Origin of the sequence: Aciditerrimonas ferrireducens, from assembly GCF_023130475.1 — a bacterium.
Taxonomy (GTDB): Bacteria; Actinomycetota; Acidimicrobiia; order Acidimicrobiales; family UBA8190; genus Aciditerrimonas; species Aciditerrimonas ferrireducens.
In genome coordinates this window covers 1-44,931 of the sequence record NZ_JAKHEX010000019.1, presented here as the reverse complement: position 1 = coordinate 44,931, position 44,931 = coordinate 1, and the positions used below count along the sequence as shown (strand labels likewise).

The 44,931-nt window shown below is 75.0% G+C and carries 42 protein-coding genes and 2 pseudogenes; 14 read left to right on the top strand and 30 right to left on the bottom strand.

What is annotated here, in order from left to right:
• On the bottom strand, positions 1-499 hold a 499-nt coding region (locus Acit_RS10310; protein ID WP_248108775.1), incomplete at its 3' end, for a hypothetical protein.
• 113 nt (positions 500-612) lie between these two features.
• On the opposite strand from Acit_RS10310, the gene Acit_RS10305 reads away from it, so the two are divergent.
• From Acit_RS10305 to Acit_RS10290, 4 genes are read left to right on the top strand one after another with little or no spacing between them, the layout of a single operon-like run.
• Entirely contained in the window at positions 613-1,479 is an 867-nt protein-coding gene (locus Acit_RS10305) for an alpha/beta fold hydrolase (protein ID WP_248108773.1), read from the top strand.
• A 39-nt stretch (positions 1,480-1,518) separates the two neighbouring features.
• Positions 1,519-3,801 (top strand): xanthine dehydrogenase family protein molybdopterin-binding subunit, encoded by a 2,283-nt coding sequence (locus Acit_RS10300; RefSeq protein ID WP_248108771.1) that lies wholly within the window; start codon positions 1,519-1,521, stop codon positions 3,799-3,801.
• Between the two features lie 27 nt (positions 3,802-3,828).
• Complete coding sequence (locus Acit_RS10295) at positions 3,829-4,569, top strand: dienelactone hydrolase family protein (RefSeq protein ID WP_248108769.1); 741 nt, start codon at positions 3,829-3,831, stop codon at positions 4,567-4,569.
• Position 4,570: 1 nt separating this feature from the next.
• On the top strand, positions 4,571-5,278 hold the full coding sequence (locus Acit_RS10290; RefSeq protein ID WP_248108767.1) for a DUF1614 domain-containing protein: 708 nt from the start codon (positions 4,571-4,573) through the stop codon (positions 5,276-5,278).
• Between the two features lie 5 nt (positions 5,279-5,283).
• On the opposite strand, the gene Acit_RS10285 is transcribed toward Acit_RS10290, so the two are convergent.
• The 4 genes from Acit_RS10285 to Acit_RS10270 are packed head-to-tail and all read right to left on the bottom strand — an operon-like array spanning position 5,284 to position 9,170.
• Complete coding sequence (locus Acit_RS10285; RefSeq protein WP_248108765.1) at positions 5,284-6,507, bottom strand: acyl-CoA dehydrogenase family protein; 1,224 nt, start codon at positions 6,505-6,507, stop codon at positions 5,284-5,286.
• Between the two features lie 14 nt (positions 6,508-6,521).
• Complete coding sequence (locus tag Acit_RS10280) at positions 6,522-7,385, bottom strand: MaoC/PaaZ C-terminal domain-containing protein (protein WP_248108763.1); 864 nt, start codon at positions 7,383-7,385, stop codon at positions 6,522-6,524.
• A gap of 4 nt (positions 7,386-7,389) precedes the next feature.
• Positions 7,390-8,346, bottom strand: coding sequence for an SDR family NAD(P)-dependent oxidoreductase (locus Acit_RS10275; RefSeq protein WP_248108761.1), 957 nt, complete (start codon positions 8,344-8,346; stop codon positions 7,390-7,392).
• Positions 8,346-9,170, bottom strand: coding sequence for an SDR family NAD(P)-dependent oxidoreductase (locus Acit_RS10270; protein ID WP_248108758.1), 825 nt, complete (start codon positions 9,168-9,170; stop codon positions 8,346-8,348). The genes Acit_RS10275 and Acit_RS10270 overlap by 1 nt, the downstream gene beginning before the upstream one ends.
• 235 nt (positions 9,171-9,405) lie before the next feature.
• Here Acit_RS10270 and Acit_RS10265 point away from each other — a divergent pair, with 235 nt between their 5' ends.
• Positions 9,406-11,613: an acetate--CoA ligase family protein gene (locus Acit_RS10265; protein WP_248108756.1), complete on the top strand. Its 2,208-nt coding sequence runs from the start codon at positions 9,406-9,408 to the stop codon at positions 11,611-11,613.
• Between the two features lie 55 nt (positions 11,614-11,668).
• Here Acit_RS10265 and Acit_RS10260 read toward each other — a convergent pair whose 3' ends face one another.
• Positions 11,669-13,027, bottom strand: a complete 1,359-nt coding sequence (locus Acit_RS10260) for a M20/M25/M40 family metallo-hydrolase (protein WP_248108754.1) — start codon at positions 13,025-13,027, stop codon at positions 11,669-11,671.
• A gap of 51 nt (positions 13,028-13,078) precedes the next feature.
• Between Acit_RS10260 and Acit_RS10255 the strand changes: the two genes are divergently transcribed.
• Positions 13,079-14,227: a hypothetical protein gene (locus Acit_RS10255; protein WP_248108752.1), complete on the top strand. Its 1,149-nt coding sequence runs from the start codon at positions 13,079-13,081 to the stop codon at positions 14,225-14,227.
• 63 nt (positions 14,228-14,290) lie between these two features.
• Here the strand turns inward: Acit_RS10255 and Acit_RS10250 are convergent, their stop codons facing one another.
• From Acit_RS10250 to Acit_RS13990, 6 genes and pseudogenes are all read right to left on the bottom strand, one after another.
• The gene (locus Acit_RS10250) at positions 14,291-14,716 is read right to left on the bottom strand and encodes a type II toxin-antitoxin system VapC family toxin (protein WP_248108750.1); all 426 of its coding nucleotides are present in this window, start codon (positions 14,714-14,716) and stop codon (positions 14,291-14,293) included.
• A complete protein-coding gene (locus Acit_RS10245; RefSeq protein WP_248108748.1) occupies positions 14,713-14,970 on the bottom strand; it encodes a type II toxin-antitoxin system Phd/YefM family antitoxin in 258 nt (85 codons plus the stop codon). Before Acit_RS10245 ends, Acit_RS10250 begins: the two co-directional genes overlap by 4 nt.
• 66 nt (positions 14,971-15,036) lie before the next feature.
• Entirely contained in the window at positions 15,037-15,324 is a 288-nt protein-coding gene (locus tag Acit_RS10240) for a hypothetical protein (protein ID WP_248108746.1), read from the bottom strand.
• Between the two features lie 111 nt (positions 15,325-15,435).
• Positions 15,436-16,635: a DNA recombination protein RmuC gene (locus tag Acit_RS10235; protein ID WP_312710484.1), complete on the bottom strand. Its 1,200-nt coding sequence runs from the start codon at positions 16,633-16,635 to the stop codon at positions 15,436-15,438.
• A 52-nt stretch (positions 16,636-16,687) separates the two neighbouring features.
• Positions 16,688-17,413: a hypothetical protein gene (locus Acit_RS10225; RefSeq protein ID WP_248108744.1), complete on the bottom strand. Its 726-nt coding sequence runs from the start codon at positions 17,411-17,413 to the stop codon at positions 16,688-16,690.
• Positions 17,414-17,507: 94 nt separating this feature from the next.
• Positions 17,508-18,557, bottom strand: a pseudogene (locus tag Acit_RS13990) (APC family permease); the annotation flags it as partial.
• Between Acit_RS13990 and Acit_RS10215 the strand changes: the two are divergent.
• Positions 18,445-18,699 (top strand): hypothetical protein, encoded by a 255-nt coding sequence (locus Acit_RS10215; protein ID WP_248108740.1) that lies wholly within the window; start codon positions 18,445-18,447, stop codon positions 18,697-18,699. The pseudogene Acit_RS13990 and the gene Acit_RS10215 overlap by 113 nt on opposite strands.
• 135 nt (positions 18,700-18,834) lie before the next feature.
• Here Acit_RS10215 and Acit_RS10210 read toward each other — a convergent pair whose 3' ends face one another.
• Positions 18,835-19,635: a thioesterase family protein gene (locus Acit_RS10210; protein WP_248108737.1), complete on the bottom strand. Its 801-nt coding sequence runs from the start codon at positions 19,633-19,635 to the stop codon at positions 18,835-18,837.
• Between the two features lie 201 nt (positions 19,636-19,836).
• Here Acit_RS10210 and Acit_RS10205 point away from each other — a divergent pair, with 201 nt between their 5' ends.
• Positions 19,837-20,382 (top strand): PadR family transcriptional regulator, encoded by a 546-nt coding sequence (locus tag Acit_RS10205; protein ID WP_248108735.1) that lies wholly within the window; start codon positions 19,837-19,839, stop codon positions 20,380-20,382.
• Here Acit_RS10205 and Acit_RS10200 read toward each other — a convergent pair.
• The gene (locus tag Acit_RS10200; protein WP_248108733.1) at positions 20,340-21,050 is read right to left on the bottom strand and encodes a TetR/AcrR family transcriptional regulator; all 711 of its coding nucleotides are present in this window, start codon (positions 21,048-21,050) and stop codon (positions 20,340-20,342) included. The genes Acit_RS10205 and Acit_RS10200 overlap by 43 nt on opposite strands.
• A gap of 90 nt (positions 21,051-21,140) precedes the next feature.
• Between Acit_RS10200 and Acit_RS10195 the strand changes: the two genes are divergently transcribed.
• A complete protein-coding gene (locus Acit_RS10195) occupies positions 21,141-23,180 on the top strand; it encodes an MMPL family transporter (RefSeq protein WP_248108731.1) in 2,040 nt (679 codons plus the stop codon).
• A gap of 89 nt (positions 23,181-23,269) precedes the next feature.
• Here the strand turns inward: Acit_RS10195 and Acit_RS13185 are convergent.
• The 6 genes and pseudogenes from Acit_RS13185 to Acit_RS10165 form a co-directional block, all read right to left on the bottom strand.
• Positions 23,270-23,653, bottom strand: a pseudogene (locus Acit_RS13185) (zinc-binding dehydrogenase); the annotation flags it as partial.
• Positions 23,654-23,881: 228 nt separating this feature from the next.
• Entirely contained in the window at positions 23,882-24,250 is a 369-nt protein-coding gene (locus tag Acit_RS10185; protein ID WP_248108729.1) for a hypothetical protein, read from the bottom strand.
• A complete protein-coding gene (locus Acit_RS10180; RefSeq protein WP_248108727.1) occupies positions 24,247-25,107 on the bottom strand; it encodes a DODA-type extradiol aromatic ring-opening family dioxygenase in 861 nt (286 codons plus the stop codon). The genes Acit_RS10185 and Acit_RS10180 overlap by 4 nt, the downstream gene beginning before the upstream one ends.
• Before the next feature lie 25 nt (positions 25,108-25,132).
• Positions 25,133-25,966, bottom strand: a complete 834-nt coding sequence (locus Acit_RS10175; RefSeq protein ID WP_248108725.1) for a citryl-CoA lyase — start codon at positions 25,964-25,966, stop codon at positions 25,133-25,135.
• A complete protein-coding gene (locus tag Acit_RS10170) occupies positions 25,963-27,207 on the bottom strand; it encodes a CaiB/BaiF CoA transferase family protein (RefSeq protein ID WP_282436763.1) in 1,245 nt (414 codons plus the stop codon). The genes Acit_RS10175 and Acit_RS10170 overlap by 4 nt, the downstream gene beginning before the upstream one ends.
• Positions 27,208-27,302: 95 nt before the next feature.
• Positions 27,303-28,175, bottom strand: a complete 873-nt coding sequence (locus Acit_RS10165; protein WP_248108721.1) for an IclR family transcriptional regulator domain-containing protein — start codon at positions 28,173-28,175, stop codon at positions 27,303-27,305.
• A gap of 319 nt (positions 28,176-28,494) precedes the next feature.
• Here Acit_RS10165 and Acit_RS10160 point away from each other — a divergent pair, with 319 nt between their 5' ends.
• A complete protein-coding gene (locus Acit_RS10160) occupies positions 28,495-29,880 on the top strand; it encodes an amidohydrolase family protein (RefSeq protein ID WP_282436756.1) in 1,386 nt (461 codons plus the stop codon).
• A 20-nt stretch (positions 29,881-29,900) separates the two neighbouring features.
• Here Acit_RS10160 and Acit_RS10155 read toward each other — a convergent pair whose 3' ends face one another.
• Both Acit_RS10155 and Acit_RS10150 read right to left on the bottom strand, forming a co-directional pair.
• Complete coding sequence (locus Acit_RS10155; RefSeq protein WP_248108720.1) at positions 29,901-30,302, bottom strand: DUF488 domain-containing protein; 402 nt, start codon at positions 30,300-30,302, stop codon at positions 29,901-29,903.
• Between the two features lie 4 nt (positions 30,303-30,306).
• Positions 30,307-31,440, bottom strand: a complete 1,134-nt coding sequence (locus tag Acit_RS10150; protein ID WP_248108718.1) for a DUF3048 domain-containing protein — start codon at positions 31,438-31,440, stop codon at positions 30,307-30,309.
• A 46-nt stretch (positions 31,441-31,486) separates the two neighbouring features.
• Here Acit_RS10150 and Acit_RS10145 point away from each other — a divergent pair, with 46 nt between their 5' ends.
• On the top strand, positions 31,487-32,329 hold the full coding sequence (locus Acit_RS10145) for an ERCC4 domain-containing protein (RefSeq protein WP_248108716.1): 843 nt from the start codon (positions 31,487-31,489) through the stop codon (positions 32,327-32,329).
• Between the two features lie 22 nt (positions 32,330-32,351).
• Here Acit_RS10145 and Acit_RS10140 read toward each other — a convergent pair whose 3' ends face one another.
• The 5 genes from Acit_RS10140 to Acit_RS10120 all read right to left on the bottom strand — a co-directional run bounded on the left by Acit_RS10140 (position 32,352) and on the right by Acit_RS10120 (position 37,848).
• Entirely contained in the window at positions 32,352-32,918 is a 567-nt protein-coding gene (locus tag Acit_RS10140) for a hypothetical protein (protein ID WP_376746047.1), read from the bottom strand.
• A 94-nt stretch (positions 32,919-33,012) separates the two neighbouring features.
• Complete coding sequence (locus tag Acit_RS10135) at positions 33,013-34,428, bottom strand: MFS transporter (RefSeq protein ID WP_248108712.1); 1,416 nt, start codon at positions 34,426-34,428, stop codon at positions 33,013-33,015.
• Positions 34,429-34,474: 46 nt separating this feature from the next.
• Complete coding sequence (locus Acit_RS10130; protein WP_248108710.1) at positions 34,475-35,293, bottom strand: tyrosine-protein phosphatase; 819 nt, start codon at positions 35,291-35,293, stop codon at positions 34,475-34,477.
• Positions 35,294-35,373: 80 nt separating this feature from the next.
• Positions 35,374-36,228: a hypothetical protein gene (locus Acit_RS10125; protein WP_248108708.1), complete on the bottom strand. Its 855-nt coding sequence runs from the start codon at positions 36,226-36,228 to the stop codon at positions 35,374-35,376.
• Positions 36,229-36,372: 144 nt separating this feature from the next.
• Positions 36,373-37,848 carry an APC family permease gene (locus tag Acit_RS10120; RefSeq protein WP_248108706.1) on the bottom strand — a complete coding sequence of 492 codons (1,476 nt, stop codon included), beginning with the start codon at positions 37,846-37,848 and terminating at the stop codon, positions 36,373-36,375.
• A gap of 155 nt (positions 37,849-38,003) precedes the next feature.
• Here Acit_RS10120 and Acit_RS10115 point away from each other — a divergent pair, with 155 nt between their 5' ends.
• Positions 38,004-38,423: a Fur family transcriptional regulator gene (locus tag Acit_RS10115; RefSeq protein WP_248108704.1), complete on the top strand. Its 420-nt coding sequence runs from the start codon at positions 38,004-38,006 to the stop codon at positions 38,421-38,423.
• A 12-nt stretch (positions 38,424-38,435) separates the two neighbouring features.
• On the opposite strand, the gene Acit_RS10110 is transcribed toward Acit_RS10115, so the two are convergent.
• Complete coding sequence (locus Acit_RS10110; protein ID WP_248108702.1) at positions 38,436-39,332, bottom strand: alpha/beta fold hydrolase; 897 nt, start codon at positions 39,330-39,332, stop codon at positions 38,436-38,438.
• A 126-nt stretch (positions 39,333-39,458) separates the two neighbouring features.
• Between Acit_RS10110 and glpK the strand changes: the two genes are divergently transcribed.
• On the top strand, positions 39,459-40,997 hold the full coding sequence (gene glpK / locus Acit_RS10105) for a glycerol kinase GlpK (protein WP_248108700.1): 1,539 nt from the start codon (positions 39,459-39,461) through the stop codon (positions 40,995-40,997).
• A gap of 44 nt (positions 40,998-41,041) precedes the next feature.
• Entirely contained in the window at positions 41,042-41,899 is an 858-nt protein-coding gene (locus Acit_RS10100; protein WP_248108698.1) for an alpha/beta fold hydrolase, read from the top strand.
• A gap of 54 nt (positions 41,900-41,953) precedes the next feature.
• Here the strand turns inward: Acit_RS10100 and Acit_RS10095 are convergent, their stop codons facing one another.
• Together Acit_RS10095 and Acit_RS10090 are read right to left on the bottom strand one after the other, a co-directional pair.
• A complete protein-coding gene (locus Acit_RS10095; RefSeq protein ID WP_248108696.1) occupies positions 41,954-43,657 on the bottom strand; it encodes a metallophosphoesterase family protein in 1,704 nt (567 codons plus the stop codon).
• Positions 43,654-44,832 carry an ABC transporter ATP-binding protein gene (locus tag Acit_RS10090; RefSeq protein ID WP_248108694.1) on the bottom strand — a complete coding sequence of 393 codons (1,179 nt, stop codon included), beginning with the start codon at positions 44,830-44,832 and terminating at the stop codon, positions 43,654-43,656. Before Acit_RS10090 ends, Acit_RS10095 begins: the two co-directional genes overlap by 4 nt.
• Positions 44,833-44,931: the final 99 nt, after the last annotated feature.

The window sequence follows — 44,931 nt, the reverse complement described above, 5'->3', positions numbered from 1 at the left end:
CCGAGAAGGCGGCGAGGGTGGTGGTGGCGGTGCCCGCGGGTTCCGGCGTGGTGGCGGCCTGCTGGACCCCGACGCCGACCCCGGCGGACCCGGGGATGGGGGCGGCGTCGACCGTCTGGCTCTGGGGCTGGTCGATGGACTCGGCGGTGGCCGGCTTCGGCAGCTGGCTCGGCTGGACGAGCGGCGGGGACCCGTTGCACTGGTCGCTGGTCAGGCTGAGGCCGATCGACCCGAAGTTCACCGCCTGGGCCTGGGCCTGGGCCTCCCCGGGCAGGTAGGCGGCCAGGGACTGGCCGAAGGTGAGCTCCTCGGAGAGCCCCCCGGTGGCCGGGCCGACGGTGAGGGCCGTGGCCAGGGCCTGGGCGGTGCCGGGCACCACGGCTGCCTCAGCCGACCGGGCCGGGCCGGCCAGGGCGACGCCGAGGACCGCTCCGCCGAGCAGCACGGCTGCCACCCCGGTGCGCCCGAACGCTCGCCAGCTCCCCCTCCGGACCCCCACCCGGCGCCCCCAGTGCTGTCAGGACCGGTGTCGCCGGCCCCGCCCCTCCCCTCTCACCCCTGGCAACGGCCGAGGGGACCCGGACTTGCGCGCCCTGGGCTTCGGCGTGGAGCGTGAGGACCGAGGAGGCCGAACCCCGGGAGGTGGGCATGGAGGAGTTCCGGCACGACCAGCTGGTCTTCCCGGTGACCGACACCGGCCCGGCGAGCGGCCGGGTGGTGGTGGCCCTGCACGGGTTCCCCGAGGACCGGCACTGCTGGGCGCCGCTGGCGGCCAGCCTGGCCACCGAGGGGTACCGGGTGGTGGCCTTCGACCAGCGGGGCTACGCGCCGGGCGCCCGGCCCCGTCCCCGCCTGGCCTACCGCATGGGGGCCCTGGTGGGCGACGTCCTGGCCCTCGTGGACGCCCTGGGGGTCGAGCGAGTCGACGTGCTCGGGCACGACTGGGGCGCGGCGGTCGCCTGGGCCCTCGCCGCCCTGCACCCCGAGCGGGTCCGGAGCCTCCAGGCCCTCTCGGTGCCCCACCCGGCGGCCTTCGCCAAGGCCCTGCGGGCCGGGCGCCAGGCCCTGCACTCCTGGTACATGGGGTTCTTCCAGCTGCCCTGGCTGCCCGAGACGGTCCTCGGGGTGGCCGGCGGGGCGGGGTTCGCCGCCTTCTTGCGCCGCTCGGGCCTCGACGAGCCCACCGCCCGACGCTACGCCGCCCGGGCCGCCGACAAGCGGGCCATCGCCGGGGGCCTCGCCTGGTACCGGGCGGCCCCCACTGCCCTGCGCCGGCCCCTGCCACCGGTGGAGCGGCCGACCTGCTTCGTCTGGGGGGACCGGGACTGGTTCGTGACCGCCGAGGCGGCGGAGCGCTGCGCCGCCCACGTCCGGGGCCCCTACCGCTTCCATCGCCTGGCCGGGGCGTCGCACTGGCTGCCGACGACGGCCGCCGACCAGGTGGCCCCCCTGCTCCTCGAGCACCTGGCCGCCACCTGAGCAGGCCGGTCCGGGCCCTCGGCCCGCTAGCGTCGGCCCGTGATCGGCTACCCCGTCCAGCGGCTCGAGGACGAGCCGCTCCTGCGAGGCCAAGCCCGCTACGTCGCCGACCTGGCAGTGCCCGGCACCGTCCACGCCGTCTTCGTCCGCTCCCCCCTGGCCCACGCCCGGGTGCGGGGCATCGGGGTCGACGAGGCGGCAAAGGCCCCGGGGGTGCTGGGGGTGTTCGGCGCGGAGGACCTGGGCCTCGGCGGCCTCGACGAGTGGCCGCCCCCGCCGGGGGGCCCTCGGGCGGCCCTGCGCCGCCCCTGCCTGGCTCGGGACCGGGTCCGGTTCGTCGGCGAGGCCCTGGCGGTGGTGGTGGCCGAGACCGAGGCCCAGGCGGTGGACGCCGCCGAGCTGGTCGAGGTCGACCTGGAGGAGCTGCCGGCCGCCGTCGACCCGGTGGCGGCGGCCGCCGAGGACGCGCCGGTGCTCTTCGAGGAGCTCGGCAGCAACGTGGCCCGCCGGGAGGTGGTCTCGACCGGCGGGGACCCCCTCGAGGGCGCCGAGGTGGTGGTCTCGGCCCGCCTCGTCGACCAGCGGGTGGCGGCGGTGCCCCTGGAGCCGAACGGGACCCTCGCGGTCCCCGAGGACGACGGCGGCCTGACCCTCTGGGTGTCGGCCCAGGCCCCCTTCCAGGTCCGGGCGGCGGTGGCCGGCCTCCTGGGCCTCGCCCCCGAGGCGGTCCGGGTGCGGGTCCCGGCCGTCGGTGGGGGGTTCGGGGCGAAGGGCGGGGCCTACCCGGAGCAGGTGGTGGTCGCCGCCCTGGCCCGGCGCCTTCGCCGGCCGGTGCGGCACGTCGAGACCCGCTCGGAGAACCTCGTGGCCATGAGCCAGGGCCGGGGCCAGGTCCAGGAGGTGACCCTCGGCGCCACCCGGGACGGCCGGCTGGTGGGCCTGCGGGCCCGGACCCTGACCGACATGGGGGCCTACCCCTGGCGGGGCGGGATCCCGTTCCGCACCGCCCTGCTCATGGCCGCCGGCCCCTACCGGGTGCCGAACCTCACGGTCGAGGCCCTCGGGGTCCTGACCCCGACCACGCCCATCGGCCCCTACCGGGGCGCGGGGCGTCCCGAGGCGGCCCTCATGTGGGAGCGGGCCATGGACCTCCTGGCCCTCGAGCTCGGCCTGGACCCCGCCGAGCTGCGGCGCCGGAACCTGCTCCGGCCCGACGAGCTGCCCCGGCAGACCCCGAGCGGCGCGGCCTACGACAGCGGCGACTACCCCGGGGCTCTCGAGGCGGTCCTGGCCCTGGCCGACTACGAGGGCCTCCGGGAGGAGCAGGCCCGCCGGCGCCGGGAGCGGGCCCGCTGGCAGCTGGGGATCGGCCTGGCCTGCTTCGTGGAGGTCAGCGGGACCGGCGAGGAGTACGGGGCGCTGCGGGTCACCCCGACGGGCACGGTGGAGCTGGTGACCGGCTCCTCCCCCCACGGCCAGGGGCACGCCACCACCTTCGCCCAGGTGGTGGCCGCCACCTTGGGGGTGCCCCTCGAGCAGGTCCGGCTGGTCGCCTCGGACACCGGCCTGGTGCCCCGGGGGACCGGCACCTTCGGTTCCCGCTCTGGCCAGCTCGGCGGTGGCGCCGCCAAGCTCGCCGCCGACGAGGTGCTGGCGAAGGCGAAAGCCCTCGCCGCCGCCCACCTGGAAGCCGCGGTGGAGGACATCGAGGTGGCCGAGGGGCGCCTCCAGGTGGCCGGAGTGCCGGCCCGCTCCCTCGACTGGGCCGAGCTGGCCGCCCTGGCCGAGGCGCCCGAGGGCCGGGCCCTGCTCGGCCCCGAGGGGCTCTTCGCCGAGGCCGATGCGGCCCAGCCCGAGGGCACCTACCCGAACGGCGCCCACCTGGCGGTCTGCGAGGTGGACCTCGAGACCGGCCTGGCCAGGGTGACCCGGGTGGTGGCGGTCGACGACTGCGGCACGGTCATCAACCCCCGGGTCGTGGCCGGCCAGGTGCACGGCGGTCTGGCCCAGGGGATCGCCCAGGCCCTCTACGAGGAGGTCCGGTTCGACGAGTCCGGCCAGCCCCTGGGCACCACCCTGGCCGAGTACCGGGTGCCCTCGGCGGCCGAGCTGCCGAGCTTCGAGACCGCCGAACACCCCGTGCCCACCCCCCGGAACCCCCTGGGCGCCAAAGGGGTCGGGGAGTCGGGCACCGTCGGGGCCACCCCGGCGGTGGTGAACGCCGTGCTCGACGCCCTGGCCCCCTACGGGGTCCGGCACCTCGACCCGCCCCTTTCCCCCGAGCGGATCTGGCAGGCCCTGCGGGCCGCGGCGCGCCCCTGAGGCCCCCCGGGCCGTAGCATCGCCGCCGTGCCCCAGGTCCAGGTCCCCTTCGCCGGCGGGCAGATCCCGGTCCACCTCGTCGGCCCCCCCACCGACCGGCCCGTGCCGGGGGTGGTGGTGGTCCACGACGTCTTCGGCATGACCGCCGACCTGCGCCGCCAGGCCGCCTGGCTGGCCGGCCAGGGGTACCTGGCCGCCGCCCCCGACCTCTTCGCCGAGGGCCGGGCCCGCTGCGTGCTGGCCGCCTTCTCGGCCCTCCGGGCCCGGCGGGGCCGGATCTTCGAGCAGCTCGACGCGGTGCGCAGCTGGCTGGCCGCCCAGCCGACCTGCACCGGGCGGGTGGGGGTCATCGGGTTCTGCCTGGGCGGCGGCTTCGCCCTCCTCCTGGCCGGCCAGGGCGGCTACGCCGCCTCCTCGGTGAACTACGGGGAGGTGCCCGAGGACGCCGAGGCGCTCCTGCGGGGCGCCTGCCCGGTGATCGGCAGCTTCGGGGGCCGGGACCGGACCCTGAAGGGCGCGGCCGCTCGCCTTCAGGCCGCGCTGGCGGCCAACGGGGTGCCCCACGACGTCCGGGAGTACCCGGGGGCGGGCCACGGCTTCATGAACCTGCACCGGGGCCCCCTGGGCCTCGGCGAGACGTTCCTGGCCCTCGCTGGGATCCGCTTCGACCCGGAAGCCGACGAGGACGCTCGCCGGCGCATCGCGGCGTTCTTCGCCACCCACCTGCAAGGGCCCGGGACGCCGGCGCCGGGCGAGCCGGGCGCCTGAGGTGGGACCGGGCCCCGGGGGCCGGGGCGGGCCGCACTACTGGCCGCTCGGCCCCCTGCTCCTTCTCCTGCTGGCCCTGCCGGCCCTGGCCGTCGTCGCGCTCTTGGCCCTCGGGGCCCTGGCCGCCACCTTCGCCAGCCTGGGCCTCACCCCGCTGCAGGCCCTGGCCACCGTGGTGGTCTGCTTCCTCGGCGCCGGGGTGAACCTGCCGGTGGCCCGGCTGCGGGGCGGGGAGCGCACCGAGCTGGCGGTGGTCCAGGCCTGGGGGGTCCGGTGGCTGGTGCCCCGGCGGGTCCAGGACCACACGGTCCTGGCGGTGAACGTCGGCGGTGCCCTGGTCCCCACGGCCCTCTCGGGCTACGTCTGGTGGCGGACCGGGGTCGGGGCGAGCCCGCTCGTGCCCCTCGCCGCGGTGTTCCTCGCGGCCCTGGCCCTGGCCCGACCGGTGCCGGGCCTGGGCATCGCCCTGCCGGGGCTCGTGCCGCCGATCGTGGCTGCCCTGGTGGCCCTCGGGGTCTCGACGCACCACGCCGGGGCCCTGGCCTACATCGGGGGGACCCTCGGCACCCTGCTCGGCGCCGACCTGGCCCACCTGCGGAGCATCGCCCGCCTCGGCGCCCCGGTGGTCTCCATCGGCGGGGCCGGCACCTTCGACGGGGTCTTCCTGAGCGGCCTCCTGGCCGTCCTCCTCGCCGCCCTGGTCCGCTGAGGGCGCTAGGCGACTGGCGGGTCCTTGGGCAGGCCGAGGGCCCGCTCGGCCACGATGTTGCGCTGGATCTCGCTGGTCCCCGAGTAGATGGTGCCGGCCCGGGAGAGGAGGAACACCTCCTGCCAGCGCCCGAGGCGCCCACCGGGGTCCTCGGGCTCCCCGGCGAGGGTGCCCTCCTCGCCGAGCAGGTCGAGGGCCAGCTCCCCGAAGGCCCGGTGGTACTCGCTCCACTGGAGCTTCGCCACCGACGCCTCGGGGCCCGGCTCCCGCTGGTTGGCCAGGGTGGCCAGCAGCCGCAGACCCGAGAAGCGCATGAGCTGCACCTGGGTGTAGGCCCAGGCGAGGCGCTGGCGGACCAGGGGGTCGGCGGTGCGGCCCCGCTTGTGGGCCTCGGCGACGAGGTCCCAGAACTCCCGTTCGAAGCTCAGGTGCGCCACCGCAGCCCGGCCGCCGCGCTCGTTGCCGAGGGTGGTCATGGCGACCCGCCAGCCGTTGTGGAGCCCGCCGATGACGTTGCCGAGCGGGGCCCGGGCCCCGTCGAGGAACTCGGCGCAGAACTCGGCCCCGCCGGTCAGCTGGCGGATGGGCCGCACCTCGATGTGGTTGCCGGCCATGGGCACAAGGACGTAGGAGAGGCCCCGGTGCTTGGGGGCCGCCGGGTCGGTGCGGCAGAGGACGAAGATCATGGTGGCCCGCTGGGCTCCCGAGGTCCAGACCTTCTGCCCGGTGATGACGATCTCGTCCCCGTCCACCACCCCGCGGGTCTCGACCCCGGCGAGGTCCGAGCCGTGGCCCGGCTCGGAGAACCCCTGGCAGTAGCGGTCGGTGCCGTCGATGATGCGGGGCAGGAACCGGGCCCGCTGCTCGGGGGTGCCGTGGACGATGACCGAGGGCCCCACCAGGCTCTCCCCCATGCCCCGGGTGATCCTCGGCACCCCGGCCCGGTGGAACTCCTCGTGCAGCACGGCCATCTCCAGGGGCCCGAGCCCCCGCCCGCCGACCTCCGCGGGCCACTGGGGGCAGATGAGGCGGGCTTCGGCGCAGCGCTCCTCCCAGGTGCGATACGCCGGGTGCTGCTCGGCGGCCTCCAGCCGGCGGCGGCTCGCCCCGGCCATGAGCGGCGCCCACCAGTCGGCCAGGTGGGCCAGCTCCGGTGGTGCCGCCTCGGCGATCCACTCCCGGATCTCCGCCCGGAACGCCTCGGCCCGCGGTCCCAGGTCGAGCTCCACGGTCCCCACCCCCTCTAGAGGGCCGCCACCTCGCAGCGGCCCTGGTCGACGACCACCTGCCCGGAGCTGGCGGTGGTCTGGAAGATCGCCCCCTGCTCGTCCCGCCAGATGCTGACCGCCAGGGACTCGCCGGGGTAGACCGGCTTCGAGAACCGGCCCTCCATGGCCACCAGCCGGGCCGGGTCGTGGTCGCAGAGCGCCTGGAGCAGGGCCCGGCCGGTGAAGCCGAAGGTGCACAGGCCGTGGAGGATCGGCCGGGGGAACCCGGCTGCCTCAGCGAAGGCCGGGTCGGCGTGCAAGGGGTTCCGGTCCCCCGAGAGCCGGTAGAGGAGGGCTTGGTCGGGCCGGGTCCGGAGGGTGACCACCTCGTCGGGGGGCCGCTCGGGCGGCTGGTGCCGAGGGCCGCTCGGGCCCCGGTCCCCGCCGAAGCCGCCGGCCCCCCGGAGGAAGGCCTGGGCTTCGAGGGTGCAGAGCAGCTCCCCGTCCTCGGCGTCCCGCAGCTCGGCCTGGCTCACCAGGAGGGCCCCGCTGCCCTTGTCGTAGACGCCGGCCAGCCGTCCCCGGACCAGGGCCCGGCCCTCGGGGGGCAGCGGCCGGTACCAGCGGACCCGGCGGCCCCCGTCGACGAGCATCCGGTGGTCGACCTCCCCCAGGTCCGAGACCCGCACCGGGGGCCGGCCGACGATCGTGGCGAAGGTCGGGAGGACCCGCTGGGGCCGGCCGGTGGTCAGCTCGCTCACGAAGGCCAGTTCGGGCCCGAGGGGGTCCTCGGCGGCCGCCCCGACCCCGAGGGCGTAGAGGATGGCGTCGGTGGCGCTCCAGGTCCGCTCGACCGGTTCGCTCCACGCCCCGGTGACCTTCGACGGGTCGATCCCCACGGTCTCACTCCTTTGCGTCGCTCGTGCCGACCGGTTCGCCGGCTGCGCTGGCCTGGGCTGCCAGCTCGGCTGCGCGGGACGCCTGGGCGCCGGCGACCGCGGGCCGGAAGCTGCGCTCGAGGGCCGAGAAGATCCCCTCCAGGTCGAGCTCGCCGGCCCAGGTGACCTGGCGGGTGACCTGGGGCATGGCGTAGAGGCCGATCTGGGTGCCCCGGGCCGAGAGGACCTGCCCGGTCAACCAGTCCGAACGGGTGCTGGCCAGATAGCAGACCAGCGGTGCGATCCGCTCCGGGGAGCGGTCGTCGGCCCCCGGGCCGCCCCGCCGGCGCTCCGCGGGGATGGACTCGGTCATGCGGGTGGCGGCCGCCGGGGCAACGGCGTTCGCCGTGACCCCATAGCGGCCGAGGGCGTTCGCGCAGCTGAAGGTGAAGCCGACGATCCCCATCTTCGCCGCCGCGTAGTTCGGCTGGCCGGGGGCCCCGTGGAGGCCCGAACCGGAGGTGAAGGTGACCAGGCGGTAGTGGCCCTCGGGGTTCCGCTGTGCCCGCCACCAGACCGCGGCGTGGCGGGCCACGTTGAAGGTGCCCTTCAGGTGGACCGCCACCACCGCGTCCCAGTCCGCCTCGCTGAGGTTGAACAGCATGCGGTCCCGGAGGATCCCGGCCGCGGTCACCACCACGTCGAGGTGGCCGTAGGCCTCGACGGCCCGCTCGACCAGGGCGGCGCAGGCCCCGAAGTCGACGACATCGGTGGCGTCGGGGAGCGCCTCGCCCCCGGCCCGGCGGATCTCCTCGGCGACCTGCTGGGCGGGCTGGTCGCTCGGGCCGCTCCCGTCGAGGGCGACCCCGAGGTCGCTCACCACCACCGCGGCCCCCTCGGCGGCGAGCAGGCGGGCCACGGCCGCCCCGATGCCCCGCCCCGCCCCGGTGACCAGGGCGACCCGGCCCTCGAGGATCCCCATCAGGCCCCCGTCCCGGCAAGGGGCAGCGGCGTACGGCCCAGCTCGGCCAGGAGCTCGGTGGAGAGGACCACCCGCCCGGTCAACTGCCGGGGGTCGGCGGTCACGAGGGCCGCGACCGCCTCGGCCATGACCTCGGGCCCCTCGAGCTCTTGGGTCGGGTCCCCGGGGCGGACCAGGCCGTGGAACCGGGTCCCCGGGGTCGGCACCACCCTGGCCGGGGCGACCGCGTTCACCGCGATGCACTGGTCGTAGACCTCGGCGGCCAGGCCGGTGGCCAGGCGTTCGAGGGCCGCCTTCACCATGCCGTAGACGGTGCCACCGCCCCGGCGGGCCCGCTCGGGCGGGGGCATGGCCGGGTGGCGGGCGGCCAGGGACGAGACGAGGCAGATCCAGCCCCGGCGGCGTTCCTGCATGGCGGGCAGCACCAGCTGGGCCAAATGAAGGGCGGCCAGCACCTGCACCTCGACCATGAGCTGGGCCCGGCGCAGGTCGAAGGTGGCGACCGGCTCGAAGAAGGTCACCGCGGCGTTGTGCACCAGCACCTCGACCGGCCCGGCAGCGGCCGCCTCGGCTGCCAGGTGCTCGCGGGCCTCGGCCCGGGCGAGGTCGGTCGGCACGACCAGGGCCTTGCCGCCGGCCCGGCGCACCGCCTCGGCGGTCTCGGCCAGGGACCCGGGCAGCCGGTGGCCCCCGGGCTCGGCGGTCCGGGCGGCGAGGACCACGGTCGCCCCCTCGGCCCCGAGGCGCTCGGCGATGGCCGCCCCGATGCCCCGGCTGGCGCCGGTCACCACGGCCACCTTCCCCTCGAGCAGGCCCTCGCCCATCGCCCCTCCCCGGCCCGGCGGACCCCACGCCCGCCCTCCCATGGTGAACCGAAGGGCGCTGAGCGTCAACCGGAGAGGTACCTGTTCGGAACACGACGCACGGCTGCGGCCCGGCGGACCCCGGCTGCTGGGCCCAGGTGGTCGGCCGAGGCGGGCGAGGGTCGTTGCGAGGGACCCGGGGCGGGCGGAGAATCAGCCAAAGGGCACCCGACGGGGGCGCCTCGGGGGAGGGGCGATGGGGAGCACGACGGGAGCCGCTCGCCGGGGGGCAGGGCGGCGCCGACTGGACCCGGGTCGGCTCGGGGCGTTCTTCCGGCCCCGTTCCCTGGCCCTGGTGGGGGCCACGGACGCGTCCCGGTGGTCCCAGGCAACCTTCGAGAACTGGCGGGCCCACGCCGGGGACCGGCCGGTCTACCTGGTCCATCCGCGCCACCGGGTGGTCCACGGCCAGGCGGCCTACCCGTCCCTCTCGGCCCTGCCCGAGCTGCCGGACCTGCTGTTCGTCATGGTGCCCACCGAGGCGGTCCTGGGGGTCCTCGTCGAGGCTGCCGACCTCGGGGTCCGCCACGCCGTGGTCCTGACCGCCGGGTTCGCCGAGGCCGGCCCGGCCGGCCAGGCCCGGGAGGCCGAGCTGGTGGCCCTGGCCGAGGAGCGGGACCTCGTGGTCCTCGGGCCGAACGGCAACGGCTTCGTGCACGCCAGCGTCGGCTGCTGCCCCTACGGCCTGCCGCTCCCCGAACCCCTGCGGCCCGGGCCCCTGGGCATCGCCCTGCAGAGCGGGGGGCTGGCGAGCGTGGTGCTGGCCATGGCCCAGGCCCGGGCGATCCGGCCGAGCCTGGTGGTGGCGAGCGGCAACGAGGCGGTCCTCGAGGTGGCCGACGTCCTGGCCTACCTGGTGGAGGACCCCGCGACGACGGCGGTGGCCCTGTTCCTGGAGACCATCCGCTCCCCCAAGCGCTTCGCCGAGGCCGCTTCGGCCGCCCTGGCCGCCGGCAAGCCGGTGGTGGCCCTCCACGTGGGCCGTTCCCAGGCCGGCCAGGCGGCCGCCCTGGCCCACACCGGGGCGGTCGCCGGGGACGCCGCCCGCACCCGGGCCTTCCTGGAGCACCTGGGGGTGGTGCCGGTGGACAGCCTGGAGGACCTGCTGGCCACCGCCGGCCTCCTCGCCGCCCTCCAGCGCGGCCCGAGGCCCCGGCGGCTGGGGCGCCGGCTGGGGGTCGTGGCGGTGTCGGGCGGGGCCTGCGACCTCATCGCCGACCGGGCCTCGGACGAGGGCTTCGAGCTGCCCCCCTTCCCGGCGGCCACCCAGGCGGCGCTCGGGGAGCGCCTGCCGAGCTTCGCCGCCCTGCGGAACCCCCTGGACGTGACCGGCTACGTGGTGGTCGACCCGACCCTCTCGCTGCGGGCCCTGGAGGTGGTGGCAGCGGACGCCCCGGGCACCTTCGACACCCTGCTGTTCCAGCTCAGCCTGCCCCGGGTGGCCCCGGCGGACCCGAGCCCGCTCGTGGCCCGGCTGGCCCAGGTGGCCGCCCTCCAGGCCGGCTCGGCGGTGCCGGTCGTGCTGCAGGCCAGCGGGGGCGGCGACCTGGGGGGTTTCGCCGGGGAGCTGGCCGCCCGGTTCGACCTCCACCTGCTGGACGGGATCGAGCACGGCATGGGGGCCCTGGGACGGGCCATGCGCTGGCAGGAGCGCCGGGAACGGCGCCTGGACCGGCCACCGCCCCCGCCGGTCGGCACCCTGGCCCCACCCCCCGGGGCCCGGGGCGTCTGGGGGGAGCTGGTCGCCCGGGGGCTCTTGGCCGACCACGGGATCCCCCTGGTGCCGGCCGAAACCGCCCGGGACCCCGAGGAGGCCCTGGCGGCGGCAGACCGGCTCGGCTGGCCGGTGGTGCTGAAGCTCGTGGCCCCCGGCCTGGCCCACCGCTCGGACCTCGGCGGGGTGGCCCTGGACCTGCGCCGCCCCGAGGAGCTCCGGGCCGCCGCCCTGCGACTCCTCGAGCTGGCGGCGCGGCAGGGCGTCGAAGGTGCTGGCCTGCTGGTCTCGCCGCTCAAGCGGGGCGGGGTGGAGCTGCTGGCGGCGGTCCAGCGGGACCCGCGCCTCGGTTCGTTCCTGGTGCTCGGGGCGGGCGGCACCCTGGTGGAGCTCCTGGCGGACCGGGCCCTCCTCCCCTTGCCCGCGCAGCCCGACGACGTCGCAGACGCGCTGACCGGGCTCCGGATCGGCCGGCTCCTGGCCGGGGCCCGGGGTCGGCCGCCGGTCGACCAGCAGGCCCTCCTGGCGGCCATCGGGGCGCTCGCCCGCCTGGGCCAGGCCCTGGGGGATGCCCTGGACACCGTGGAGCTCAACCCCCTCCTCGCCACCCCCGAGGGGGCCTGGGCCCTCGACGCGCTCGTGGTCTGGGCCACCCCGGCCGCCGAGGCCGACCCCTCACCGAGCCGCTGAGACCAGCAGGCCACGGACCGGGGCTCGGGGCCCCCGGCGACCCGTTCAGCCGGCTTCAGCCGGCGAGGTCGGCGAAGTGGCCGGGCAGGGCGGCGAAGAGCTCGGCCGAGCGGCGTAGGGACTCGACGTCGACCCGCTCGTCGTTGCCGTGGAACATGGCCTGGAAGTCCCCGAGGGGGAGGCGCTCGCTGAAGAGCCCGAACCCGTAGGCGGGGACGCCGAGGGCCCGGAAGAACCGGGAGTCGGTGCCCCCGGCGACCAGGAAGGGCAGGAGCTCGCTGCCCGGCACGATCTGCTGGGCGCTGCGGGCCAGGGCGTGCCAGAGGGGCGTGTCGGTGGGCGACTCGCTGCCTGGGTCCCGGTGGCGCTGGTCGATCTCGACCGAGGGGGCCAGGTCCCCGAGGGCAGCGGCCAGCCGGGCCGGCACCTCGGCGGGGTCCTCGCCGGGCAGGATGCGGATGTCGACCTCGAGCTCGACCCGGTCGGGGATGACGTTCGTCTTCGTCCCGCCGTGGGCCACCGTCGGGGTGAAGGTGGCCCGGGTGGCGGCGTGGGCCTGGGCGGCCAGGGCCTGGGGCAGCTCGGGGAGGACCCGGTCCACCCCGGCGGGGTCGAGGAGGGCCTCGGTGAGCTCAGGGGGCAGGCCGAGGCCCGCGACGTAGGCCTCCCAGACCGGCAGGACCCGGACCTCGGGCTCGCTGGCCAGGAGGCGCTGGACGACGAGCGCCGCCTTGGCCAGGGCGTTGTCGGCCCCAAAGGGCTGCGAGCCGTGGCCGGGCCGGCCGTGGACCACGAGGCGGGTCCAGTTCACGCCCTTCTCGGCCACGACCACCGGCAGCTTCGTGGCCCCCGAGGGGGTGCGAAGCGGCATGCCGCCGAACTCCGAGACCACCCCGTGGACCCGGCGCAAAAGGGGCAGGTGCTCGACGAGCCACTTCGCCCCGAGGTGCCCGCCGGCCTCCTCGTCGGCCACCGCTACGTAGACCAGACCACAGGGCGGGCGGCCCCGGGCCAGGAGGTGACGGAGGGCCACGGCCATGGTGGCCGTCAGGTTCAGCATGTCGACCGCCCCACGGCCCCAGACCTCGCCGTCGACCAGCTCGCCGCCGAAGGGGTCCCGGCGCCAGCCCTCGGGGCTGACGGGCACGACGTCGGTGTGAGCCAGGTAGACGAGGACCGGGCCGTCCGGCCGGGGCGGGTCGACACTGGCCACGAGCGAGACCCGGCCGGGGGCGGGCTCGTAGCGCTCCAGGTCGACGCCGCTGCCCTCGAGAAGGGCGGTGAGCACCGCGGCGTTGCGGTGCTCCTCACCCGAGCCCTCCGAGCCGTCGTTCACGCAGGCGTTGCGGATGAGGGTCTGGAGGAGCTCGACGGTCTCGCCTTCGAGCCGATCGGCCTCTTGGGACGCCCCCACCTGCCCCACCCTACTGGGGAAGGTGGCGGGAAGGGTCGGTACCATCCGGTCGTGCCGAGCTCCCTCCGGCTGGTCCTGGCCGTCGTCGGCGGGGCGCTCACCCTGGCGGTGCTCTGGAGCATCCTGGCCAGCTTGGTCGTGCCGCGAGCCCATCGGTCGGTCCTGGTGCGGAGCCTGGACCGGGGCATCGAGGCCGTCTACGGGCTCCTGAGCCGCCCCCTTCGGACGTGGGAGGCCAACGACCGACTCCTGGCCTCGCAGGGTGCGGTCGAGGTGCTGGGCACCCTGGTGGTCTGGGTGGCCCTGTTGCTCGTGGGCGGGGCGCTGCTTTTGGAGCCGGTCACCGGCCGGTTCCCCACCGGCTTGGCCGAGGTGGCGGCCGCCATGGGCACCCTGAGCCTGCCGAGCCACCCCGACGCCTGGACTCGGGTGGTCTGCACCGGCGCCGCTTTCACCGGCATGGCCGTCATCGCCCTCCAGGTCGCCTACCTCCCAACGCTCTACGCTGCGTACAACCGCCGGGAGACGCTCGTGACCCTGCTGGCCGCTTCGGCGGGCCTGCCCCCCTGGGGCCCCGAGCTGCTGGCTCGGACCCGGGTCGGCTTCGTCCGCCAGGACCTGGCTCCCCTCTACGGCGACTGGGAGCGCTGGGCGGCCGACGTGGCCGAGAGCCACACGACCTACCCGGTCCTGCTCCGCTTCCGTTCCCCCCAGCCCACCTCGTCCTGGCTCGTCGGGCTCCTGGCGGTCCTCGACGCCGCGGCGCTGCACCTGTCCCTTGCGCCGAGCAGCGCCCCGGTGGAGGCCCGGCTCTGCCTGCGCATGGGCTTCACCTGCCTGCAGGAGCTGGCGGAGACCGTCGGGGTGCCGGTCGACCGGGATCCCCGCCCCGACCAGGGCATCGAGCTCACCGAGGCCGAGTTCGCCGAGGGCGTGGCCCGACTCGCCGAGGTCGGCTTCCCCATCGAGCGGCCCTCGGCTGCCGCCTGGCGGGACTTCCAGGGGTGGCGGGTGAACTACGAGCCTGCGGCCTACGCCTTGGCTCGCCGGCTCACGGTCGTCCCCGCCCCCTGGACCGGCGATCGGCGCCGTCGGCTCCCCGAGGTCCCGGTGCGGACGGTCCGGAACCGCACCCCCGAGGACCCCGAGGGCCGACGCACCCCGGCTCGAGACGAGACCGGTCGGCCACCGGGCCCGTGAGGTCGGACCGGTCGGCCTCTCGTCACACCGGTCGGCCACGTCGAAAGCCGGCAGGCGCTCTGCTCATTGGGCCAGCTCGGCCGTCGCCATCCCCATCGCTCGAGCTGCAGCGCACAGCGCGCCATCGCCTGTCGCCACGACCGTCTGGGCGTCTGCAACGGACCACGCCGAGGCCAGGTGGACGGCGTCGTAGCCGCGAAGGCCGAACCGCTCGGCCAATGCGCCGGCTTCCCGGACGAGTCTCTCGGTGACCTCGACCAGGTCGAGTTGCTCGTGGAGGTCGTCGAACGCCCGGACCGCTTCTCGGAGTCCTGAGGCGTCGAGCCGGTCGAGTCGACGAGCCATTGCCAGAGCAGCCCTGCCTTCCGCGTAGACCAGTCGGGACGAGACGGCCCGGTCGGCCTCGTCCCAGAGCCGCGACGCAACCCTGCTGGAGGGCTCCTCGATGAGGATGGGAACGATGGCAGAGGTGTCGAAGTAGACGATCAACGGCGCTGGTCGCCGACCAAGTCGCTCACACCGCCGCGACTCGCCACCCGACGAGCGGGCCTGCTCCGTCGCGGCCGGGATGCTGGGCGCACGATCCCCGCGGCGACGGCACGATCCAGCGCACGCCCGCCCTCGATCGGGACGATCCGGGCGACGGCCATGCCTCGGGCAGTGACGACGACCTCTTCGCCCTCCTGCACCGACGCCAGGTAACGGCGCAGGTTCTCTCGTAGTTCTCGCACGCCGACCTCCACGGTTCAAGTGTACGCGAAGAGGTGATGTGTGTGTCTACCGAGGAGGGTGGGGCTGCCGGCAGCGACTCAGAGCGTGTTCGGGTTCGTGAGGCAGCTGTCGACCGGCGGCGCTCCGGCGAGCCGTTGGGCGATGAACTGCAGGACGTTGTGCTGCGCCTCGTCGTCGGTGAGGAGGTGCTCACCGGGGTAGACGGCGGCCTGGACCGCCGTGCCGGTGGTGCAGAGGTCGTGGTAGGTCGCGTCCTCCACCGAGGTGGGCACGATCTCGTCGACGATCCCCCGGTCGTTGTAGACCGGCACGGCGATGCGGGCACCGGGGAGGCCCGGGCTGTTCTCGTCGAGGGCTTCGCCCACGGTCGGGAGGAGAGCAACTGCCCGGGTCGGACCGACGGCGGCAACGTGGTCGGGACGTCGGAGAACGATCCGTTCGGACCGCTGTGTACGAGCGGCGCGCCGCTTCGCTCCTCACTGCTCGGGGGAGCGGGCACCCGGGAGTTCCCGGGGTTGAGTGGTGAGCACCGGGGGCTCTTCGGGCAGCTCGGGCCCCGACACCACCCCGAGGTCCTCGAAGCGCCGGGCCTGGGGGAGCAGCCGGCTGGTGAAGGATCCGACCGCCTCGTTATAGCGCCGCACCGCCTGGTCGAGGGACTGGCCGACCCCCGAGAGGTGGGTGGTGAACCGCTGGAGGCGCCGGGCCAGCTCTTGGCCGAGGGCTTGGACCTCTCGCGCTGACTCTGCCAGGCGTTCGTGTTGCCAGCCGGTGGCCGCGGCCTTCAAGAGCGCCACCAAGGTGACCGGTGTGGCCAGCAGGACCCCCCGGGTGAGCGCGTCGTCGAGCAGTCCCGGGTCGGCCTCCAAGGCGGCGGCCAGCAGGTGCTCCCCGGGAACGAAGGCCACGACGGACCCGACGCTCCCGGCCAGCTGCCGGCTGTAGCCCCGACTGGCCAACGCCTCCACATGGGTGCGCAGCTGCCGGGCGTGGCGCTGCAGGTGGGCTCGCTGCGTCAGACGGTCCTCGGCCTGCTGGGCGTCGAGGTAGGCGTCAAGGGGCACCTTGGCGTCGACCACCACGACGGCGCCGCCGGGCAGGTGCACCACCAGGTCCGGCCGTGCCCGGCCGTCCCCGTCCTCCCCGGGAGCCAGCGCCCGCTGCTCCTCGAAGTCCACGTGGTCGACCATCCCCGCCGCCTCCACCACCCGGCGCAGCTGCAGCTCGCCCCAGCGGCCCCGGGCCCCGGGGTCCCGAAGCGCCCGGAGGAGCGCCTGGGTGCCCTGCCCCAGCTCCCCCACCCGCTGGCCCAGCTCGCGGACCTGGGTCAGCAAGCCTTCGTAGGCCCCGGCCCGAGCCCGCTCGAGCTCTCGCACCTGGTCCTCGAGTTTCGCCAGGTGCTCCCGCAGGGGGCCGACCACCCCGGCGGTGGCCTGGCCCACGGCCTCTTGGGCCTGGCGGAGCTGGTGGTTCGCCTGGGCCAGGAGGGCCTGGTGGGCGTGCTCGAGCGCGGGCCGCTGGCTCGCTTCCACGGCTGCTCGCACCTCCTGCCCGATGGCCGACCGCAGCTCGAGCTCGGCCCGCAGCCGGGCGAGGCGAGCCCGGGCCAGCAGGAGCCCGATCAGCAGGCCGAGAACCAGGCCGATCGCCAGACCGAGCAGGAGGTGGGCGTTCACAGGGGCATCCTACGAATGCCCTGTGACACCCCGGGGGAGCGAGAACCGGGGCTCAGGCACCCTCGGGTGCTGGCGGCGAGGGCGACGAGAACGGAGCCGGGGCGGGGGCGGGCGCCGGCGTCTGCGCTGGGGCAGGCGAGGGCGGCACCGCTGCTGCAGCCTGGGCCCCGCCGCCGGCCAGGATGTCCTGCAGCTCGGGGGTGGAGAACCCCGAAGCCACGCCCCAGTAGTAGCAGACCAGCCCGACGGCGGCCGCCACGATCGTCCCGACGGTGAAGGAGACCGGCTCGGTGGTATGGGGGCCGAGGTCGGCCGTCCAGTACTCCAAGGGGAACAAGGCCAGCATCATCACCACCAGCCAGACACTGGCCCGGACGTGGCGACGGCCTTCCTGGTTGGCGAGGAGGTAGAGGCCGACGAGGTAGAAAGCGACACAGGCCGACGAGGCGATGTCGTAGGTGGCGAAGCTCCAGAACCCGTGGCGGGCCGGGTCGACGGGGGTCACGACCCGCATGACCCAGCCACCCCGGAACTGGATGAAGATCCACGCGGCCAGGAAGACGGCGCCGAGGACCCCGATCTTGGGACGGTCGACCCAGCCGTGCTCGGCGGCGTAGTACCAGCCGAAGATGGGCAAGCCGACGAAGACCGCCGCGTAGACGTCGGCGAGGGTGACGTAGGTGGTCCAGAAGACGATCATGACCGCTGCGAGGAACCCCACCGGCGCCCAGAACCACGCCCCCCCGGAGACGGAACGGGCGGTGGAGATTCGGCGCATAGCGCCGGAGGACCGGGAGGCCGACGCCGCCCATGATGTAGGTCAGGACGGTGGTCGAGGTGATGAACCCGACGAGCTTGTACCAGCTCGGTGCAGGCACGAAGAACACGCAGCCGATCACGAGGGCGATGAGGAGGGAGAGCCAGGGCACGCCGAAGCGGTTGTGCCGCGTGAGGGCCTTCGGCCCGAATCGTCCCACCCCGAGACCGTAGGTGGTTCGGGTGGCAGTGCCGAGGTAGATCCAGCCGGTGCCCGACGGGGAGATGCCGGCGTCGTAGAGCAGCAGGGAGGCGAAGGTGGCGAGCGCCCCGATCCCAGCGGCCTCGAGTGCCGAGTACAGGGGGGTGGAGGCCCACGAGCTCGAGGCCAAACCGGCCCAGTTGCCCGGGTGCACGCCCGCCTTGTGCCAGACCAGGGCGCCGATGAACCCGACCTGGAGGAGGGCGTAGATGAGCATGCCGAGGACGATGGAGAGGATGGTGGCCAGGGGCACGTCCCGAGCCGGCCGGATGCTCTCGCCGGCGAAGTCGAGCGCCTGGCGGAAGCCCAGGTAGGCGAAGATGATGCCGGTGGTCGAGAGGGCCACGAAGACGTTGGCGGTGCCGGTGGCGAAGAACCCGCCCTGGAGGCCCGTGAAGTTCGAGGATCGGAAGGCCACGAACAGCATGCAGAACGTGGCCGTGGGGATGATGATCTTCCACCAGGTGAACCACTTGTTCCACTCGCCGAGCAACCGGACCCCGAAGAAGTTCACGAACGCGAAGAGCACCATGAGGCCGATGGCGAAGCCGATGCCCGACCCGGTGAGCACGACCACCCCGTGCCGAGTGGCTTTGAAGCCCGCGCTCGGGTAGCGGCCCCCGACGTAGGTCACGACCGCCTCGGCCTCGATGGCCGGCACGGCCAAGGCCGTCAGCCAGTAGGTCCACCCCATGATCCAGCCGGTGGCCGACCCGTGGGTCAGCTGGGGGTAGCGGACGATCGCGCCGCTGCGGGGCAGCATGCCGGAGATCTCGGCATAGGAGAGGGCGATGAAGATGATGAAGACCCCGCCGATCACCCAGCTGAGGATGGAAGCCGGGCCGGCGACCGACGCCGCGGCCAGGGCCGCGAGCAGCCAGCCCGACCCGATGATGGCCCCCATGGACAAGAACAGCAGCGAGGTGAAGCCGAGCGATTTCCGCAGGTGGACGTCGGCCTGTTCGAACGAGCCGAGCGGCTCGGCGGTCCCGGCGCCCGGGGTTCCCGGCGACGGGACGGCAGCGGCGACATCAGAGGCCATGTGAGACCCCCTCTCCCTCCCCCTGCCCACCTTGCGGTGGACACCTGCCGCATGATACCCTCCAGCCCTCCGAGGAGGAAGGACCAGGGCGTCCAAGCGATCTCCGGGCGGGACCTGCTCCCCGCAGCCCAGCCGGTGCTCAGCCGCCGAGGCGGATGCCGGCCAGCTGGGTGGCCTGACCAACGAGGCGGCCGGTGCGGTCCCACGCCATGCAGGTCTCGTCGAAGCGTTCCCCGGCGACCAGCTGGGCGGCCTGCCGCAGCCGTAGGGGCCCCGGCGCCGGCCGGGCCCGCAAGTAGCAGGTGAGCTCGAGGGTCGGCACCCAGCCGGTCCGCGCGATGTCGAAGCTCGCCGGGGGGAAGGCGTCGAGGGCGAACAGGAGCGACAGGGGGTCGAAGGGCCGTTCGTCCCGGAGGGCCAGCCAGCCCTCCACCACCCCACGACCGCTCGGCTCGCCCCGGGCGAACGCCGTGCATGCCGGGTCGAGGCGGACCTCCACCTGGTCCATGAGGGCCACCCGCACCCCGCTCGGGTTGGTCCCGGACGACGGCACGCAGGCCTCGAAGGGGACCTCTGGTGCCCGGGGGGCGCCTTGGTCCCAGTGGACGGGCTCCTCCCCGAGCCGCCCCTGGGTGAAGAGGGCGGCGACACAGACCCGCTCCTCCTGGCGCAACTCGGCCCGCAGCTGGCTGGCGCTCCGTCCGGCCCGCAGGAGTCCCACGTCGATGGTCACCGTCCCCGGATCGGGTGCCCAGAGGAAGTGGGCCGAGACGGCCACCGGGTCCGGATGGGGGCTCGAGGCGGCCACCGCCCGCCCCAGCATGGCCAACAGGTAACCCCCGTTCGGCTTCGGCCCGATCGTCCAGCCTGGGCTCACCTCGCCCCGGTAACGGCCCGGGGCGATGGTCTCGACCGCCGTCGCCTCGTCGAAGGGGATCATCCCCGGCACGCTACCCCGCACCCGACGCCCCCCGACCCCCTCCGATTGATCGTCGAGCTATCATCGATATATCGATACTAGGCGCGGATGCGCCCAGACGTGGAGGTGACGATGCACGGGAGGAACCGCAACTGGTGGGCGGACCCTGGCGGTCCGTGGACAGCCGGATGGGCTGGCCCGGCGGGGGCAGGCAGGATGGGCATGGGCATCGGCGGTCCGGGACCCTGGGCCGGTGGTCCCGAGGGTCTCGGACCGGGGGGCTTCGGACCGGGGGGCCGGCGTCGAGGTCGGCGGGGCCGCGGCGACGTGCGGCACGCGGTCCTGGCCCTCTTGGCGGAGCGCTCGATGCACGGCTACGAGATGATCGCCGAGCTGGAGGAGCGGACGGGGGGCCTGTGGCGACCCAGCCCCGGCTCGGTCTACCCGACCCTGCAGCTCCTGGAGGACGAGGGACTGGTCCAGGCCGAGGAGGAGGAGGGTCGCCGCCGCTACTCGCTCACCGCCGAGGGCGAGCGGAAGGCGGCCGAGGTCCTCGAAGCCGGGGCACCCTGGGCTCGGTTGCGCGACGCCGTCGGCGGGCCGCGCCTGGCCCTGCGGCACGCCGCCGCCACCACCCTCGCGGCGGCTCGGCAGGTGGCCCTGGTGGGCGACGAGCACCAGCAGGAGCAGGCGGTGGCGATCCTCGAGGAGGCCCGCCAGCGGCTCTACCGGCTCCTCGGCGGGGAGGCGGCGGGCGGGACCCCCTGAGGGGGTCCGCCCGGGCGGTCCGAGGGTCGACGACGAGGGTTCCGCCGGCCGGGCCGCCGCCACCCGGTCTCGAGGAGGTCCCAGATCGCCTGGGTCGCCTCGGCCGGTTCGAGGCGACCCTCGACGAGGTGTCGACGGGTGGCGCCGAGGAGTCCGAGGAGGAGGTCGACGGCCAGGTCGGGGCCGGCGGGCAGGGCGAGCTGGCCCCGGCTGGCCGCCTCCTCGAGGGTGCCGGCGAGCAGCCGTCGGAGAGGCTCGAGACCGCTCGCCACTGCGGCGCGCACCACCGGCGAGCCGGCCTCGGAGTCGAGGTGCTCGACCGACACCCGGTGCTCCTGGCTGGCGAAGCGGGCCAGCTGGTCCCCGACCACCCATTGGAGCCGTTCCACGGGGTCCTCGATGGCGCTGGCCGTGGCGAGGACGTCGGCCACGCTCCGTTCGACCTCCCGGCTGACCCACGCAGCCAGGACATGGTCGACGTCGGGGAAGTAGTGGTACAGGGTCGCTCGGGACACCCCGGCCCGATCGGCCAGGGCCGACATGGTGAGCCCAGCCAGGCCCCGTTCGCGCAGCAGCTCCAAAGCCGCGTCCAGCACGACGTCCCGCTGGGCAGCCCGGTGGGCCTCGACGGCCGACGCCCAGCGACCCGCGGCCCTCCGGCCGCGCATCTTCTTGACAGATTGTCTAGGTTCCGACGTAGTGTCATCATTCATGACGGCTCGACGGGGACGCTACCTCGGCCGGGGGGTCGCCGGGGGGTGGTGGTGCTGGCCGTCGCCCTCCTCGGGATCTGCGGCCCGCTGGCGGGGAAGCTGAGCGCCCATGAGGACAACGCCCCGACGACCTTTCTGCCCCGTGGCGCGCCCGCCACTCGGGTGCTGGCCTTCGAGGAGGCCCATCCCGCGGTCGGTGGCTCCCCCGCCGTCGTGGTGTTCGCCCGGCCGCACGGCCTCGGGCCCAACGGACGCCGGGCCGTCCAGCGCTTCGTCTCGGCCGTCCGAGAGGCCCGGCTGCGGGACGCGGGGACACCGTCGGCGCTCCAGGTCTCCCCGAACGGCAAGGTGGCCCTCGTGGAGATCTCGCTGGCCCCCACGATCGCCCCGGGCGTCTTGGACCACGACGTCGCGACCCTGGCGCGCCTGGCACGGCAGGCCGCGCGCACGAGCGGACTGTCGGGCCTGCGGGAAGCGGTGGGGGGACCGGCCGGCTCGGCAGCCGACGTCGCCCGGGCGTTCGCCGGGGTCGATGGGCGCCTCCTCGGACTGACGGTCGCCATCGTCGTCCTGCTCCTCCTGCTGACCTATCGCAGCCCCGTGCTGTGGTTGCTGCCGCTCCTCTCCGTCTTCGTGGCCGCTGGCTGGGCCGAAGGGGCCGCCTACCTCCTCGCCACCCACGGGTTCGTGGTGAACGGCATGACGGTCGGCATCTTGACGGTGGTCGTCTTCGGGGCCGGCACCGACTACGCCCTGCTGCTCGTGGCCCGGGTCCGAGAGGAGCTGACCCAGCACGAGGACCACCGGGTGGCGGTGATCCGGGCCCTGACCCGCACCGGGCCGACCATCCTGGCCTCGGGTGGAACCGTCGTCCTGGCCTTGCTCTGCCTGGGCCTGGCCCACCTCCGGGACGTCGCCGCCCTGGGCCCGGCCTGTGCCGCCGGGGTGGCCTGCGCCCTCGTCGCCCAGCTCGCCGTGCTCCCCGCGCTCCTGGTGCTCTGCGGACGCCGGGTGTTCTGGCCGCGCATCCCCCGCCCGGGCGGACCGCCGGCGGCCACGAGCCGCCCGTGGGCCCAGGTGGCCCGGCGCGTCGTCGACCGCCGTGTCCTGGCGGGATCGTCGGTCGCCGTGGTCCTCGGTGCCTGCTGCTTCGGTCTCCTCGCCTACCGGGGCGGGGTGAACCAGCAGAACGGGTTCCGGGGCCGGGTCGGGGCCGTCGTGGCCCAGGAGCTCCTCGCCGAGGGTTTCCCGCCGGGGGCGAGCGCGCCGGCGACCATCCTCGTGCGGCCGCCGAGCCGGCTGGCGGCCGCCGAGGCGGTGGTCCGGTCCACTCGCGGCATCGTGGCCCTCGGGAGCCCCCGGGTGCTGCCGGACGCGGCCATCCTGACCGCCACGCTGGCCGGCGCACCCTCGGGACGGCTCGCTGCGTCGACGGTGGCTTCGCTCCAGCGGCGACTCGACGAGGCGGTCGGCCCCAGGACGCTGGTCGGTGGCGAGACCGCCACCGACCTCGACCTGCACGCGGCGGCGGTCCACGACACCGAGCGGGTGCTGCCGGTGATCCTGCTCGTGGTCCTGGTCGTCCTCGGGATCCTCCTGCGGGCAGTGGTGGCACCGGTGGTGCTGGCGGCCTCGGTCCTGTTCTCCTACGTCGCCTCCCTCGGGGTCAGTGCCCTGGTCGTCACCCACCTCTTCCACTTCCCCGGCTTCGACCCCACCGTCCCGATCTTCGGGTTCGTCTTCCTGGTGGCCTTGGGCGTGGACTACACGGTGTTCCTGGCCAGCCGGGCCCGAGAGGAAACCGCTCGGTGCGGCGCCACCCGCATCGGCATGGCGCGGAGCCTGGAGGCCACCGGTCCGGTCATCACCGCTGCCGGGGTGGTGCTGGCGGCCACCTTCGCTGCCTTGGCCGTCTTGCCCCTCGTGGCCCTCACCGAGGTCGGCTTCCTGGTCGCCGTCGGCGTGCTCCTCGACACGTTCCTGGTCCGCAGCGTCCTCGTGCCGGCCATCGGCAGCACCCTCGGCGAGCGCTTCTGGTGGCCGACCCGGCCGGCGCGGCAGGCCAGCGTGCCGCCCGAGGGCTGACAGAGCCGAGGGTGCCTCGGCTCAGGAGGCGGCGGGGTCCACGAGGACGACCACCCGACCCGGGCGAGGGCGTGGGTCTCGGTCCGCACCCGCAGGACGCCCCCGGCGGCCAGGTCGAAAACCTTCGCCAGGGTCGCCATGGTCTCAGCCGGGGTGAGGCTGGCGTTCGTGTAGCCGAGGACCGAGAGGCTCCGGCTGCGGAGCACCGTGGAGGGCGCCTGGAGGGCCGGTCCGGCGGCGCTGCCGAGGTTCACGAACCGGCCCCCGGGTCGGAGGGTCACGAGCGCCGCGTCGGCCGGCGGACCGCAGAGCGGGTCGAGGACGAGGTCGTAGCCCTCGGGGCTGGCGGCCAGGAAGGCCTGGCGCAGGGCCTCGGGGTCGGGGTGCTGGCGCAGGTCGACGGTCTGCTCGGCGAGGGCCCCGAGGGCCGAGGCGCTGCGGGCGGGGGCCTGGAACCAGACCCGGGCCCCCACCGGGAGCGAGCCCGAGGCCAGGACCCGGCCCACGCCTTGGACCCTGGGCACCGAGGGCAGCGGCGGCGGCCCGAAGTACGAGACCCCCGACGCGAGGAGCAGGTCCAGCGGGCTGATCGGCGCCGCCTCGACGGCCAGGAGGCTCTCGGCTTCGCCGGGCACCGGCTCCGGCCAGGAGCCCGGTTCGGGTGGTGCCCCGGCCCGGTGAAGGACGGCGGCGCGCACGGCTCAGCAGGTGCTGATGTCGGGGTAGGGCTTGCCGAGCCAGTCGGCCAGGCGAGCGGCGTAGGCCCGCTGGAAACCGAGGGGCTCAGGGTGGTCCCGCTCGAAGAGCCCGATGAAGAGGGTCAGGGTCAAGAAGGGGTGGGCGCCGAGGGCGAAGAGCGCCGGGTAGTCGTGGGTGGCGAGGGCCTCGCGCTCGGCGTCCTCGAAGGCCAGCCAGCTGGAGCGCTCCTGCTCGTGACAGGCGAGCAGACGGTTGGCCATCTCGGCCTCCCACCAGGCCACGGTGCCCCGGGGATCCTGGCGGTAGCGTTCGAGGAGGTCGGGGTCCCGGTCGACCGTGTAGAGGAACTTGTCGAGCAGGTAGCGGCTCACGTCCCCTCCTTCGGGTACCAGGTGAAGTAGGCCTCCATGGTGTGGAACAGGTCCAGGCTGTCGACGTAGTCGGCCGGGGTGCCGGGGCCCGCCGCCCCCATCATGAGGAGGAAGTCCATGAAGCCGTGGGTGGCGTTGCCCGGCTCGGCGAGGCTCTCGAGGGTCACCTCGCTGAGGGCGCCCTCCACGTCGGCCTCGGCGATCCAGCGGACCGCCTTCGCGTCGAAGGCCGGGTCGGGCCCGTGCGGCCCGAACTGGCGGGGGCCGCCGAGCTCCAAGGAGAGGTGGCCGGTGCCGATGATGGCCACCCGCTCGTCGGACTCCCACTCCTCCACCATGCGGCGCAGCGCCTGGCCGAGCTCGACGAACCGCCGGGGCTGGGGCATGGGCGGGGCGAAGATGTTCGTGTAGAGGGGCACCACCGGCAGGTCGGCCTCGGGCCGCAGGGTGATGATGGGGCAGGTCACCGAGTGGTCCAGGCGGAGCTCGTTCGAGAAGGCCAGGTCGAAACCGAGGTCGAGGCCCCGGCGCAGGAGGTGCCGCGAGAGGGCCGGGTGCCCCTGGAGCCGCATGCGGGGCAGCCCGAACTCCCGCTCCTCGTTGTACCAGTTGGCGTCGTAGACCGGGGCGGCTCCGACGAGGAACTGGGGCATGTTGTCCAGCCAGAGCTGGTGGAAGTGGTCCGAGCCGACCAGGACGAGCACGTCGGGTTCGGCCACCCGAAGCGTCTCCCGGAACGCCTCGATCTTTCGGACCCAGGTGTCCACGGAGGCCGGCCGCTGGTCCGGGGGCTGGGTGGAGGCCCGGTAGTAGAACGGGTGGTGGGTCGAGGCCACGACGGCCACCAAGGGCGCCACGGGGTCCTCCTTCCTCTCGTCCGGCTCACCCTTCCCCGTGGCCGGCTGGCGCCGGCCCGGCGTCGGGGTAGGGATGGGCCTCGAAACGGGCATGGCGTTCGACGTGGAGGTAGATGTCCATGCCGACCGGGGCCCGAGCCTCCTCCGCCAACTGGCCCAGGAGCCCGCCGGCCCGGGCCACCAGGGCCACGCCCCGCAGCACGGCGGAGGGGACGCCGAGATCCATGAGGGCGGCCCCGCAGACCCCGGCCCCGTTCAGGACCAGCCGGCGGCCGAGGACCTCAGGGTGGACCCGACCGATGGCCGAAAAGAGCGCCAGGTGCGGCCCGAAGCTGCCCTCCTCGCGGGCGATGGCGAGCAGGCGGGGGGTCCGGGGGTCCTGGACCTTGTGGACCGGGTGGCCGAGGCCCGGCACCAGGCGCCTCGCCGCTCGGGCCTCGGCGAGCACGGCCCGGGCCAGCTCGTCCCAGCGCTCCGGGTCGGCCTCGGGCGCGGGCAGGTCCCGTCCGGCGAGGGCCTCGGCCAGGAACCGCCCGGTGTCCTCCGTCACCCCCAAGAAGCGCGAGCCGCCGCCGAGCAGCCCGGCGGCGAAGGCCCCTTGGAGGGCGTCAGGGGCCGACAGGTAGGTCAGGCGGGCGGCGATGGCCGTGGGGGTGAAGCCGTGGTCGGCGAGGGCTACGAGGACGGCCTCGAAGAGCCGGACCTCCCCCGGCCGGGGTCGGCGCTGGCGGCAGAGCCAGAGCACCAGCTCGCCGAACCCGACCCGGCCCATGAGGTCCTCGGCCAGGTCCAGGCCCATGAGGGTGATGCCGACCTCGGTGGAGGCCCCGAGACCCGTGGGGTAGGCGGTCTCGCTCACTGGTCCGTCCCCGTCCCGGCTCGACCGGCCTGGCCCGCGGCCCCGCTCATTGGTTGCCCGGCCCCCTCGGTCAGCCAGCGCCGGACGAGCGCCCCGTCCTGGTCGAGCGCCGGGGGGGCGAGGTCGTAGCGAGGCGGGGTCCTGGAGAGGCCGATGGGGTGACGAACCATGGGGAAGCTCGGCTGGTCGCTTGGGACCGGCACCGTCGGTGCCAGGCCCAGCCGCTCGGCCATGGCCACGCCGTCGTCCACCGTCAGGATCGGGGCACAGGGCACGTCCCGGGCGATGAGCAGGTCGAACCACTCCCGGGCCGGCCGGGTGCGCAGCCGCTCGACGAGGAGCGGACGGAGGATCTCCCGGTTCGCCGTTCGGTCCTCGTTCCGGGCGAACTCCGGCCGCTCGGCCAGCTCGGGCACGCCCAGGACGTCGACCAGCGCCCGGAACTGCCGGTCGTTCCCGGCGATGACCACCAGCTCGCCATCGGCGGTCGGCAGGGGCTCGTAGGGGAAGAGGCTGGGGTGGGCGTTGCCCATGCGGTAGGGCACTACGCCGCCGACCACCCACGCCGTGGTGTGGTTCGCCATGCCCGAGAGGGCCGAGGCCATGAGGCTCACCTCGACGTGCTGTCCCTCGCCGCTGCGTTCCCGCTCGGCCAGGGCCGCCAGGATGCCGACCGTGGCGTGCAGGCCGGCCAGGATGTCGAACACCGCGATGCCGCTGCGCATCGCCGGTCCCTCGGGGTCACCGGTCAGGCTCATCAGGCCGCTCATGGCCTGGACCATGAGGTCGTAGCCCGGGAGGCCGGCGCCCTCGCCGTTCGACCCGAACGCGGTGATGGACGCCATGACGCAGCGGGGATTCCGGGCATGGACCCGCTCCCAGTCCAGGCTGTAGCGGGCCAGCTGACCGGGCCGGAAGTTCTCGATCATGACGTCGGCCCGCTCGACCAGCCGTTCGGCGAGCCGCCGGTCCTCCTCGTCCTTCAGGTCCAAGACGACTGAGCGCTTGTTGCGGTTGACCGAGAGGTAGTAGGTGGCCACTCCCTCGTGGACCGGCGGCATCCAGGTCCGGGTGTCGTCCCCGGCCGGGCTCTCGACCTTCACCACCGTGGCCCCCAGGTCCCCGAGCAGCATGGTGGCGTAGGGCCCCGCCAGGATGCGGGAGAAGTCCGCCACCAGCAGACCCGCCAGGGGGCCTCGCGGGGCGGGATCGAGCTCCGGGGCCGGGGACGATCCGCTCAGCACCACGGACGTCCCCCCACGTCGCCCACCCGGACAGGCCTGTACCACCCCATGTGTCCACTCCTCGGAATAGCGTCCGATCAGCGGGAGCGACGTTAGCGACGGCGGGACGGCCGAGCAAGGCCGTCCGGTCTCCCGGCTGCCGCCAGGGTCCTGGCGCTCGAGGCGTGGTTCCGTTGGCGCAGCGGCAGGGCTTCGAGGCGGGCCAGGTCGGCCTCGATGGCGTCGCGGGCCTGGAGCAGCCGGGGCAGGTGGTGCCCGACGAGGTGCTCCACCGGCGTCTCGAGCACGTGGGTGTTGACGTTGACGGCGGCCACCACCGTGCCGTCGGGCCGGCGGATCGGGGCACCCACGGAGCGGATGCCCTTGGCGAGCTGCTCGTCGGTGAGGGCCCAGCCCTGGGTGCGGACCGCAGCGAGATCGGCGGCCAGCTCCGCCCGGGTGGGCTGCCAGAGGGGACGGACCTCGGAGCGGCTCGGGATGCGCAGGACCCGGTCGAGCTCCTTGGCCCCGAGGGCCGCCAGCATGACCTTGCCGAGGGAGGTGGCGTAGGCCGGGAAGCGGGTGCCGATCCTGACCGCCAGGCCGACCACCTTGGGGACCGCCACCCGGGCCACGTAGACGACGTCGGACCCGTCCAGTTCGGCGATCGAGCAGGACTCGCCGGTCTGGCGGGAGAGGCGCTCGAGATGCGGTGCCACGACGTCCCAGAGGCCGACCGACTGGACGTAGGCCAGGCCGAGGTCCAGGACCCTGGCGGTCAGCGAGTAGCCCCGCGCCCCGGCTCGGACGTAGCCGAGCTCCTCGAGGGTGAGCAGGATGCGCCGGACGGTCGGGCGGGCGAGGTCGACCCGGCCGGCCAGCTCGGCGAGGGTGAGCTCCCGGTCGCCGCTTTGGAAGGCCCGGATCACGTCCAGCCCCCGGGCCAGGGCCTCGATGAACTCAGGGGCGGTGCTGCGCCGGGTCATGGCCCTCCAGGCTGTCCTCGGGACCGAACGGGCGGACAGCGCAGTGTAGGGCCGAGGACCCGGACCACGAGCGAGCGGGCAGGGGCCTGCCGTTGCCTCCTCGCCGCCCGCGCTCTAGCCTGCTGCTGTCCATCGAGCGGACAACTGTCCGAGGTTTTGGCCGTCGTCCGCGACGCAGGGTCGGTGTGGCGGCGACCGGTGGAGGGAACCGGCCCGCGAAGGGGTCGGCGACAAAGGGGGTGGGACCGTGACGACGTCGACAGGGCTCAGGCCGCAACCTGGTCAGCCGATCCTGCTGCGGGGCGGGACGGTCCTCTGCATGGACCAGGACCGACGAGTCCTCCAGGGCGGCGACGTCCTGGTGCGGGGCGAACGGATCGAGGCGGTCGGCCAGGGCCTGGCCGCCCCGGGGGACGCCTTCGTGGTGGACGCCCAGGGGGGCATCGTGCTGCCCGGCATGATCGACACCCACCGGCACCTCTGGCAGACCCTCATGCGGGGCTACGGGGCCGACTGGACCCTCACCCAGTACTTCGTCTGGTACTACCTCGAGTGGGGCAAGGCCTTTCGGCCCGAGGAGGTCTTCGCCGGGAACCTCCTCGGCGCTCTCGAGGCCATCGACGCCGGGGTGACCACCACGGTCGACTGGTCCCACGGCCTCCAGAGCGTGGCCCACGCGGAGGCAGCTCTCGCCGCGCTCGACGAGGCCCCGGGCCGTTACGTGCTGGCCTACGGCAACATCCAGCAGGGCCCCTGGGAGTGGGCGACCAGCCCGGAGGTCCAGCAGTTCCTCCGCCGCCTCCTCGGCCGACCCGGAGGCAAGGTGGTCCCGCAGCTGGCCTTCGACGTGCCCGGGGACCCGGCGTTCCCGGAGCGGGCCGCCTTCGAGGTCGCCCGGGAGCTCGGGATCCGGGTCACGACCCACGCCGGGGTCTGGGGCGCCACGAACGACGAGGGCATCCGGCTGATGCACGAGCACGGCTTCATGACCCCCGGCACCACCTACGTCCACGCCGCCACCCTCCAGCCGGACTCCTACCACCGCATCGCGGCGACCGGCGGCACGGTGTCGGTGGCGACCGAGAGCGAGGAGAGCGCCGGCCAGGGCTATCCCACGACCTACCGGCTCCGGCAGTACGGGATCCCCGGCTCGCTCTCCAACGACACCAGTGTCTGGTGGAGTGGCGACCTCTTCTCGGCCATGCGGGCCACCTTGGGGGCCGACCGGGCCATGGAGCACCTCGAGCACCACGAGCGGGGCGAGACCCTGACCCACTGCTCGCTCCGGGCCGAGCACGTGGTCGCCATGGCCACCATCGGCGGGGCCCGGGCGCTCGGGCTGGACGCCGAGACCGGCAGCCTGGAACCGGGCAAGGCGGCCGACGTGGTCCTGGTCCGGAACCCCCGTTCCCCGGCCATGCTGCCGATCCTGAACCCCTACGGCCACCTGGCCTTCCAGGCCCAGCGGGCCGACGTGGAGCTGGTCCTGGCCAAGGGGCGGGTGGTGAAGTGGGCCGGGGAGCTCGTCGACGTCGACTGGGCCCGCCTACGCCGGCTGGTCGAGGAGGGCGTCGCCCACCTCGAGCGGACGCTCGGCGCCGAGGCCTGGCACGAGGGCATGCACCCCGAGATCCCGACCACCCGGGTGCTCGAGAACCCCTACACCTACACCTACGACGAGCAGGACGAAGCCGGGGAGCGCTGAAGGTCGTCGGCTGGGGGCCCTCAGGGCGGGGGGCCCTCAGGCGGCCAGGCCTCGAGCACCTCCCGCAGGACCCACGCCGCCGAGCGCTCGAGGTCCCGGGTGGCGGTCAAGAGCACCAGCCGTCGACCCGCGGCCCGGGCCAGGAGGGCCCCGCAGCGGGCCACCTGCTCGGGCGCGGCCAGCTCGGCCCGGTAGCGGTCGGCGAACGCGGCGAAGCGCTCGGGCTCGTGGCCGTACCACCGTCGCAGCTCGGTGCTCGGCGCGAGGTCCTTGGCCCACTCGTCGAGGTCCAGGGCGGCCCGCCGCACCCCGCGAGGCCACAGCCGGTCCACCAGGACCCGGTGGTCACCGGGCTGGCGACCGGGGTCACCGTGGAGGCGGACGGCGACGACCGCCACCGGTCGGTCGGCTCGGGGCGCCACCGGCTCAGCCCCCGGCGAGCTGGAGCTGCCCGGCGACGGGCAGCAACTCGACCCAGGTGGGCCCGGGCGCGAGGGGGATCGTGGTCCCCGCGGCGCTGAGCAGACGGATCGGTTCTTGGATGCTGCCGCGCTGCCAGATCCCGTGGATAGCGACCCCGTTGCGCAGCACGGTCAAGGGGCCCTCGCCGACGGTGATGCTGTGGACCCCGACGTCCCCCTCGGCGTCCTCCGAGTAGGGGCCCGGCACGGTCTTGACCCGCAGGATCACGACGTTGGCCGCCTGGAGCTGCCGGCCGCTGGTCTCGAGGTCCGCGGTCCCGTTCACCGTCCGGAGCCAGCTCTCAGCAGGAGGGTCCCAGGTCCAGGTGACGTCGTAGATGGAGCTCCAGGTCAAGGTGGCGCTGGCGGTCGGCGTCGCCCCGAGGCCCTTGGGGAGGCTCGTGCTGAAGCTGAAGACCGGGGCGGGCGGGGTCCTGGCGTCGTCCAGGCCCCAGAGGCTGGCGGTGGCCACGTAGAGGTTGTTCGGCGCCAGGCGGGTGTCGGTTCGGTAGTAGAGGTCGTAGTCCCGCAGGAAGTTCGCGTCGACCACCGGCGAGTCGCGCACGAGGGCTTCGTCGGGGTCGATGCCGCCGGCGAACCCGAAGACGGGGTGGCCGAACTGCTCGAGGAGCTGGACGTCGATCCAGCGGGTGGAGCGGACCGGACCGACCTGGGGTGCGCCGTGGCACTGGAAGACGGCGAGCAGCCGGGTGATGGCCCCTTCGATGGGCTCCTCGTAGACGATGTCCGCCTCGCTCAGCCCGCTCTGGGGCCGAGCAGAGGGGTTGTTGCCGACCTTGATGGCCAGGGCGGGCCGGGCCGGCACGACACCCCCGGGTGCCGGTTCGTCGCTCAGGGGACACCGGGGTCCGCTGGCCGCCACAGCCGACGCCGAGGACCCAGCCGACGGGGCCCGCGGAGGCGGGGCCAGCGGGGCGGTGAGGCGGCCGCTGGCCACGCCCAGGCCGACGGAGGCCAGGACGAGCGCACCGAGGAACGCCAAGCCGAGGTGCAGGGCCGGCCGTCGCTTTCGGCGAGGCCGGGCGTGACGGGGACCGGCGTGCCGGGCACGTGGCCCCGGCGAGGGCGGCGAGGGCACCGGTCCACGATAGACGGCCGACGCGGCGCTGCAGCAGACTGCCGAGGTGGAGTTGCTCGTGGCCCGGAACCCGGACCCGGCCAGTCGACTGCCCTACCTGCTGCTCGTGCCCCTCGAGGGGGGCAAGGTCTTTCGGGCCCGGGAACCCTGGCCCCGGACCACGGCGGTGTACTGCCATCCGGTGCCGCTCGAGGACTGGCCGGCCGAGCCCGAGATCCTCGAGCGGGTCCCGCTGAAGGCCTGCACTCGGCGGGGCGCGGCCATCGACCTCGTGGCCGACCGGCGTCGGGAACAGCGCTCCCAGCTGGTGGTCACCCGGGCCCGGGGTCGCCAGGTCGTGTTCTGGCAGGCTCCTCGGACCACCAGGCAGTCTCGTCCCGGGGTGCGGGTGCCTCGGGCCCGGGCACAAGGACTCCCGGAGCTGACCGTCCTCGTCGATACCCGCGAGCGGTACCCCTACCGCTTCGCCGCCCAGGGGGACCGGGTGGCGACTCGGCGCCAGGCCCTGCCCTGCGGTGACTACGCCGTCGCCGACGACCGGGGCCTCGTCGGGGTGGTGGAGCGCAAGTCCCTGGCGGATCTGGTCGGCAGCCTCACCAGCGGGCGCCTGCGCTACCAGCTCGCCGAGCTCGCCGCGCAGCCTCGGGCGGCGCTGGTGGTCGAGGACCGTTGGGCCAAGGTGTTCGCGCTCGAGCACCTCCGCCCGGGCCAGGTGGCCGATGGCCTGGCCGAGGTGGCCGTGCGCTGGCCGACGGTGCCGCTGGTCTGGTGCGACAACCGCAAGCTGGCCGAGGAGTGGACTTACCGGTTTCTCGCGGCCTGCCTCCGCCACGGCGAGGAACGAATCTGGGCGGACCAGCTGCTCGACCCCCCGGCACCACAGCCCTGAGCGGGCCGGCGGGGCGGCCCGCTCACTGGCCGGGCGACGAGGCCAGCTGCCCCATGAGCCACCCTGGGCTCCGGACCTCGCCACCAGCGGCCAGCACCCGGGCCCGAAGTCCCCGGTCGGCGGTCACCACCACGGCTGCCAGGCCCCTGCGGTCCTCCGAGACGGGCCGCTCGGGCCGGCCTGCCCACCGTGTCGAGTCTGCCCACCGTGTCGAGCACGGCCGGCCGCCAAGGGCGACCAGGGTGTCGACCAGGCCCCTGCACCCCTGCCGGCACGCCACCGAGGTCAAGCGGACGAGCAGGTCGTCCCCGCTGCCCGGGGCCGAGACCACCCAGAGGTTCGGGGCCCCGCCAGGGTCGTCGTCTCCGGCGGGCGCTCCGTCGTCGGCCGGATCGCCCGTTCCCTGGGCCGCCCGGGCCGCGCCCTCCAGGACGACGACGGTCGGGTCCCCGAGGCGCCCCTCGGCCAGGGCAGTCTGCAACTCGGCCAGGAGCCGCCGGGCCGCCCCGACCCGGTCCCGCCACCATCCCGTTGGTCGGCTGCCGACGACGTTGGCCGCGTCGACGAGCAGCACCCGCTCGCTCGCCACCCCCGCCGTGGCGTCCGCTCGTCGATCAGCGCCCGGGGAGCGCTGCCGGTCCACACGACGAGCCTAGGACCGCTGGTCCCGGGCCCCGAAACCCTCACGCTGCCGTCTCGGTCGGGGTCGGGGACGGCGCGGTCGTGGCCCCCTCGAGCTCCTCGTCGCTGGCCGCCTCGAGGCTCCGCCCGGCCGCCTCGGGGAGGGTCGCCCAGGCCACTGCCGCCGCGACCGCCGTGACCGCCGCGAGGAAGTAGATGGCGACGGACTCGCCGAGGTGGGCGAAGAGGGCCGGGAAGACGAAGGCGGCGATGGTCGCCCCGGCCCGGCCCGAGGCCACGGTGATGCCCTGGACCACCGTGCGGGCCTTCGTGGGCGTGAGCTCGACCCCGTTCATGCCGGAGGTCGGCACCGCGTTGGCCACGCCGCCGGTCACGGTGAAGAGGCCGAGGAGGACGAGGGCGACCCCGGGCGCCATGATCCCGACGGCGTCCTTGTAGGCCCCGAAGGCCACGAGGGCCAGGGCCGCGGCCACCGACCACTGGGCGGTCATGCGGCGCCGGCCCCGCTTGTCGACGATGGCCGCTGCCAGGAGCAGGGCGGGGATGGAGAAGGCGGCGTAGGTGACCAGGGTGAAGACCTCAGGGCTCAGTCCCAGGCCCTTGGCGATGAGGGTGGGACCGTAGAGACCGCTCGAGTAGCCGATCACGTCGAAGAGGAACCAGAGGACGCAGGAGGTCACGATGGCCTGGCGGTTCCGGGCCAGGTAGTGCAGGACGCTCCGGCGGTCCACCAGCCGGACCCCGGCCAGGTCGCGGCGCACCTGCTCCTCGGCGTGCACCTCGGCCAGCACCGCGGCGGTCGCCGCGGCGTCGCCCCGCACCCGGGCCAGGAAGCGGGCCGTCTCGGGCAGGCGGCGCCGGAGGTAGACGACGGTGAGGGCCGGCAGGGCCCCGAAGGCCAGGACGATCCGCCAGGTGTCCCCGCCGGAGAGGCCAGCGGCGTGGCAGAGCAGGTCGACCACGCCGGCCAGGGCCGCGCCGGTCACCCAGCTGACCCCGAAGCCGATGAGCATGAGCTTGCCCCGGTCCCGGACGTTGGCGTGCTCACCGAGGATGGTGGGCGAGAGCACGTAGTCGGCGCCCGCCCCGATGCCGAAGAGGAACCGGACGGCGATGAGCCAGGCGACGTCGGGCACGAAGGCCTGGGCCAGGGCGGTGACGGCCATGACGACGACGTCGATGCCGTAGTAGCGCTTCCGGCCTCGGTTCCCGAGCACCCCGAAGACCAGCGCGCCGAGGGCCATGCCGGCGAGGGCCGAGCCGGTGAGGAGCGAGGACTGGATGCCGGTGAGGGAGTGCCGGCCGAAGCTGGCGAGGACGAGGGGCAGGACGATGGCGATGGAGGAGAGGCTGTAGCCGTCGCTGAAGACGCCCATGCCGGTGGTGAACATGGTCCGGAGGTGGAACCGCCCGGTTCGGGCCTGGTCCTGGGCGGCGAAGATGGTCCGGGTCGACACGCGTGCCTCCTTCGATGGGGATCGTCGGGTCGGGACAGGAACGTGCTCAGGCGGTCGGCGCCACCAGACGTGCCCGCAAGGCAGCGAGGTCCTCGGGGCTGGCGCCGGCGGCACGGAGGTAGGCCTCGGGACCGCCGTAGCGGTCGGTCAGCCAGGCGAGGAGCTCGAGCATGACCCCGGGGTCGGCGTCCAGCCGGGGGTCGTCGCGGTCCAGGCTGCTCGGGTCGGCGCCCGGCCCGACGAGCTCCGCGCCGGCCAAGTCCAAGAAGCGGTCCCGGACCAGGGCGCTCGCCGCGTAGTCGGCGGCCACGAGCTCCTCGTCGACCCCGAGGACCGAGAGCACGAGGGCCGAGACCAGCCCGGTCCGGTCCTTGCCGGCGAAGCAGTGGACCAGGGCCGGCAGGGCCCGGGGCTTGGCGAGCACCCCGACCAGGAGAGCCAGTTCCCGGCCGGCGTGCTCGAGGTAGGCCCGGTAGAGGTCGCCGAGGTCTTCGGGGACACCGGCCGTCGGGCTGCTCGGCGACCCGGCTGGCTGCTGGGGCAGGGGCAGGTGGAGGACCACCTCGGCCCACTCGGCGACCGGACCGCGGCCCTGCCGTGTCACCTCGTCCTCGCGACGCAGGTCGACGACCGTCGTGATGCCGAGGGCCCGGAGGATGGCGATGTCCTCCCCGGCCACCCGGTGGGGGCTGTCGCCCCGGTAGAGCAGGCCCCGGCGAACCTGGCTGCCGTCTCGGGTCGGGTAGCCGCCGAGGTCCCGCACGTTGCAGGCCCCTTCGAGGGCCACCCACCGCGGCAGGGGCGGGTGGGGCAGCGTCCCGGCGCCAGCCGGGGCGTCGGTCGACGCATCCGTCAGTCGGGTCATGGTCCGAATCTGCCGAGCCCAGGTGACCGGTCCGTGGCAGTTCGGCGACGAACGGAAGAACCTTCGGTGATCTCCCCGCGTCAGGGTCGACGCGTTCGTCGACCGCCCGGTGGGTCCCCCCCGCACGGACCCGGTCCCGACGCCGGGCCCTCGGGCAGGGCGGCCCCGGGTCCCTCGAGGCCCCGGCCCAAGGTGAGGGCCATCCGCCGCGCCCGCTCGCCGGCACGCTCGGCGACCATTCGGACGCTCGGCCGGGGGTCCCGGGCGAGCTCGGCGCGCACCCAAGCCGGGGTGGCCGGGTGGCAGGCCACGAAGAACCGGACCCAGTGCTCCGGATCCAGGCGGAGCTCCTCGAGCACCTCCGTCGGGACCTCCCGGCGCTTCGCCAGGCTCCGGCGCACCTCCCAAGCGGGGTCGTGCACCATGGCCCGGAGAGTCCGGGCAAGGGCCCGGGGGTGCTCAGCGACAGCGTCGCGCACCCCGAAGCTCGGGTCGTCCCGCAGGAGGTCCAAGGCCTCGGGGTCGGCATCGGCGTTCTCGGCCAGGGCCCGCCGGACCCACTCGCTACGGTCCCGGGCCAACGCGAAGGCCAACGGAGAGGGCAGGCCCGGCCGGGAGGCCACCGCGGCTCGCACCTCCCACCACCAGTCGCGAGCCAACCCGGCCACCACCGGGGGCGGGCAGCGCGGGTCCCGGGCGGCGTCGACCCGGGCCCAAGGCTCGGGCGAACGCGCCAGCTGGGTCAGGGCCGAAGCGGCCACGTCGGTCGGCAACGCCGGGTCCAGGAGCAGCTGCTGCAGCCCGAGGGCCAGCTGGCGGGCCAGCCGACCCCGCCGGCAGGGCACCACGGCGCAGCCCGCCTCGGCCGGCCCGCTCGTGCCGGGGCAGCTGGCCGAGGGACGAGGGCATTGCTCGGCCTCGACAATGAGAGGCACCCCGTCGAAGCACCAACGGGCCCGCAGCCGACACCCTCGCCAGGTCAGGGTCTCGCCAGCGGCCAGGCGGGCCAGCGCCCCCCGACGCCCGCCGCCTCGGAGGCCTGGTGCGCCCGTGGATCGCCTCGCCGGGAGCACGGCGCCTCAGCCCGGCAAGGTGGGCGCCACCGGCGTGGTCGCCTCCGGCGGCGGGGTACCGAGGTGCCGGTCCCGGCCGGGAAGGACCCGGCCGTGACCGATGGCCCACCAGGACCAGGCCACCGAGGGCACGAGCACCACCACCCACACCACCGCGGCCCAGGCCAGGGGGAAGGTGAAGGGCACGATGGACTCGTAGAGCACGACCCAGAACAGGCCCATGGCCACGACCGGCAGCACGAGGTGGAACAGGACCTGGACAGCCCGCCGCTCCCGGTAGGAGATTCGCATGAGGGAGAGGTTCATGAGGGTGTGGGCGGTGACCAGGCCGAAGAGCACCGCCGTGGTGAGCACGTTGAAGGCGTTCGAGGGGCCGAGCCAGAGGCCGAAGCCGAAGGCCACGGCGATGGCGAGGGCCGCCACGGCGCTCAGGGCCGCCGCCGGGGCCCGCCGCCCGTTCACCACCGAGAAGCTCGTCTGCAGCAGCTGGTCCCGTCCCACGGCGTAGAGCACTCGGGCGCTGCTGTTCAACAGGGCCACGTCGTCCATGAGGGCGCTGTTCACCGCCAGGACCACGAGGGCCACCGCGCCCACGGGCCCGAGGTAGCGCAGGAACACCTCGACGCCGGGGGCCGGGGACTTGGCGAAGGCGGCCATGGCGCTCTGGCCCCAGCCCACCGTCAAGGCGTAGGCCGAGATGGTCAGGGCGACCCCCACCATGGTGAGGGACAGGATCGCCGCCTTCCCGATGAGCCGGCCCTGCTGGGTCCGCACCCCTTTCGCTTCCTCGCCCAGGGGAGCGTGGCTCCCGACCCCGATGAAGCTGGTGATGGCGAAGATCATGCCGAGGGCCACGCCCTTCACCCCGACCGCCGCCATGTCGAAGGGGTGCAAGGGGGTGTGGAGGGGGGACCGCCCGATGATGATCGAGGACGCCACGATCAGGAACACAATCTCCAAGGAGCTGGTGAACACGAGGGTCCGGACCGTCGGCCGGATCCCGGCCACCGAGAGGCCCCAGGGCACCCCGATGAAGACCAGCACCATGACCATCCAGAACCAGCCCGGCAGGCTCACCCCGAGGTAGGCCTTGGCGAGACCCGGGAGGAACACCCCGGCCACGTAGACCGGCACCCCCGCCACGCTCACCAGTTGGTAGAAGATCACCATGAGCGCCGTCACGAGCGCTGCCCGGGGCCCGAGACCCGCCGAGACGTAGCTGTAGTAACCACCGGCGCCGCCCCGGTGCTTCGAGAGGTGGTAGAGGGTGTTCACCTCGATGAACATGAGGCCGAAGGCCAGGAGGTAGGAGAGCGGCAGGGCAACCAGGGCGAACGCGGCCCCGGCGGTCATGAAGGCCACCACGTCGCAGGTCGGGGCCATCCCGGCGATGCTCTGGCTCACGAGCCCCCAGAGGGAGACCACCCCGGGTTCCAGTTGCTTCGACCGTCGCCCCTCCGTCGTCACGGCCTCGCTCCGCATCCTCGCTCCTCGTACGCCACGGTCCACGGGTCCTCGACGCGGCCGCCCCTGGGCGACTCGCCGTCAAACGAGATGATACCTGGTCTCAGAAAAGAGCCGTCAACCCTCATGGTCGACGTCGCCGACGGTGGTCTCACTCCCGATACACTCGGGGGGTGGCCAGCGACTCGGTGCGGAGCCGGATCCTTGCGGCCGGCCAGCGGATCACCCCCCAGCGGGACCTCGTCGCCGAGGTGCTCGAGCAGGCCGACCGCCCGCTGAGCGCCCAGGAGCTCCTGGCGGCGGTCGAGGCGAGGGACCGGCGGATCGGCCGGGCCACGGTCTTCCGGACCCTGCAGTCCCTGCAGGAGGCCGGGATCGTCCAGCAGGTGCCCCGGCCCGGCGGGCAGGGCGGCTACCTGCTCTGCGCCACGAGCGGCCACCACCACCACCTGGTGTGCCAGCGCTGCGGCCGGGTGGAGGACCTGCCCGAGGAGGAGGTGGCGGCGTTCGTGGGCGCCGTGGCCCGGGACCACGGCTTCGCCGTCGACCACGCGAGCTTCGAGCTCTCGGGGACCTGCGCCGCCTGCCGCTGAGCCGGCCGGTGCTCAGGGCGCCCCGAGGAACCCCAGGATCTCCTCCTCGACCCGCTCGGGCTGCTCGAGGTGGAGGAAGTGGCCAGCTTCTTCGAGGACCACGACCCGGGAGCCAGCCGGCCACCCCTCGACCGCGCCGTCGGCGAGCTCGGCGCCGATGCACCCGTCGGCGCGGCCGTGGAGGTAGAGGAGGGGCCGGCTGCTCAGGCGGCCGGTGGCCGCCTGAGCCTCGGCCAGGGCGGGGTCCTGCTCAGCCGGGTCGAGCTGGGCCCGGTACCAGCTGAGGGCGGCCCGGAGCCGCTCGGGGGTCCCGAGGGCCTGGCGGACCCAGCCGAGGTCCTCGCTCGGGTCGTACGCCGGGGACCAGTCCCGCCAGAGCCGCTCCAGGAACGCCAGGTCCGAGGCGGCCACGGCCCACTCGGCGAGGGGGTGCTGGAAGAAGAACATGTACCAGCTGCGCCGGAGCTGGTCGTAGGCGAGGAAGCCCTCCTGGAGGCGGGGACCGGGCGGCACGGCCAGCCCGACCCCGGCCCGCCAGCGCTCCGGCTCCAGGGCCAGGGCCCCGTAGCACGCCAGGGCCCCCCAGTCGTGGCCGAGGAGCACCGCGTCGGGCCCGGCCCCGAGGGCCTCGTGGAGGGCCAGGGCATCGAGCACCGCGGCGCCCACCTGGGCCCGGCCCCCCTCGGGTAGGTCGCTCGGCGCATACCCTCGCTGCCAGGGGGCCACGGCACGGTAGCCCGCAGCCCCGAGGGCCGGCAGGAGGTGCCGCCAGGTCCAGGCGGTGTCGGGGAAGCCGTGGAGGCAGAGGGCCAAGGGGCCGTCCTCGGGGCCAGCCACCAAGGCGGCCAGGCCGAGGCCCTGCCCGGGCAGGCCCTCCACCCGGGTGACGCCGGTCGGCAGGCGGTCCATGCCAGGACCCTAGGCGCCGCCCGAGGTGCGCTGGGAGCCGCGAGCGGGCATCCTCTTCGGGCCTGGTGATCGGTCGGCCGGGCCCGGCGGAGGACCGGCCCTCGGGCGCCGGGGGAAGGGAGGGGGATGGCGACACGACTGCTGGCGCTGGACCAGGGGACGACGAGCTCCCGGGCGATGGTGGTCGACGAGGACGGCCGGGTGCTGGGCGTGGGCCAGCACCCCCTGGCCTGCCACTACCCGACTCCCGGCTGGGTGGAGCAGGACCCCGAGGCCATCTGGGCCACCCAGCTGGCGGCCATCCGCGACGCCCTGGCGGCCGCCGGGGTCGAGGCTGCCGAGCTGCGGGCGATCGGCATCGCCAACCAGCGGGAGACGACGGTCGTCTGGGACCGGGAGAGCGGCCGAGCGGTGGCCCCGGCCGTGGTGTGGCAGTGCCGGCGAAGCGCCCCGATCTGCGAGGCCCTCCGGGCCGCCGGCCATGAGCCCCTCGTCCGGAAGCGGACCGGCCTGGTCCTCGACCCCTACTTCTCGGCCTCCAAGCTGGCCTGGCTCCTCGAGCACGTCCCCGAGGTCCGTCGGCTGGCCGACGAGGGTCGGCTGGCCTTCGGGACGGTCGACAGCTGGCTGCTCTGGAAGCTGAGCGGCGGGGCGGTCCACCGCACCGATCGGACGAACGCCGCCCGCACCGCGCTGCTCGACCTGCGCACGGGCCGGTTCGACCCCGAGCTCCTGGCGCTCTTCGGCGTGCCGGCCAGCTGCCTGCCCGAGGTGGTGGACTCCGCCGGGCCGTTGGCCGAGACCGACCCGGCAGTGCTCGGGGCCCGGGTGCCGGTCAGCGGGGTGGCCGGGGACCAGCAGGCCGCCCTGGCCGGCCAGGCCTGCACCGAGCCCGGGATGGCCAAGGCCACCTACGGCACCGGCGCCTTCGTCCTCCTCCAGACCGGCCCCGCCCTCCCCTCCTCGTCCCACGGCCTGCTCGGCACCCTGGCCTGGAGCCTGCCCGGGCGGCGGGACCACGCCCTCGAAGGCTCGGTCTTCGTCGCCGGGGCGGTCATCCAGTGGCTGCGGGACGACCTGGGGCTGCTCGAGCGGGCCGAGGACAGCGCTCCCCTGGCGGCCAGCGTGCCCGATAGCGGGGGCCTGGTCCTCGTGCCGGCGTTCACCGGGCTCGGCGCCCCCCACTGGGACCCGGCCGCCCGGGGGGCCCTCGTGGGCATCAGCCGCGGCGCCACCCGGGCCCACCTGGCCCGCGCCGCCCTGGAGGCCATCGCCCACCAGGTCCGGGACGTGCTGGTCGCCATGGCCGAGGACCTGGGCGGCCCGCCGGGGGTCCTGCGGGTGGACGGTGGGGCAGCCCGCAACGACCTGCTCCTCCAGCTCCAGGCCGACCTCCTCGGTGTGCCGGTCGAACGGCCGGTGGTCACCGAGACCACCGCCCTCGGTGCCGCCTGCCTGGCGGCCCTCGGGGCTGGCCTGCTGCCCGGGCCGGAGGCCTTCGCCCGGTTCTGGCGCCTCGAGCGCCGCTTCGAGCCGACGACCGACGAAGCTGAGCGGGCCCGGGCCCAGGCGACCTGGCAGCGGGCCCTGGGCCGAGCCCGAGGCTGGGCCGGCCCCGCGACCACGACGGAAACCGACGACAACACCGGCGGAGGAGCACGATGACCCCACACGAGCACCCTGTGCAGTCCTGCCGGGATCGCCACGGCGTGGCCGTCGCCTACCGGCTCTGGCGACCGGCCGACCCCTGGGGCCTGGTGGTGGTGGCCCACGGGGCTTCCGAGCACGGCGGGCGCTACGAGCGCTTCGCCCAGGCCCTGGCCGGTGCCGGCCTGGCCACCGCAGCCCTGGACCAGCGGGGCCACGGGAGGACGGCCGAGGCCAGCGGCGGCCCGGGGATCGTCGGCCCGGGAGGCGGGCCGGCCCTCCTCGAGGACCTGGCCCTCGTGCGGGCCGAGGCCGAGGCCGCCCTCGGCGGTGCGCGGCCCACGTTCATCTTCGGCCACTCCCTCGGATCGGTCATCGGGCTGGCCGCCCTGGTGGCCGAGAGCCGGACCCTCGCCGGGGCGGTGCTCTGCGGCTTCCCGGTCGACCTCCACGGGGTGGCAGCCCTCGGCGAAGCGCTGGCCGAGCAGGCCGGCCAGGCCGGGCGGGCCCAGCCGGCCAGCGACCTCTTCGCCCCCTACGCCGAGGCGGTCCCGGACCGTCGCACCCCCTACGACTGGCTGAGCCGGGACCCGGCCGAGGTCGACCGCTACCTGGCCGACCCCTTCTGCGGCGACCAGCACCCCCTCACCTGGGGCTACCTCCTCAAGGTCTTCGCCCTCGCCGCCCCTGCCGCGAAGCGGCTCGACACGATCGCCTGCCCGGTCCTGGTCATCGCTGGCGACCAGGACCCCGCGGGTGCCATGGGCGACTACCCCCGGACGCTGGCCGAGGCCCTCGTGGCCGCCGGGGTCCCCTGCGACCTCCGCCTCTACCCCGGCGCTCGGCACGAGCTGTTGAACGAGACGAACCGGGACGAGGTGACCGCCGACATCCTCGCCTGGCTGGGCCGCTGGCGCTGAGCGGGCTCCCGGCCCTCTCCCTGCGAGCCCTCCCTGCGGCCCCGGCGCCGTGGGTCAGCTGGCGGCGGCGGGGGCGCCCAGCTGCTCGAGGAGCCCGGGGTCTCCGACCGGCAGGGGCAGGACGACGTTGCGGTCCCCCCGGGTCCCCCGGCCGGGCGGCTCGGGAGCGTCGGGGGGACGGTGCCAGGCGTTGACGGCCAGCTCCCTGGACCAGCCAGCCAAGGTGCGGGTGTCCCCGAGTGACCCGCCACGAGAGTCGAGGAGCCCCCCGTGGTCGAGGACCGTGCTGGCCAGCAGCAGCCGAGGGGCCGCGGGGTCGAGGGCCAGCTCCAGGACCCGGCCCTGCTGGGGCCAGTCGAGCAGCGACGAGGTGGTCACGGCCCAGCAGCCGAAGGGTCCGTGGGGGGAGGGAAGGAAGCGGACCCGGTGGCGATGGGTGTGGCCGGCCACCCAGAGCAGGACGTTCGGGAAACGGGCCAGGAGGGCCAGGAGCTCCTCCCCGAGGACCCGGGGGGTGGCCCCGGGGTCCTTGCGGTAGGGGTTGACGAGGGACTCGAGGGGGTGGTGAGTGCACAGGGCGAAGGGGCGGGGCTCCCCCCCGACGGCCACCCAGCGGCCCGCCGGGTCCAGGGCCCGGGCGTGGCCGGCCAGGAGCTCGGCCTCCAGCCAGGCGAGCTGGTCGCGGTCAAGCGAGCCCTGCCAGCCGCCGTCCCGGTTCACGGTGTCCAGGGCCACACAGCGCAGGGGCCCGAGGTCGAAGGCGAAGGGGCCTCGGGCCGGACCGGGCCAGGCCCAGGGTCGCCAGGGCTGGCGCTCGGGGTCGGGGCTGACCGACCGGCCGGGCCCGCCGGCGAGGAGCCGGAGGACCGCCGGGGGCGCCACGTCGTGGCCCTGGAGCAGCTGCACGAGGTCGGCCCCAGGCCGCCAGCCGGTGGGTTTCCACGAGCCGGCGGCCACGGCCCGCAGGACCGGTCCCGGGGGGACGGTGCCAGCGAGCAGGACGTCGTGGTTGCCCGGCAGCGCCCACCAGGGCAGCCGCAGGCCCCGGGCCTCGAAGGGGGCGCGGGCCGCGCTCGGGAGGCCCGGCACCTCGGGGAACCCGAAGCGCTCCCGGGGCAGGTCCCTGACCCCCGGGGCCGGTTCGGGATGCCAGTAGCGCTCGTCCCGGCAGTCGGGGCCGCCGACCCCTTCGTCTCGGGTCGGGTCCCCGGAATCGGGTCGGACGACGCCGCCCTGGAGCACGCCGAGGAGCCAGGCCAGCTCGTTGGCCTGCGCGTTGTCGAGCAGGTCGCCGCTCAGGACCACCCCGGCCAGCGGGCCCCCGAAGACCGGCCCCGCCCGGAGGGCGGCGACCGCCTGGACCATGGCGTCGAGCACCTGGGTGGTGAGCCGCTCCTGGGGCCGGTAGGTGCCGGGGACGCCCAGGAGCGGGAGGAGCGGCGAGTCGGGGTCCCCGAGCCGGTCGAGGAACTCGGCGCGGGTGGTGCTCTGCACGTCGGTGACGTGGAGGTCGGTCAGCTGGACGAAGCCGACCAGGGGGATGGCCCCCGCCCAGGACCCCTCGGCGGGATCGGCCCGGCCCTGGGCGGCCCCCACCGGCCTGGCCAGCCACTGGTGGGGCTCCCCCGGGCCGACCACCAGCCGGCGGTACGGCCCCGGGGTCCTGGGGTCGGGGACGATGGTGCCGGCGACGGTGCTCGTCGGCACCCCGCCCGGCTCCGGCGTCCCGGGGTTCGGCGTCCCGGGGTACGCCGTCACGGCCGGTCCTCGGCCGGCTCGACGAAGAGCAGGGGTCCGGTCAGCTCGAGGGCCACCGCCTGGCCGGGCTTGGGCGCCTCGGGGGCCCCAGCGGGCAGGGTGACGGCGACCGGCTGGGGAAGGTCTGGACCGGCCACCCGGGCCCGCAGGGTGGCGCCCAGGAAGGTCGTGGAGAGCACCCGCCCCGGGGCGTTCGAGTCGGCCCGCAGGCCGAGGGCCTCGGGACGGGCCAGCACCCGGAGCTTGTCCCCCGGGCGGCGATGCTCGAGGCCGGGGAGGGCGGCCTCGGGCACCGGCACCTGCCGGCCCAGGACCTCGACGGTGCCCGGCCCCGCCAGGCGCCCGGGCAGCTCGTTGGCCGTGCCGACGAAGCGGGCCACGAAGCCGGTCCGGGGCGTGCCGTAGAGCTCGGCCGGGGTGCCGACCTGCTCGAGGCGGCCCTCGGCCATGACGGCCACCCGGTCGGCGAGCGACAGGGCCTCCTCCTGGTCGTGGGTCACGAAGACCGTCGTGATGCCAACCTCGAGCTGGATCCGACGGATCTCCTCCCGGAGCCGGACCCGGACCCCGGCATCGAGGGCCGAGAGGGGCTCGTCGAGCAGCAGCACCCGGGGCTCGATGGCCAGGGCCCGGGCCAGGGCGACCCGCTGCTGCTGGCCTCCGGAGAGCTGGTGGGGGTGCCGGTCCGCTTCCCTGGCCAGGCCGACCAGGTCGAGCAGATCGGCGGCCCGCCGGCGGCGCTCGGCCTTCGCCACCCGGCGGAGCCGCAGCCCGAAGGCCACGTTCTCCAGGGCCGTCATGTTCGGGAAGAGGCTGTAGGCCTGGAAGACCATGCCCATGCCCCGCCGGTGGGGCGGCAGGGCCGTGATGTCCGCGCCGCCGACGAGGACCCGGCCGCGTTCGGCCCGCTCCAGGCCGGCGAGGACCCGCAGGGCGGTGGTCTTGCCACTCCCCGAGGGGCCGAGCAGGGCCAGGAGCTCCCCGGGGTGGATCTCGAGGGTCAGGTCGTCGAGCGCCGCCACGGCGCCGAAGGTCCGGCGCAGGCCGACCAGGGACACCCCGACGGCCCGTCCCTGCCGACCAGGATCGGCTCCCAAAGCGTCGTCGGGGCGTCCGGCGGGCCGTGCCGTGGACGGGGAGTCGGCCTGCGGGGCGGGCACGGCGACGGAGCTCATGGGCCGACCTCCTCGAGTCGAAGCGAGCCGCTGACCGCTGGGGTGGCGCTCCGCCGGCCCTTGGCCCGACCGGTCGCCACCAGGACCAGGGCCCCGAGG

Bases quoted from the DNA above. Each gene is read 5' to 3' on its own strand.
- Acit_RS10275 (WP_248108761.1), bottom strand. From the start codon at position 8,346: ATGGGGATCCTCGAGGGCCGGGTCGCCCTGGTCACCGGGGCGGGGCGG.
- Acit_RS10270 (WP_248108758.1), bottom strand. From the start codon at position 9,170: ATGGGCGAGGGCCTGCTCGAGGGGAAGGTGGCCGTGGTGACCGGCGCC.
- Acit_RS10265 (WP_248108756.1), top strand. From the start codon at position 9,406: ATGGGGAGCACGACGGGAGCCGCTCGCCGGGGGGCAGGGCGGCGCCGA.
- Acit_RS10225 (WP_248108744.1), bottom strand. From the start codon at position 17,413: ATGCGCCGAATCTCCACCGCCCGTTCCGTCTCCGGGGGGGCGTGGTTC.
- Acit_RS10215 (WP_248108740.1), top strand. From the start codon at position 18,445: ATGAAGATGATGAAGACCCCGCCGATCACCCAGCTGAGGATGGAAGCC.
- Acit_RS10210 (WP_248108737.1), bottom strand. From the start codon at position 19,635: ATGATCCCCTTCGACGAGGCGACGGCGGTCGAGACCATCGCCCCGGGC.
- Acit_RS10205 (WP_248108735.1), top strand. From the start codon at position 19,837: ATGGGCATCGGCGGTCCGGGACCCTGGGCCGGTGGTCCCGAGGGTCTC.
- Acit_RS10200 (WP_248108733.1), bottom strand. From the start codon at position 21,050: ATGCGCGGCCGGAGGGCCGCGGGTCGCTGGGCGTCGGCCGTCGAGGCC.
- Acit_RS10165 (WP_248108721.1), bottom strand. From the start codon at position 28,175: ATGACCCGGCGCAGCACCGCCCCTGAGTTCATCGAGGCCCTGGCCCGG.
- Acit_RS10160 (WP_282436756.1), top strand. From the start codon at position 28,495: ATGGACCAGGACCGACGAGTCCTCCAGGGCGGCGACGTCCTGGTGCGG.
- Acit_RS10130 (WP_248108710.1), bottom strand. From the start codon at position 35,293: ATGACCCGACTGACGGATGCGTCGACCGACGCCCCGGCTGGCGCCGGG.
- Acit_RS10120 (WP_248108706.1), bottom strand. From the start codon at position 37,848: ATGCGGAGCGAGGCCGTGACGACGGAGGGGCGACGGTCGAAGCAACTG.
- Acit_RS10110 (WP_248108702.1), bottom strand. From the start codon at position 39,332: ATGGACCGCCTGCCGACCGGCGTCACCCGGGTGGAGGGCCTGCCCGGG.
- glpK (WP_248108700.1), top strand. From the start codon at position 39,459: ATGGCGACACGACTGCTGGCGCTGGACCAGGGGACGACGAGCTCCCGG.
- Acit_RS10090 (WP_248108694.1), bottom strand. From the start codon at position 44,832: ATGAGCTCCGTCGCCGTGCCCGCCCCGCAGGCCGACTCCCCGTCCACG.